Raw genomic sequence first — 55660 nt, 5'->3', positions numbered from 1 at the left:
GCCAGACGCTCCCGGTCGTTTCCGGCGGCAAAAAGGCATACGAAAACGTCAACACGATCCAGTAGCCGACAAAGCCCGTAACCAAAATGCATGCCATCGACACTAGGAGGAAGCACGCGATCTGGAGCAACAACCAGGCGGCGCGGACTGGAAACGTGAAGGCCATGAGAGCTTTTTTATAGATCGACATCTTCCTGTCTCAACACGCAAAATGAGCCTGTGACCAAGCTTGCCTCAAACTTCACGGCCGCTCAATACTTGCACTGCAGTACAATTTCGTGCATATTCGAAAAAGTCAACAGGCCACGGATGCGAACATGAAGAATGACCCATGGCGGGCTTCTCGCCATCTTATTTTCGGCCATATCGGTTCCCTGGTCGCCGTGCCTGAGAAAAGCTGGGTCGACGCGACCACAAAATTTGTCCGCCACTACCAGCGTGTAAGGCTAGCCGACGTCCAAGGCGGCCTTTCAATCGGGCCGCTCGAATATGCAGACTTTGTGGCAACCCGCTCCATCGTCTCGCTTGCGGCGATGACTGTGACCATCTCAGACGTGCAGCAATTCGCCGGAAACGCATTCCCCTGTCACGAGCTCGGGCGGACCCGCGGCCGGTTGATGGTGTCATATGCTGAATGCGTTTTCATGGATGGAGATACCGCACGGTCTCTCTCGGAAGTGCTGATCAGCAAGGGCGTGGCCTTCGCCTTCGGTGACAGTGCCGGCCAGCCCGTCTTCCCGGTTTATTCGCAGGTGGAAGACGCCGCACGGGCGACCAAAGCCGAAATCGGGGCCAGTCTCAGTTTTCTCCAGCCCTACGGTGAGCGTTACCGCGCCAATCCGACAAGGCATTGATGCGGATCGGAGCCTTGATGTTTATGTCCACAATCGCAGCTTCCGGCCTCTACACAGGTATTGTCATCCTCCCGACGCTTGCCGGTAACGAATTGCGGCAAGTGCACCCTCCTTCTCCACCAGTTGTTCGCGTTCAGGCGGCGCAAGATAGCTCTCCTGGGACCAGGGACGCGGCGCAGCCACCATCTTCCGCGTTCGTGCCGTTTCCGAGCCACGCGCAGTTCGAGACCGGCGATACCTGGATCTCCGGCAGCAAGCGGTATCGCCTTTATGGTTTGCAGGCATGCCTGCGCGGAACCACCGTCACCCTGTCTGCAGGGGCTTCGCGCGACTGCGGGGAACTGAACGTGATCATGATGCAGGCTCTGATCAGAGACACAAAACCTGTTTGCACCAACATTCAAATGATTGACCAGAGCAATGTGGTGGTCGCATGCCAGACGACGGCGGGCGCGCATCGCTATGATCTCGCGACCTATATTATAGCGCAAGGATGGGGATTTGCCGCTGTCGATAGCACCGGCCAACTCATTGTTCCTGGCTACAGGATCGCTGAGGAAAGCGCGCGTGCTGCCCGCGCAGGGCTCTGGGCCTATCCCGACATGCCGCACCCTGTTTCGGTGCTGATGCAACAAGCCGGGGTGTCACGATGAAGGTTATCACGATCTCGATGATTTTACTCGCTCTAGCTCCAACGGGCTCGCTGGGGCAGGCTCGTTCCTCCGACATTCCGCGTCAGATATTTGGCAAGGTACAGGTTATCGACGGCACTACGTTCGAATTCATCAAGAGCCGTCAACTCGTGCGGCTGGCCGGCTTCGAAGCCCCTCGTCTCAAGCAGGTGGCGACGAGCGACGGCATAACATGGCCGGCTGGGGAGGTCACGCGCGCGTGGATGATCCTGCGAACCCTTGGCCAGGACGTCAATTGCGCGCCAATCGGTCGCGATACCAACAACAATCTGATCGCCCATTGCTTTGTAGGCGAGACAAACCTCGCGGAGACGGCCATTGCGGAAGGGATCGGCTACGCTTTCAACTATCCCAACGAGCCTCAGATCCCCGCTTATTTCGACTTTGAGAGAAGAGCGAGAGGGCTTGGCCTCGGCATCTGGTCCTCGGCAGATTTATCTCCTCCCTGGCTCAACAATGTATCGCAGGTGCCCGTTGGGCAGTCCGACGGCCAGGCGCAGGCCTCCGAAGCGCACCGTCCCCTACCCTTGTCCGTCATTCCCAACAGCGCCTTGTCCTCACGCGAGTGAATGGAGGTTAAATGAAAAGCCCTTTCCAGACTTCGGCTATTATTCTGATCTTGCTTTCAGTTCTTCCGTATGCAGCCCGCGCGCAGGACGGCGCCACCAAAGCACAAATCGAACGACGGGATCCGGACTTTTGCGGGGCAGGCGGCGCTGGCTGCGATCCGGCGGACGTGCAGCAATGGAAAGCGGTCGGCAACAAGCTGGCAGACCTGTCCTCAGCCGACCTTAGCCAATACGCCTATGCCTGCGCCAAGCATCGTGAATGGAAATCGGATTGCGAAACAAATCCCATAGCGATCCTGAAACGCCTTGGCATCGAAGGCTATTGAAATTGCCGATGACGAAACTCGACCATGGATGGCTTGCGAGCGCCGGTATCGTGTTCGTTGTTGGATCGGCAGGTGGTTACACGGTCGGCCACCTGCAACGGACTGACAGGACAGCAGAGCTTGAGCAGGAGATCGTGCGGCTCGAAAAGGAGTTCGGACAGAAACAATGGGCGTTTGAATTCCCGAGCGACACGGAGGCAAGCGCCGCGATCGCCAAATCCGGTCGTTCGATCCGGATTTCGGAATGCCGGCCCCGGCAGGCGGTGCCCGGTGTCACCTGTACCGGCGTCATCACCACCACAAGCGGCTCATTTGCGGGGGTGACCCAGCCCGGCACCCTGTCGTTTGCAAAAATCGACGGCGCCTGGGTGCAAATGCAGTAGACAAATCAAAGGAGACCGGCTGTGAAAATGGTCATGTTCTTGGCCACAGGTTTGATGGGCTCACTTTCGGCGATGTCTGCAAAAGCACAGGACGCGGACTGGGGTTGCCAAGTTCTCCTATGTGCCGCATCGAAAAACCCGTCCTGGCACGGTGTCCCCTATTGCGTTCCACCGATGCGAAAGCTCATCGACGCAATGTCCAGACCCGGCTTTTCCTGGCCCATCTGCCAAGAGGCAAAAACGGGAAAGCCTGGCCATGAGGATTACGAGGATTGCCCTTCTGGAACCACAGTGGGCTATTCGTTACGAGGCGGCGACATCAGTTCGCGTAGTGAACCTGACCAGTGCATCGAGACCGTCAATATTTGCCGGCCGTTGGGCCAGCGTAACGGCAGTACGAGGTCAGGGGGCTTGACGATCAACCGGAATTTGGGTGGGGATGGCGACAGCTGCATCAAGCAAATTGCAACTCCCCGCCCCCGCCGCGCGGATCCCTACTATTTTGATATTCCAAACGACGAAGGCGTGAAAGAGAGGTTCTGGTTCAACTTGAACCACTAGCGGCTGCCGGAAAGCATTTCGCGACCACGCGATCACGAGTCGGTCCCGGCGGTTTTCTGTTTCTTGCGGCGGGCTTTCCAGACCGCTATCCGAGGGAGGTCATCTTCAGTGATCTTAAGCAAATCCTCGATGAGGACATTCCACTCTCGCTGCATCTTGTCGAGCGTCGAGAGCTTGACGTCTCGCATCGCCCGCGTCACCTGCGAAATGTATGCCTCGTGCACCCCGAGTTGCACAGCCAACTCACGGTTCGTCACCTTGCGTTCCGCCTTCAGCCGTTCGAGGCCAATGGCAAGCCTCTCCTGGAATGACAGAGAATCGAGTGTCGAAACATCGACGGCCTCGACGGGAGGCTGGCGTTTTACACGAGGCATCGACTGCCATTCCCAGTCGGGACCGGGCGCAGTCTACGACCGACCCATACGCCGACCAAGTGACGACAAGGTGGGCCATGACGGCGCATCAAAAATGTCCCTGGAACCGGTTTGCTCATCCATCACCCGATGTCGACTGCAATTATCTCTGCCCAAGTGTAATCCGCTTGTCGTTCATATTTCAAACAAGGCAGTTCACAAACTCATTACGCTTCCCTACACCTCTCCGATCTACCGATGCAAGTGATACTGGCCGATCATCCGGATCCGAGGAAGGTCTGCATCAATTCGTTGCATAAGCCCTGGCTGCGGAAACGATCCGCTGGATTTTACGCTCATCGGAAATCTGGAGTCTCGAGAGATGTTCGATTTTGGCCGTGGAAGTCGTTCTCGTGATACGCGGGCAAAAGACCGCACCTGGCCGGCTCCTCCGAACTGCGGTTCTGCTTGAATTCAGAATCTAATTGCGATCCGACCTGTTTTCGGGCTCCGTCTCATCTTCCCCCAACGGATCGCGTGCCGCGTCCGCGAACTCTCGTAGCCACGCTCTCGAACTTGTCTCGGTCAGCCTGCCTGAAAGGGTGTCAATCAGGAGATCGACATCCGCATTCAACTCTTCTGGCTCAACCCAATTTTCGCCCGCCTGCTGGAAGACGACGTCATTCAAGGCCTGGAGATCGTCGCCAAATGCTTCTCTCACTTCCTGGCGCCGGAGAATGGGGGAAGCAGATAAGCGATCGGGCGCCCCGCCTGCGGATGCGGATAAGCCGTCCTGATGCTTGCGCGCGCTCGTCGAAGGTCCGAAATAGACGCTCTGGCCAAGCTTTTCTTCATCGATATCGAGATCAATGTTATCTGTAAGTTTGGCGCGGGCGTCTTTGGTCTCGACACTCACATCTTCGCCCCCAGCCGCATAATGCGCGGGTTTACGCCGCGGCTGCTGATCGCCTGCATCTTCTTCTGCCACTCCAGATTCGCGCTTCTCATCGAGGTCCAGCCGGCGACGCAGTTCATCGAGGGAAGAAATATAAACGTGACGAACGCCTTCTTTGACGATGAAGCTCAAATCTTGTGGCTTTCGGGCGCGCTTGATCGCAGCAAGATTGAGATCAGCTCCAAATTCGACGGCACTCGTCCTATCACGCGGCGTGGCAGCACTCACCGGCGGCGCGCGAAAACCCATGCGGTCACTGTCAGCGATCGTCCACTCAACGGGCTTCAGGCAAGGCCTGGTCACCGGCTTAAACCGTCGCACTTTGGCAAACATCCGCTCGCCGCCTCCATCCAGTTTCATGATGCGCATCACCGGCATGCCGGTCACCTGGAGGATCGCTTCTTCCGGCTTCATCATCATCAGCGTGTTCACAGGAAGAAGATCGACTGACACCGGTACCTTGGCGATCGACCGCTGCCTGCGGCCATGGCGATAAGAATAGGACGACTGTTCGATCCATTTGGTGGTTTTCCCGGCTGCGAGCGAGACGGCCAGCGCATCGTCCTGATTTTGAAAATTCATGAAGACCTTGATCGTCGAAGCCCCCATCAGGATCTTCTGTCCGGACCGCTGGTACAATCGCTCGAGCTGGGCGCCGTCTTGAAGAATGAAGACGAAACGCACGCCGTTTTTGCGGATCAGAGGGGCGAGCGTCAGCACTGTGTCGATGCGGCCGCCATTGCCGAACTCGTCAAGCATCATCATGACCTCATGCTCGCCATTGGGCAACGGTCCCATCTGGACCAGCTTGTCGGCCATTTGCTGGATGAACATTGAGATCAGCCGCTCATAGATCTGCATCGCGTTCCAGTCAGCCTGGATATAGATGACCATCTTGCGGCGACGAATGCGATCGATTGGTATGGTGGTGATCGAGGTCAGCGCCTCTACCAGCGGGTTTTGCAGGAAGTTCAGCTTTGCGACGATTTCGGCTGCAATCCCTTCTCCCAGCTTCTCATGACGCCCGGCAAATTTGGTGAGTTGCATGCGCGTCTGGTCAGACAGGACCGTTTCATAGTTTTCAAGCAACTGGACGATCGCCTTGCGCTCATCGGACATGGAGTTGAGAATCCGGTATAGTTCGCTGAGAGACTTGCGGGTGTCGGGGCATTCGAGCACGAAGCCAAGCATGGCCGTCAGCAAGATCCTCGCGCTTTCTTCCCAGAAGTCGGATGAATCCAAGCGCAGCCGCTCCGGCAGCAACATCTGGGTCAATTTCTGCAAGTCGGTGATCCGCTGGTGCGGATCCTGACTGATCAGGTCGAGCGGATTGTAACCGTCGGTAAATTTCGATCCCGGCGCCAGCAGAAAAGTCTCAAAACCCTTGTCCTTCAGGTAACCGGAAGTCTCGTCGTACAGTTCGCCGCTCATGTCGAGCACGACCTGCGAGCCTTCGAAACTCATCATCGAGGGGATGACAAAGCCGCGCGACTTCCCTTGGCCCGGCGAGCCGATCAGCATCACATGCTGGTCGCCGTCATTGCGCAGAAGAAGCCCCTGTTTCAGCCCAAGTACGATCCCGCGCTTGTCGCGCAGGCGAAAGTCCGCCGCATCCTTCAGGGTCGCTAGTCGGGCCGTGCCCATGATCATCCGTTGACGCTTCTGTATCGTCGCGCCGATCGGAAAACCGACAAGCCCGGCGGCGGCGGCAAGACCGGCAAGCGTCGCAAGCACGGTCTGTCGAGTGGGTTTCTGATAGACGCCATCGACGTCGGTCGCCCCGAACGGAGCCTGGTACATTGCAGCGAGATGGCTGCCATAGTAGCCGGCGATCTCCGCATGTTCGCCAGCTCGGGTGACGACGAGGTAAAACGCAAGTCCATAAACACCGACGGCGGCATAAGCTGCGGCAAAAACGAGGGCCGTTGAGGCGATCAGGCTGAACATCGACCGGACATGCAGGAGGTAGAGGATCTTGCGCGACAGCGCCCTTCCGCCCTTCAGCATCCAGAGACACATCAGGAAGAACAGGAATGGTGAGGCAAGCGCGAATGCGAGAAGCGACAATCCGGCAGTGTTGCGGGTATGAATAATCGACCAGGTATAGCGAAGGGCGTCAGCAAAGCGCACCTGGCTGACATAGTCGAAATACGACGGTGACCCGAATGAAACGACATAGGCGTCGTAGATCAAGGTGAAGAAGACAAGCCAAATCGCGACAACGCCCGAGAGCGCGACGGGCAGTGTCAGGAAGGACAGTTTCTGCAAGCTCGTCCATTTCGGGCGGTCAATCTCTCCGTCGGTGTACACGCTGGCCATGTTCGTCAACCTCGTCGGCAAAATAGATCTCGCTGACGCCGCGCCCGCCGGCGGCATCGCTCTTTTTCAACTGGACAACGATCGGGATGATCGAGCGGATATAGCGGATGATGTCGTCACGCTCCATGCGGACATTGCTGTTGAGAACCAGCGTCGACAGCCGGTTGAAAGCATGGTGCGGCGAGTTGGCATGGATTGTTGACATAGAGCCCGGGTGACCGGTGTTGATGGCGTTCAGAAAGTCGAATGCCTCGTCGCCACGCAGCTCGCCCATGAAGATGCGGTCGGGCCGCAGGCGAAGGGCCGTGGCCAGAAGGTCACTCATCGTCACCCGCGCCTCGCCTTGCCCCCCCTTCGAGACCAGCAACGAAACAACGTTTTCCTGGCGTGGCTCGAGCTCGGCCGTATCCTGCATGAGGACGAAGCGCTCGTGGTTCGGGATCGCCGTCAGCATCGTGTTAAGGAAAGTCGTCTTTCCAGTGGACGTGCCACCGGAGATCAGCATGCTTCGATGGTTGGCGGCTGCGTGTTCCAGGAAATCTCGTACCTTCCCTTTCCGCAACAGTTGCGAGAGTTCGACATCGACATCATCGAGATAATCGTCTCCGGTTACCTTCGTGAAGTGGAAGGCCCCCGCCTTCTCATAGTCGTCGAAGTCGAACCGTCGGATGAACTGCTTGCGGATCGAGAATGCGTGGCCGGTCGCAGAGGTCGGACTCAGGACAAACTGAACGCGCTCGCCACCCGTCAACGTGGCCGACAGAAGTGGATTCTCGGCATTGACCGTCTGCTTGGTGAAGGATGCGGCGCGAGACGCCATGTGGCGGATCACGTCCTGTTCGAGGCCCCCGATCTCGTGGCGCACCATCCGAAGCTGACCGATCTTCTCCAGCCAGATTTCATTGCTGCGCTGGCAGGAGATTTCCACGACAGCAGGGTCGTCGAGGAAGACCCGTATGGGTTCGAGTGCCTCAGCAAGAAAGTGCTGTTCGGCAGAGATCTGCGGACGCGCGTTCATTTCCCGTATCTCACCCTGCGAAGGCGCTCGAACTCTTCGCGCACCGGGTCGGGATAGAGACCCGCGAAATCGAGATCCCGCGTCACGAAGACGTTGATATCCGAACCTTGAGGAATGTGGATGGTCGGACGAATATTGCGGGAATCCTCAAACGCCGTTACTGCCATTTGTTGGATACCCGAGGCGATGGTTTCGGCGGCAATCGAGCGAGCGCGGTCCTGGGATGTCTCGCCATTGTCCTGAGGAATTCGGGTCACGCTGCCATTGTCGTTGATAATGGTAATATCCCGATCCTGCCTCTGAGCAAGCTGCGCGATGTACTGTGTTGCGCCGCCTATCAGCGTCATCAGTGCCGGCGGCCCGAACCGCTCCCAGTTCTTTCTGTCGACTATGCCGGTCATACCCGAGCGGCCGAGACGGCCAGTGCCATAGGAGCCGAGCTGCACCGAGACCCCGTCGCCGCGGATCATTCGTGTCCAGACAATCAGGATGCGCTCCTGTCCCCTTTGGACACCGGATTTGTAATCGCCGATCAGTGATGAGCCAGCCGGAATCAGAATCCGGCGGCCATCGAAGGAATAGACATCCTCCCGCACAATCCCCTTCACCATGCCGGCGAGATCGGAATTGATAGCTGTCTCAAGCGTCCCTCGGATCATCGTCCCCTGTGGTATCCAGGCATCCGTGCGGCGGTTCTCCGTGGCGGCCGACACCTCTACACCCTGTCCACTCATCGACTTCAGGAAGGCACGATCGCTATCGACGGCATCTCCGCTCGTGGCGCCTGATTGACCAGTGTTGCTGTTCGCACCGAACATACTCGCTGATGCATCGGACGACGTCGCGGACGTTCTTCTGGTCTGGTCCGACTGATCGAATACCATTGCAGACGAGCGGACGCGTTCCAGCAGCTTGGCCTTTCGCTCCAGCTCAATGCATTTGGGGTCGTCCGGGTTTTTGCCTCGGGAGCAATCGACCTCGGCAGGAGGCGCGACAGGGGCGGCGGCGGGCACCCGCAGGGCCGGCGGCGGCGGCGGTGGTGGCGCTTCCGGAACCTGGACCGTAGGCAGCGGCGGTGGTGAGGGGGTCCTGAAGCCTTCGTTTCTCGGCGTCTGCACCGGCCGGAACTCCTCACGGGGCGTCGCGTCGATTGTCGGTTCTTCTTCCCCACCCGCCAGAAGGAAGTAAAGGACAACACCAACGCCAGCAATAGCGGCAACGACTGCGACCGGCCGCATCAGGCCTATTCCACCGCGCCTCACCTGCCCGCCAATGGACGTATCGGTGTCGATCGAATGGTAGTTGGGGTCCGACATGGCGCGCCTCCTATCTTGATAGCGATTGCTGGTGGGATGTTCCGCTGCCAATTCGCTTCGGCGATACCGCGCCTTCAATTGGCGCCGGGATATCGGCAGGGGCGGTGCGGAGATTGAAAAGGCAAGTCTCGCTCTCGGTGCCGAAACGCAGCGTCCATTGCCGCGAGACCTTGTCGATGACGATGTAATCGGCCTCGCGGCGGTAGTTCACGAGGCTCTCGCGACGCATGCCGTCGACAATGAAGATCGCCGGGATGTCGCCAGTGAATTTCATGAAGGTCTTCAGCCCGTCGTCAAAAACCCAGAGCGGTTTGGCTCCATCGCTTCCCTTGAAGCCGTAGTCGTAGTTGACCTTGTCACGGCGGATGTTCTTGATGTTAGGATTGCGTTGGGCTGCCTCAGCCTGCTTCCAGAGTTCTGCCGTGCCCTTGAGGCCAGCGTCCTCCGGATAGGTGAACCGCAGCTTGAACGTCTGGTTCTGCATGGCTTTAGTGTCGTTGACACGCAGGTCGAAGGAGTAGGTTCGCCTCGTCGTGACGACGGACAGATTGGTGACCGCATCCTTCTCCATCGGCTTCAGAGTCAGGGAGCGCCGATCAGCCGAAGTGAGGATCTGCCAGGAGATTGTGTCACCGGCTACGACCTGGGTTATCTCCTCATCCGCTCCGAAGAGGATTGTCGTCACCAGTCCATAGGTGCCTGTCACGAGGAACACCTGCTCGGCCGAATAAGGAAGCGACCGTATCCTCGGATCGAGGCGTCCTGGCCTCGCGACCAGTTCGGCATGTAGGGCCAACGGCCACAGCAGCAGGAGAAGAGAAACAAAAACCGTCTGCCTCATCATGGTGTAATCCCTGAGGGCATGGTCTCGGGGACTTTCGCATATTCGGTCACGACAAAACCGAGCGGATTGTAGAGGCGGACGCGGTTGCTGGCGGGCAGGTTGATCTGCCGGTAGCGTATGGTCGCCGACCAACGCGTAACGACGTCACCACCGCGACGCCGTTCACGTGTCTCGAAACGAACAGACATGGTCGATGGATTGAGCGGATTGACCGAGAGGATCTCCGGCCGGATTTCACCGGTCGCACCAAGCAACTTGACGGGGCCTCGGGGATTGGACGGGTTCATCCAATCCTCGTAGTCCTTGAAGGCCTGCGAGCCCGGTTCCGACCACAGCGCAATCATGTCGAAATTGTCGGAAAGATAACGGGGATCGTAGGTTTCGCGTCGGATGACGTAATTGCCGGCGAAGGCGGCGCGGACGGCCTGGTTTTCCGAGACCGTCGCACGGTCTTTATCGAGCGTGGTGACTGTTTCCATGTAACCGGTGTTTCGGTCGACGATCAGAGGTACAACCTCGGTGCGCACCAGCGGAAAGAGCTGCGCCACTGAGAACGACAGAACGCCAGCAACAGTCCAGCCGGCCAAGGCAAACAGCAGGAGGACGAAAACGATCAAGGTGCGGAGAGAGCGGTTCTTCTCACCCCATGAGAGGTGCTGATCGTAGAGGTCCTCCGGACCGGCCATCTGGTCGACCGGCTCTGATCGCAATTGTCTTCTGAACAATGTCAAGTTCTGTCCCCAAAATCATGATCGTCGTTAATGTTGCGGCCCGCTTGAAGGACGGATGCGCTGTCCGCATGAAAAGCCTAAATGACCAGCGGGTGTCTCACCTCACTCGCCGTTTCGCCGGCGCATTGTCAGCATCCGGCCGAGCGCGCCAGCGCCCGTCATTGCCCCGCGGCCCGAAAGCGAAACCGCCGTCAACGCGCCTTTTGGACCCGCCAGCATGGGAAGGGCCACCGCTCCGGCCTGCCCGCCTCGCGAGGTGCTGGAACCTAATCTTTCGCTGGCAGCGCCGTATAGCGCACTGGCGCCGCCTCCGCCGGGAGTGACTGCAGTCATTGTGCCGTAGGCGAATGTTCGCGCGAATTCGGGAACCTGAAAAATGAAATAGGATATCAGCGCCAGATAGAGCACCATGGCGAGCACGATCGCGAGCGCGTTTTCCCTTGTCGCCATGTCGCCGTTTATCGTGTCCATCATGCCGATCAGAAATCCGAACGACAGTCCGGCCATGACATAGGTGAAAAGCAGCATGAACATGCCATAGGCGATGCCCCTCACCCAGGCGTCGAAGACGAACCGCGTGATCCGGAAGAAATAGGAGAGGATGGCGATCGGGCCGATCGCCAGCATGACAGCGGTGATCATTTTGGCAAACAGCGTTACGCCGGTCAGGATCAGCAGCATCGGCAAGAGACCGAAGACCAGAACTATGAAGACGACAACCGCACCGGTGACGTTCGGCAGCCATCCGGATTCGTAGGAATTGAAGAGCTGCATGGCGAAGTCGTAGACCTTGCGCGACATGCTGGCGACCTGCGCGGCAAGATCGGAGCCGGCGGACTGCCCGCCCATCGCGGAGGAAATGGCAGCACCCAGATCCTGAGGCGACGTCAAAATGAACTGACCGATATTGTCGTAGAAGGTGGCCCAGGACATGACCAGCGCATAGGCAAGCGCGAGCTTTGAGGCAGTGATCGCCATGTCCTGAACTGAGACGCTCGAAAAGCCAAGCGCGGCCCAGAGAAAATAGAGGATGAGGAACAAGGCCAGGATGGATGAGACGAGATCGCCATTCTCGGCGAACAGACCCCACGCTCTCTCCAGCGAGGCCTCGTTGATCCTGTCGAAATACCGGAGTGCGTCGCCGTAGAAGTTGATCGCGTAACTGACCGGATCCATCATCCCCCCTCTTAGGAATTAACGAGCCGCATCGGACCGCAATCGTTGCTGACGATCCGCGCAAGCGCCTGTTGCGGCGGCGCCGCTTTCTGCTGTTCCGCGTAGCCGAGGGCTGGGACGGGGTTCTCGTCAGCCGAACATTTCGCCAGCTGTTCAAACTTGCCGCCGCATCCGGACAGGGTCGCAGTGGCCAATATCAGCAACGGGACGAACCTCACTGGGTCTGCTCCTCGAATGCCTTGAGCTGGTCGCGGACCAATGCCCCGTCAGCGCCACCGCCGCCATCGCGCATCACGTTGTCCGGAAGCGTCGCGAAGGTCTTAAGGTTTTGGGAAGAGGTCGCGAGTGCCGCCTTGTACTGCTGGTTCAGCAACATCACCTGGTTGTTGAGGGAGCCGACGGCTTCGTTTGCGGTCTGGTTGCCCTGGAGCACCATCTGGGTATTCTGTTCGAGCGCGCCCTTCAAATCCTGTGCCGTGCCGATCTGCTCCGTCGCCTGCATGAAGGCGTTCTGACGCTCCTTCGTGGCGCTGTTCATTGCGTCGGTAAGGGCAGTCAATGTCGTCAGCGCGTTGATGCCTTGCGAGTAGGCCTGATTGGCGCCGGACAGCTCCCCTCCCTTGACGGTATCGACCGCCATCTTCACCAGATTGAGCCCGTTGATCAGCTTGGCGGCAGTGTTCTGAAATTCACCGCTGATGCCGCCGAACAACGCTTCGTTTCCGGACAGGATGCTGCTGAAATCAGGCGCCTGTCCCATGCTGAAGCCGTTGCCTGTTGCTAGTTTCGCGAATTGGCTGGCATCCTGCGATCGGTCGCCGGTTATCGCCTGAAGCGTCTTCGTCGTGTTATCCTTGACGATCGAGGTGTCATCCTGGATCTGCTTCGAGAGTTTTTCGATTTCCCTGCTAACAGCAATATTATCTGCGTCTTTGACCGGCACCTGCGCAAAGGTGTTTGACGTTGCGGTGATGGCAAGCGCTGCGGCGATAACGAATTTTTTCATCTGCCTGTCCTCTCTCTTCCTGTTCAATTTGCCGCTGGCCGGGCATCGACGACCGTCACCAGTCCAAGCGCCGGATCCTCCACCACCGAGAAGGTCGCGACATCGCCACTGGCACGGGCCTGGTCCTGGAGGTCTTCGAGCCAGCGCCTGATCTGATCGGTGGTAGCGGTGGATGGCACGGCAAAGCATTTGACATTGCCGGAACCGATCGTCGCCGAGGGGCACTGGACCTCGGCCATCACAAGGGAACCATCGTGGTCCTTGGCGTTGCCGCCACCTGAGCCACGCAGACCCGCCGACGAAGACTGGAGACCTGCCTGCAGACGGTGAAGATATTGCTGGTTGGCTGCCAGCGATTTCCCCAGAAGCTCGTTCCAGACCGAACTACGTTCGACCTGTGCCTCAGTATTACGGTCGACCGCCTTCTTCAGCTGCTCGCCGCATCCACTGACCTCACTGGCGGTTTCCCTCTCGACGCCCTCGCCCGGGGGACTTCTGTCGCCGTTCTCGGCCTTGTTCCGGCTATAGTAGTATGAGACCTTTTTGACGTAATCCTGCGTTTCGGGAATATCGGGAATTCGGCCGTTTTGAAGCGACTGGCGATAGGGTCCGGCATTGTAGCCGGCGGCGATCAGGTCGTAGCGATTACCGAACATGCCCTGCAGCTGCTTGATGTATTTCACACCTCCACGAATATTGTCGCGGAGGTCGTAAGGATTGACACCAAGCCCGGCCGCGGTGCCCGGCATCAGCTGCATGACGCCGGTCGCGCCAACCGGTGAGCGCGCGGATTGGCGAAAACGTGACTCCTGCTCGGCAATCGCCAGCGCAAAGTTCGGATCGACGCCCTGGCGGATCGCCTCGTCTGCAACCAATCGGGCGACTTCCTGCTGGCTATAGGTGCGCTTCGACCGGCCGGCCGGCGCGGCTTCACCGCCCATACCCTCGGCCGAGCAATCGGTTGGCGCACCAGAGCCCTGCCCGGGCGCAACACTGTCCGTGGTTCCGCCGGACGCGCCCTTCACGCTTCTCGTGTCTGACTGATAGGTCTTGTACCAGTTCTCGGTCTCCTGCTGGATATTGCGGCGGGCGTCGTCGTTCACCGGTACCTGCGCTAGCACCGCGACTGGTCCGAACACGCTGGCCAGTACCACGGCACTGACGGTTGCCAGTTCAGGAAGCCTTGCGTTGGTCATCGGACGCATCCCCCTCCCAGTCGCAAAATTTCGAGAGCCAGTTCTTCGGATCGTCGCCGTATTCCTCGCGAAGCATCTCAACTTCGCGGACGGTTTCTTCTCGGCCGGAAAGGACCTTGATGAACTCCGGCATGTGGGACATGTCGACACGAGCGATCACGCTGCTCTTCGCGTGCTTGATCAACATGAAGCGTGAGGCCGGATCCCCATTCTTGACCCAGTCGAATTCGGCCCTGGAAAGGCCGAAGTGCTCCATGTAGGAATTTTCGTCCGCCTTGGGATTGGCAAAGAAAATGTTGGTCGAAGTCTGTTCGATGATCGTCCGGCTGACGCTCGACTGCACCACGTCATCAGCGGACTGCGTGCCGAAGATCACAAGACCATTCCGCTTTCGGATGGTCTTGAAGTAGTCCTTCATCGTTCGCTTGAACTCGTCGTCGTCGAGCAGCTTCCAAGCTTCGTCCATCAGGTTGATGATCGCCGCCTTGCCGTCGTAGACTTCGTCCAACCGGTGGAACATGTAGAGAAGTGCTGCCGTGCGAACCGGCGGGTCGTCGAGGATGGACGTCATGTCGAATCCAACCATCGGCCGCGAAATATCGAGATTGTCGTCGGCGTTATCGAAGAGCCACGCATAAGGGCCGTGATCGACCCACTTGTCGAGCCGTGCGATCAGACTTCCCTCGGTCCGCTCACTCCCCGCAAGCAGGGCACGAAGTGACGACAGGCGGCGATAGGACCGATCCCTGGTTTTAAGGATCGACTTGATCGCAGTGCGGATGATGGTCTCTTCCTGCGGCGTCAGGCTCTCGCCTTCCTTCGACGGCTTCAGCATGAAGCTCAAGAGCTGATAGAGGAAAACGCGGTTTTCCTCGGTATCATCAAGAAGCAGAGGGTTCCAACCTGACGGCTCGCCGGGTTCGAGCGTCATGTAGGTTCCGCCCGCTGCACGAACCATAATGTCGAGACCACGGTCCTTGTCGAACACGATGGTCTTCAGACGCGGGCTGACGCGGTAGGCCTGAAGAATCAGAAATGCCATGATGACGGTTTTGCCAGAACCCGTCGGCCCGAATACCGTCGTATGCCCAACGTCCCCTTGGTGGAAATTGAAGAAGAACGGTGTGCCCGACGTCGTCTCGAATATGGTAATTGCCGGTCCCCAGTGATTGCCATCCGGCTTGCCATAGGGATAGGCATGGAAACTGCTTAGGCCGGCGCAATTGAGCGTCGAGATCACCGCGCGACGGGCGATATAGGCCTGATTCCCGGGGAGCTGCGCCCAATAGGACGGTTCGGCGTTCAGATCCTCGCGGACATAGGAAGCGCCCAACGCACCTAGCTCGTTGCCGATGAGAGCAACGCCATCGTCAAGCTGGGCCGTCGATTTCGCAACCGGCATGACGGTGAGATGATGCTCGGCGAAGGCCACGCGCTTCCTCGCCAGTTCGTCCCGCGCAATATCGAGACTGGCCTGCACGCTGGAACCGCCCTCGTCTGCCTTTGACAGCTGCCGATCGAGGCGCTCGATCCGGCTTCTCGCCGCCATGTCGTCGATGAAGGACATGGACTGTGTGAGCACTATCTCGAATGGGAGCTTGAGAATGTAATCCAGCATGCCGGCGCCGGTCTCGGGCGGATACTCCTTCAAAGAGACCATTGCGGCGTAGCGGTCGTCGCCGGCAGTATCACCCTGAAGATGGATCGTTCGGTTGCCGATCGACGTGCGACGCGCTGGCAGCATGGCGTCGATGGGCAGGTTGCCGAGCCGGATGGGCCGGACACGACCGCCATTCAGCAGCGTGTAGAAAAATTCACATTGCTCGGAAAACCAGGCTTTGGATGCGCCCTCGTCCAGTTCCATGTTTTCGTAAAAGTCGCGATAAACCGTCTTCCCGTTTCCAAGGTCAACCCGGACGCGCTGAACGTCGCGGAGGACTTTGGGACCATAGGCAGCGAGCGATTTCTCCAGTGCTTTTGTCGCCTCGACCAGTTTGTCTCGAATGGAGCGGAGCTGCTCTTTCCGCACGACATCGCCTCCAATGCCCATGATGCGGGAAAGCGCAGAGCCCTGTTTGAATAGCGGCCGCACAACGAGCGAGACGTAGGTGTCGTTGACGAACATCTCGTTCCTCGAGATGCTTGCCTGGTAGACATCGTCCAGACGCTGAATGAAAGGGTCGGCGAACGTCGCCGGCAAGGACGGTGCGACCTTACGCCTGACAACATGGGTGTAGAGCGCAAAGCTGCCGATCGAGGAAATGGCGCGAAACGCGGCGTTGCGCTGCCGCTGCAGCATATTGATAGTTTCGATATCGGCCGTTTCGAACGAGAAGCCGGTGAGACGCAAGGTCGATACCAGGCAATCGTTCTTCAGCCGGATAATGCCGTTTTCAATCGGGACGTAGAAAGGAACGTGAGCCGAGATGCCGCGATCGGCAAAGATCTCCCAGCCCTTCGACAAGCTTCCCTTCAGCGATCGTGCCGTGGTGCCCATCGATTAAGCTCCGTAGGTCCGGATGCCCCCGCCCAGCCTGCGGCCGAGGGGATTGACGCCGCACATGCTGAGGCGCCCGAGGATGTCAAAAAACCAGAGGTCGAGCTTGACCGTCAGCACGTAGAGAATGCCGTGCAGGGTGACGAAGGAGACGGGAAACCACAGAATGGAACCCAGCACCATGAACACCATGAGCGAGATGAAGCATTCAGCGAGGAAATAGGTGTAAGGGATCCCCATCACTGTCGGCGGACGCGTGAGGGCAAGGATGACCGGATAGGATTCGATGTAGTCGTCCCCGCCTGCGGATTTGTTGGCAGAGTTCGTCATGATCACGACCCGGAGCCAGCGAGGAAGTCGACAAGCTCAGCGGCAGCAAACATGCCCGCGAGGCTTCCACCGACCCGCAGGAGCGCTCCCCAAGACCAGAAACCAAAAGCGGCAGCCAGGAACATGCCGATGAACGCTATCGCCCCGACCGACCGGCCGAAGGGGCCGGTAAAGAACTGCACGAGTCTGTCCGCAGCATTCTCCAGCGCATCAAGGCTTTGCGCGGCGGCCGGCTCATATTGACTGACAAACAGGATCGAGGCCGCAAGCAATACCATAGCGACATGGCTGACCCACTTACGGTTAAACAGGGAGCGCCAGGTGACGCTGCCAACAAGAATTACCGTGACCATTATGCTCATTGAACTACCTCTTCCTTGACGATTTTGACCGGACCGCCGTGTTGCGCCGCTGCCAGCGGCGGCTGAAGGTGGTTGTCCGATACGAGTGGATCTGCAGCGGAGAAGACGAGCATTGGCGACCTTGCCCGGTCGACCGGGCCCGTGCGGCGGTGCGGATCGGATTCAAGGCCAGGTGTTGGACCAGGCGTTGAAGGCTGGGAGATCGCCGGCTTGCCGGTGTAGTAGCCGACAACACCGGTCATAGTCCGCAGTTTCGCGGATGAGCGGCAAGGATTGATGCGCATCGACGCGGGGTTCGCCGGCATTATACGCGGAGGCGATCAGCACCGGGTTGCGATACTTGTCGATGAGCACACGCAGGAAACGCGTTCCCGCCCGAATATTCTGTTCGGGATCAGCAAGGTCACGGACGCCGAAAGCATCGCCAATCTTTGGCATCACCTGCATCAGACCGACGGCGCCGACCGAACTGACCAAGTTCGGATCGAAGCGCGCGTTCTCCGACTGCATGATCGACAGCACCCAGTTCGGATCAACGTTCTCTTCAACCGCTATTCGCACCGCGAGTGTTGCGTATTCTTCAGGCACGCCCGAAAGCAGGTCGGGACGAGCTTGCGTCGATGTTTGATCCGCGGCATTGCCGGCCTCTACAGCTGGATCGCCGGCCCGTTCCCCTCGTCCCGGCTCAAACGAGAAGACGCTGATCGGTGAGAACACGGAGCGGTCACGCAATGTTCTCATGTCGCGCGCCAATTGTCCCGATAGTTGAGGACCGGCAAGCCGGGATCGGGTCCTTGCTTTTGCGGCGAAGGAAAGATTTTCGGTGGCGGCGTTGATTTCGGCCCGCCCCCAATAACGTTCGTTGAAATTGGCGAGATCAATGGCTGGCGGCAATAGATGTTCGGGCGTCACACCAAGAAGCGATACCGCCACAGGTGTTGCCGGCGTGGCGCGCTCTTCCGAATGGTTGAGGGCAAAACGGATGGGCCGATCGCTAAGCTCGCGGCTTTCGGTTTTCCGGCGTGGATCATTCTCGGCGGAAGTCGAGGCAAAACTGGCCGCCAGAAGCAGTGACGTCACAGCGGGCCAGACTGTCCGTCGCGACGCCCTGGCTGTCGGGTTGCTCACACAAGAAGGCGGGCTGTCATCCATTTCGAACGGGTCCATAACTTATACTGCCGTACAAGTTTTGAACTGCAATCCGAGCGGGAAATCAATCAAAAAATAGCACTGTAGTGCAAGTTCTGTTATGGGATGAGCCGAGAGTTACTAAAATGCCCAATGAATTCAGTTGCGTACCCTTGACCATTGATCGGGCTTCCAGCGGTAAGAAATCTGCTCGCGATCGCCAAAAATACGAGCCAGTCTGACCGCAGTGCCTCCTTTGACGAGCACGGACCCAGCATCGGCCCCTGAATGCGCACGATAGATTCGGCACGTGAAATTCGGGAGTTCCCGCTGGATCCTGGAAGCAGGCCAGCAAGATGAAACCTGATAGGGAGAACGATCGAGATCCGTCTTCAGATCGCGTGAGACCTGCTGTACCGGGCCGAGTCGGTGGCGCCCAAACTGCGTACCGTACTCCAGCTGACACTCAACCATATTCGCTGGATAGTGTTTGCAGGCAGCAAGACTGAGATAGGCGTAGGGCGCTGGCGGCAGCGGCCGGGGCGGCTGCTCAAGTTGTCCGCACGCTGCCAACGGGATCGCAATGGCCAACGGCCAAAACAGAGCTTTCAGGATTTCCACGGCTCACCTCCTAAGTTTCCTGCCGGTATGCGGCGTGTTCGAGAGCCCTGAGAAAGAGATCTCGCGCGAGCCCACAAAAGGATGACGACGGTTGCGCGGTGGCTCGTTAGTGGGAAACCGTCCTGCTGTTTCGCTTCGGAAGACCTTGCAGTTATCTGCGCAGAACCGCTGGCCGGCACCGTGCAACACGTGAGAGATGTCACCGGCAACGGATAGAGACCGCCGCAAAACTTGTACTTCAGTATAATTTTGAGCAGTCATATACCAGGTTCTCAAGAATGGAAAGTGCGATGAACTGCGACAACCTCGAAGCAATCCAGTGGCATCCTCTCTTCCGAACGCCGACCTCTTCAGGCTGACAATCAGCCATGCTTCGCACGGAGATCAGCGAAATCATCGCCTCATCGAGAATACGAGGCTTCAAGCTCGTGCAGGGGGCCCATAGGCCGGGCCGTACCGAACGACGGACCGCCCGTCACATATTCACACTCGATGTGACGCTGCTTCCCGGCACCTCGTAACTCCGACAATTGATCAGCACTGTACGCGCGGACGCGCGTTTACCTGATTACTCACCCGCTGCTTCTTCGAAACATTCAATCGCAGCTACGCGCGTCCACCTGTTTACGCAAACACTCGTCCACACAGACGCTCAGCCATTGGTTCGCTCACAGGCCGATTTACCCAGAAGCCAAACCGTCGTTTGGTGGATCGGCGCTCCACCTATTCACTCATTTGCACAGACGCCTGCTGCCTGATTCAGGGATAGGCTGATTCACCGAGCGGCCTGGTCCCTCAAAGGCCGACGCGCTGAGACCCCTGTTCGCTGTATTGGCCACCCACCCAACCAACCGGTTGCTCAACCGGCGGATCGGCATTTTGCCTATTCGCGGTTTCGCCCGTTCACCTATTCGCTGAAGAGTTGCTTTCCCGATCGCGTCTGGGGTCAATAATCCAAGAGGTCGCCTGCTCGCCTTAGAGACGATCGCCCCTGGGGCGAACGGCTATTGGTATACCAATAGCCTATCCTGCCATCTCCCACCAAAGCGGTCCGGGCGCCGTGCCCGACGCGCCCATGCTGTTGCGGGTCGGCAGACGAAGCAACAGCGAACACAGGCTTGGCATGTCATGCGCGCCGGAGCAGCAGCGAGGCGCGGGACCGGTTTGGTGGGAGATATGAAACGGGGCGTCGTCGTGACTTGCCGGGATGTCGGTAGCCCGGCATCGATTGCAAGCGAACGAGGAGACGGCGAGCGCGCCGCAGGTGGGGAGGATTGCGTGAAGCCGGAGCCGGAGCATGAGGGCGCAGCAAAGGACAGTCCTTCTCTCGGTCTTGTGTGGAGAAGTCGCGGCAGCGTCCGCTTGACCGGCCCAACCTTCTCCGTTTGTGCCGCAACCGCGGGAAGGACGCGACCCGAATGGGCGGAGACCGTTCTCGGGCTCAGTGAGCGTTGCCCGCTTGCACCTATCGCCGCGGGCGGCTCGCTCAGATTATCCGCCGGAAACCCATCATCAGCATGAATCAATCAAGGCCGACCGATTCAAATATGTCGTTGGACGCCGAGTCCGCCTTGTCCGATTCTCCGTTTCATGATTGCACACTTCTACCAGATCTATGTCGAACGCATCGACGACAGGAAAAACATGGCCCGCTTTTATGCCATGTCGATCGAGCCCAACCTGTTCGGCGAGGCCTGTCTCATTCGTCGATGGGGTCGGATCGGTGCTGCAGGTCAAAGGCGGGAGCATCATTTCGCGCGGGAGGAAGAAGCGGTCAGGCTCTTTCTTCAGCTTCTGCGAAAGAGACGGTCGCGCGGATACAGGCCGAAACCGCCTGTCCGGCAAGCTGAAATCGCTGACGGATAGCAAAGGGTGCGCCAAGGGGCGACGCCGCCCCCCCCGGGATGGCCTGGCGTTGAAGACGAATGCGGATCCGACCGCTACCTTCAATCAGGAAACGGGGCTCGTTCCGGCGACCGCGGATGCAAACCGAAGCTTCGGGTTTGAACCGCCGGTCGATCCGGCGCGTCAGACCAGACGATTTGGCAAAAGCGGCCTCAGAAGGGCGGCTCCACGTCGATGACATCCTCCTGCTCGGCCATGATCACCGCCAACTCGGCGCATGCGAGTTCCAGCTCGACCTCGATTTCGCGGCGTTCGTCGCGGTACACGGCGTTTCGCAATTCGGCCCGCAGTTCTTCAATGTGTTGTTCCAGAAGCATCGTCGTCTCCTTGACGTTTGTGAAAGACGACGCGCTCGTTCATGGGGGCGTGGCGGGGTCAAGGATCGTGCGAGCGACCGGCGGCGCCGGCGAGTGGGGGTGCCGATTTTGTCGGAGCGCAGGGAACCGGAGCGGAGGCAACATTGGGGGAACCGCTCGTCCTTGAGGCGGGCATGGCGCCATGGCATTCTCGGACGGACTGAGCAGACAATTTCTCTCCGTATCGCACCCGAACCCGAGGACGGGCTCGATGGCCGTCTTCGGGTTATCTGACACCTGACCACATGAATATCTGTGGAGATCCGGGCTTTCCGCAGCATTTGCCACAGTGTGTCGATGACAGGTCCGGTCCACAATGGCAGGGATTCTGCATCTGAAACGATGCGGAGAAGAAAATGACCACGACCAATGAAATCGCCGACAAAATTGCAAGCGAGCATGGCCTTACCAAGGCGCAAGGGAAAGCCATCGTCGAGGCGGTGATTGCTTCCATCACCGAGGCCGCGGTTGCCGGCAAAGAGACGTCGCTGCCCGGCTTCGGCAAATTCAAGGTGAAGGACACTCCGGAGCGCGAGGCGCGCAATCCGGCGACTGGTGCGACGATCAAAGTTGCCGCCGCGAAAAAGCTGGCTTTTACGCCTGCCAAGGCTCTCAAGGATGCGCTGAACAAGTAATCTTACCAGGCAAGCAAAAAAAACAGCCCGGCAAGCGTGCCGGGCTGTTTCGTTCTAGGCTTGCATCAGCAGGCAGATGTCACGTTTATAAGATCCTGAATAATCGTATCGCTGACAACGTGATGCGCTTCACGGACATGGTCGTCGAGCAGCTTGTGAACAATGCTCGACGCCAACGGTATGAAGACGAAACCGCGTGCGATTGCTGCGGTGCGCAGTTGCGACAGTGTTTCGAATTCCTTCAGCTCAGTGCCCAGCCAGAGTTCAAGATTCCCGCCTTCGGCATCCGGATGCCTGGAGAAAGAACGTCTGAAGCGGGCGGTCGTAGCCGATGATCGCATCTGGGTCTGAGTGGCGGGATGCGGTTCGGGTGACAGTAATCGTGTAGCGGCTCAAGGCGGCCTCCTTCGAATTCGGGGAGCGCCGGCCCCGATTTCGGGGCCGGCGGTCCGGTTCAGGCCGGGCTGTTCCAGAGGATGACCTTCTTGCCGGGCTCGCCGCCTGGCGCCGGGGCAACGTTGCCGAAGATCACGCCGATCTCAGGGGCTTCGATCTTCGTGGAGATGTATTCCTCGCCGGTTTGGCGGGAGATGCGGTTCCAGCCTGCGCCGATCTCAAAGCCGGTCTTGCGATGGATGATGCGGTAATCAGGGGCTTCGTCGCTCGCCTTGCTGGCGTTCGCGACGAGGGCGATCGGGGCGTTGACCCGGATGGTGGCAAAGACGCCTTCGAGAGTGCCGTCGGTCTTTTCGGTGAGGGTTGCGATCGTGGTAGCCATGGGATTGTCTCCTTCGTTGCATCGGGACCATTCCCGATGGCGCCCGAAGAAGGGGCTGTGCCGCAGGCGTCACCGAAGCAAAGCGAAGGGGAACCCCCTTGCGGGGTTGACGCTGATCGCAGCCGGTCCCTTAGAAAGGCGACATAAAGAACGGGAATGGTCCTTGATTGCGACGGCGGCGGTGAGACCTCGCCCTGGCTGCCCTTGCGGACCCGCCAGGTACCGCGCTCGTGGCATGCGTGAGTGGCATTCGGATCAACGACCTCTGCCACCGGCCAAGCCGAGGGGACGGGAGCGACAGGGAACGTCATGATCCCGGTCTAGCTGGGCTGGATGCGCCCCGCCTTGAAAAACACCACGACAGATGACATATTGTACGCGACACTTGACGTGGAGAACGATGATGGCCCTCGCAGCTAAAGCCCCTTCCACAACGGTCGCTGGTGGAGAATTGCAGAAGATCGAAGCCCTGCTAGGCGGTTCGCGGGTGCTTGCGCGCCGGTTGACCAGTGTGCTTGATGCGCATGAACTGCTGTTGCACGGCCTGCCGGCCTCAGCGCTCGATCACCTTGTCGGCAATCTTGTCGTCATAGGCAAGAACGAATCGCTGGAAAAAGCGGTCGGCATGAGCCTGCGCACCTGGCAGCGCCGGAAGGACGCGCTGTCCAAGCCGCTCAGTCAGGAACAGAGTGGCCGGGCCTGGAAGTTCGCCGAGATCCTTGCTAAGGCGACGGATGTCTTCGGCTCGCAGGCGGAGGCCGAGCAATGGCTGGAACGCCCAGCGATCGGGCTTGATCAGCGCCGCCCGATTGATCTTCTCGGCACGCCCGCCGGCGTTGAATTGGTCGAGGATCATCTAGACCGGCTCGAGTACGGCGTCTATGCATGATCCTTCGATCGATTGCGCTCGGCGGAACCGAGCTTCTGGCATGGCGGCTCGATCAAGCCATCCATGCGACGACATGGGATAGTGGCGAAGGCGCCTATCGGGTTGGCGGACGCTGGAACAGCAAGGGTGTGCGGGCGGTCTACTGCTCGCTTGATCCGGCGACGGCGATCCTCGAGGTCGCGGTGCACAAGGGATTTCGGGCACTCGATACGGTCGCCCACATGATGACGGCGGCTGTCATTGCCGACCCCGCCCATGTCCACGTCGTTGATCCGGCCGCCGTACCCAATCCCAACTGGCTGCGGCCTGGCATTCCCGGTGCGGGACAACAGGCCTTCGGAGACGCGCTGCTGCGCCGACACCGGTTCGTCGCGATCCCCAGTGCGGTCTCGACGCACAGCTGGAACCTGATCTTTCTGGCGGGAGGCGGGGCGGGTGCCTACTCGCTGAAATTCCAGGAAACGTTCGCGCTCGACACGCGATTGCACCCACCCGGATCCTAGACGACCAGGAATTGGATGAAGCCTGCTCTGAAGGCAGCGCCGCGGCGGTGGCTGACGTGCCTGATGTCGTAATTGTATTCATCCGCCATGATCAAGCACTGCCTTAGCTCACTAACCCGGTACGCTTGCGCTCGATGTTCAGGACACAAGAGTGAGGCGCTCGACTGCGGCTGTTGCGTGAGGTGCTGTTTCCATCGAAAGCGGTACGTACTGCGACGACGGCTCTTGTAGGCCGGACCTTGCGCCCTTCCGTTTCACCGCGTTCATCCTGTCATTCTCGAAGATAGGATAACCGATCACCTGGCTGAAGCGAAGTTCATGGCTCATCGTCGTAGCCTTCGCCAAGCGTCAACCGATCGAGCGCCTCGTCGAACAGTTCCGCTTGCTCGGCGGGCATTTCCGATACAGCGTAGGCGCGGCGCGGATTGCCGCCAGCGCTCATGCCCTGATAGTGCTCGTAGCTCATCAGCACGAAACGCGGCTTCTTGTGCCGGGTGAGAATCACCGGCTCGCGGCTCGCCGCGTCAGTAATATCGCCAATTTGTTTGTTCAAGTCGCCTGTCATGAACTGTTTCATGGCTATCGTCTCCAATACATATGATCCAATTTCACCATCTTTTCCATATTTAAAGGAAAACGGCGCTCACGCGCCGTCTCCTGAAGCCTGCCAGACTGGAATTCCGAGGCGACGCGCCTTGTCGGCGAGGTTGCCGGTGATGCCGTTTCCAAGAAAGACGATCAATCCGGCTGGCATCACCGACAGCATCTCGTCGTTGCGCCGGAAGGGGGCGGCTTTGGCGTGCCTGGTCCCGTTGTCGAATCCCGCCGTTTTGCGTTGGGCTGACCTTGCGGATTTCCCCCACCCAGGGCGTTGCGCGTGCCCCATAAAACGATACCTTTTGACTGACGCCGTTGGGACCAGCGCTGCACTGTATTTCCCGAGTTCTCAGCTCAGCAACGCGCCTGAAAAAATGCCTTGATATGACGCTGTTCCTGGGCGCAGTGCTCATCACAGGATTCCGGAATTCCGGATCGCCTCGAGCCCCGCAGACCTGAAAAAATGGAGAGCCTTTTGCGTTCCAGAGCAACGACAGCAGGCATGAAATCATCAGCATACTGGAGTCGAAGCTAGCTCTCTCTCGCTTGCGTCCACCTTCAGCTGCGACATTCCGCCCTTCATGATAGCCGATCTTGTCGATGTCGCAGTGCTCCCGCTGTCCGAAAAAGAACCGCGGACATCTCCGGGGCGAGTAAAGTTCGAACCTTGGGCCGCAGTCAACGGATTACGAATACTGATGTATTCACAAATAATTTTCATCAAATTTTAGGTTTTACTAAATAACGATCGGCGCGGGGAAGCAATCATGCCTGGGGAAATTCAAGTGTCCGTCATCACCGTAAAAAAACCGATCTGGATCAGAATAACAGCTTATGGCTTTGCGTCCGTGCTTTTTGCGAGTGCGGCAATCGGCGGATTGGCATGGTATCGTCAAAACGAGATGAATTCGCGAGCTCTTCACAGCAAGGCAGAAAGCGACCTCCATGTCATTCAGACAGATATGGCTGCCATACAGCGCTCCGCATCGGCTCTGGCACTGACGCTTGCAGGTGAACCGGATATTGCCGGCTACATCCAGAATAACGATCGCCAGAAAATTCTCGATAAATTCTCGTCAAACGTCAAGGCCGTGGCACAACACGGCGGATTGCAGAATTTTACCGTCGCGGATGCAAACGGAAATGTAATCGCACGCGTGCACGCGCCTGAGAAATTTGGCGATAACTATCTGGCTCGCCGCAAGACAGTCGGCGCGGCGGTCACAACGGGAAAAGTGGCGGCAGGAATAGAACCGGGCCGAACCGGAATTGGCGTTTATGCCGTCGCGCCTGTTTTGGCCGACGGAAAGGTCGTCGGGGTGGTGGACATCGGCACTGAACTGTCCAACGCCTATTTTACACCTATCGCAGAGCGCATTGGCGCTGAGATCTCCGTGAATGTCGTCCAGGACGGAAAACTGGTTAATCAGTCCTCGACGGATGGAGGCAAGCCCTTCCTGTCGGACGATATACTTCAGTCAGCATTTGATGGCGCGTCTGTTTTTGAACAAACTGTGCTTGATAACCGCGATATGCTGATCAAAGCGGTTCCGTTCACGTCCTTTGCCGGCGATAAAATAGGCGTCTTCGAGATCGGTACTGATGCGACTAAGCTCTTGGCGGAAGCCCGTTCATCGCTCTGGACCATGATCGCTGTCACTCTCCTGACCTCACTATTAGCTCTTACTGCCTTTTTCCTGTTCGCTAAATCTCTTGGCAATGCAATCGGCCGGCTGACGGGTACGATGACCAGGCTCGCATCCGGTGATCTCTCGACGGATATAGACGGTGAGGATCGCTCTGACGAGACCGGTGCGATGGCGCGCGCCGTTCGGGTCTTCAAGGACAACGCCTTGAAGACAAGGGAACTCGAAAATCAGGCGGATGAACAGCGGCAAATGACCGAGGAGCAACGGCGCCAAATTGCTGAGCAGGAACGTGTCCGTGCAGAGGCGATGGCAGAGGCCACAAATGGGCTTGCTGCAGGGCTTAAGCGTCTCGCCTCAGGCGATTTGACGGTCACTCTTGAGCACAGCTTCGCACCGGATTTCGAGAGCTTGCGAGCAGACTTCAATGCAGCTGTCGAACAGTTGCAAGAGACACTCGGATCAGTTTCGCAAGCCGCAGCGTCTATTGACAGCGGCTCGCGTGAGATCAGCCAGAGTGCCGACGACTTGTCGAGGCGCACCGAGCAACAAGCGGCGTCTCTCGAGGAGACTGCGGCCGCCCTTGACCAGATTACGGTGAATGTCACCAATTCCTACAAGCGCGCAGAAGAAGCACGAAATATCGCAATTCAGGCAAACGACAGTGCCCGCCAGTCGGGGACCGTGGTGGCCAATGCTGTTGAGGCAATGGAGCGGATAGAACAATCCTCAGGCCAGATTTCCAACATCATTGGCGTCATTGATGATATCGCGTTTCAGACCAATCTGCTCGCGCTCAACGCAGGCGTTGAAGCCGCGCGCGCAGGTGAAGCGGGAAAAGGCTTTGCAGTGGTCGCCCAGGAAGTTCGTGAACTTGCACAGCGTTCCGCCAATGCAGCGAAAGAAATCAAAAGCCTGATCAGCAAGTCCACTCATGAGGTCGATAACGGGGTCAGGCTTGTCAGCGAAACCGGCGAGGTTCTCAAAACGATCGAGGATTATATTGTCACGATCAATCAGCACATGGACTCCATTGCCACGTCCTCCCGCGAACAATCGGTCGGCCTGTCCGAAGTCAATACTGCTGTCAATCAGATGGACCAGGTAACCCAGCAAAATGCAGCCATGGTGGAGGAGGCCAACGCTGCTGGCGCAACCCTTGCCGCAGAAGCTGCCCGTTTGCGTGAGTTGATCAGTCAATTCCAGTTGCGTCGAGGTAGCACTGCTGCGTCGCAGGAGACGGCGGGACTTCATCACATGGCCTCTGCCATGGCAGCAGCATCTGGCTCCGGGCCGCTGACGAGGCGGTCGCGGAACACCGCAGTGGTCTCTACTAGTTACGGCAGTGCTGCACTTGCGAATAACACCTGGGACGAGTTCTAGGAAACCCTCAGCGTCACATGATCTCCTCTGCCGTCGGAGGCCGGGACGTTATTGAGATCATCGGCAATCTCTAAATGGGCTTTCCCGGTAGATGACCGGCACGTCATGTCATAGCAAATCGTTGCACACAGGATCCCGAACGAAGCGGGACGACCTGGCGCGCTTGCGGAATAAGATTGGCCTGGACTCTCTGGCTTCGATTTGACTTATCACTGACACGCCTTCCGGCCGGACCATTTCCATTAACGCCCGTCTGGAGGGCAGGCTTGCTGGTGCGCTGATTTGTTCATATTCGAAAAACTCTTCTATCGGGTCAGGGTCGCCTTGTGGCGGGTGTCTTTCTTCCGGCGCAATGCGTTCCCATGGCCATTCAAGGTGGAGGTCTCCCGTCACATTGACGCTTCTGAGCCGGACGAAGGTGGGTTCTATGCCTACCATTACGAGTACGACATATATGTATTTTCAGATGGGGTGATGATGTTGACGGCGCGTGCCTACATCGATGAGCCGACCAAGGCAGAGTTGATCGGTTGGGCAAGGGGTGAGCGTAGCTGCCGGCTGAAGAAAAGTGATTTGGATCACCCACTTGTCTTGAGGGCCGCCGAGCATCTCCGTCAGGCCGGTAAATCCGACCTTTCTTGGCTGAGTGCCAAGGATCGGGGATATGTCCGGGTCAATGTCGCTGCGGCTTAGAGATTCCCAGGAGGGCAGCGACCGGAATTGTCTTTAGGCCCTGGCCTGAAGTTTAACGGCTGGCGTAGGTGGATGAAGGACGCCTTTCATCGCCACGCAGCTGGCCGCAGTAGCAATTTAAGTGCTTGTCATCGCAACAGGAGAGTTGCTGCGCCTTCGATAACAGACGAAAGACAAGGATCAACAGGCTCCGTCCGCAGAGTCTTGGAGCCCGTACGGAGGCCGCCATCGCTTTGCGCCAGGATCGTTTACAGGTGTCCATGGGCGGCGTTGGCATCGCAGGCGTCGAGCTTACAAGCAGGTTTTCAGGCACAAACGCCGCAGCCGATAGCCGGGTTTGTTTGCAGGAAATTTTCGCGCGGCAATAATTCATTGAAAATTCCGGCTCTTCACCTTGAGCGTTTCGATATGGAGATCAGGCACGAACATGTCCCTTGGGACGACCGGCTTCGGCCGATCGCGTGAATCCGGCCCGCTGCCTCCGTGGGCAAACTCATCGCCGCGACCAGCCGGCAGCCTGAACTCCGTATCTCGATCGGCAAGGCCAACCAGATCGCCTGAGAGATCGAAGAGTTGCTGGGCGACGAGATGGACGACCTCCCCTTCCCGCTGAATCCGTCCGTTGATCGCCATCATCGAAGATCCCAGCACGATGCGCCTGCGTTTCTCGAACAGGGTGGGCCAGACAACGATGTTGGCCGGTCCGGTCTCGTCCTCGATGGTGATGAACATCACACCCTTGGCCGATCCCGGCTTCTGCCGCACCAGCACGAGGCCAGCGGTATAAACCCACCGCCCATCACGGGCATTCATCGCCTCGGCACAGGAAATGATATTGCGTGCCGACAGGTCCTCGCGGAGAAAGGCGACAGGATGCTGGCGCAAAGTCAGCCCGATGTGGCTGTAGTCCTCGATGACGTTATGGCCGTCCGTCATTTGCCGAAGCACCACCTCTGGCTCCTGCTGCTCGGCAATCGCCGTCGCCTCGCGTTCGGCTGCGGCTGCAAACAACGGTAAGGGCTCGTCGCGCAGCGCCTTGATCGCCCAAAGCGCATCGCGTCTTTCGAGTTTCAACGATGGCAGAAAGGCGTCGGCCTCCGCGAGTTGGACAAGCGCTTCGGTCGGCACGCTGGACCGGCGCCACATGTCATCGACTGAGGCGAACGGGTTGTTCATGCGCGCTGCAACGATCCGTGCGGCGTCCGCGACAGCCAGCCCTTTCACCTGCCGAAACCCGAGGCGCACAGCATGACGATCGCTGCCTCCAATCCTTTCCAGCGTGCAGTCCCATCGCGAGCGGTTGACGCAGACCGGCCGCACCTCGACGCCATGCTTGATCGCGTCCCCGACGATCTGGGCCGGAGCATAAAATCCCATGGGCTGGCTGTTGAGAAGGGCTGCACAAAAGACGTCGGGGTAATGGCACTTGATGTAGTTCGAAGCGTAGGCAATCAACGCAAAGGAAGCCGCATGACTTTCCGGAAAGCCGTATGAGCCAAAGCCTTCCAACTGCGAAAAGGTCTTTTCGGCGAACTCGGCCGAATATCCGTTCTTGACCATGCCTGACACCAGCTTGTCCTTGAAGCGCGAGACGCCGCCGGTGAATTTGAAGGTCGCCATGGATTTGCGCAGCTGGTCGGCCTCACCACCGGTAAAGCCGGCACAGACCATGGCGACGCGCATCGCTGACTCTTGAAACAGCGGCACACCGAGCGTCTTGCCGAGGACTGCTTCAAGCTCTGGTGTGGGATATTCGACAGGCTCCTTGCCTTCGCGACGACGGAGATAGGGATGCACCATGTCACCCTGGATTGGCCCCGGCCGCACGATCGCCACCTGCACGACGAGATCGTAGAAGGTGCGCGGTTTTAACCGCGGCAGCATCGCCATCTGCGCACGGCTTTCGATCTGGAAGGTGCCGAGCGTGTCAGCCTTGCGGATCATTGCATAGGTCGCGGCATCTTCCTGCTCGATCTTCGACAGATCGAGATTCTCGCCCTTGTGTTCGCGGATCAGATCGAAGGCCTTGGCCATGCAGGTGAGCATCCCGAGCGCCAACACGTCCACCTTCATGAACTTCAGTGCCTCGACATCGTCCTTGTCCCATTCGATGATCTGCCGGTCTTTCATCGTCGCCGGCTCGATCGGCACGAGATCGTCCAGCCGGTCATGGGTAAGAACAAAACCGCCGGGGTGCTGCCCCAGATGCCGCGGAGCACCCATCAGCTGCTGCGCGAGTTTCAGGGTGAGCGCTAAGCGCCGGTCGTCGGGGTTGAGATTGAGCTCACGGATGTTTCTGTCGGGTACTTCTTCCGACCACGACCACATGCCTGACGATAGCGCCTTGATGACATCCTCCGGCAAGCCAAGCGCCTTGCCGACATCGCGGATCGCGCCCTTGGCGCGGTACCGCGTAACGGTGGCGCAGAGGGCCGCCTTATCCTTGGTGTAGGTCTTGTAGATCCACTGGATGACCTCCTCGCGCCGTTCGTGCTCGAAGTCGACATCGATATCCGGCGGCTCGTCGCGTTCCTGACTGACGAAGCGCTCGAAAAGGAGATCATTGGTCGAGGGATCGATCGAGGTGATGCCAAGGATATAGCAGACAGCACTGTTGGCGGCGGACCCCCTGCCCTGACAGAGAATGCCTTGGCTTCTGGCAAAGCGCACGATCGAAAACACCGTCAGGAAGTACGGCGCGTATTTCATGGTGCGGATGAGATCGAGCTCGTGGCGTACGGTCTTCAACACATCCGGCGGCAGACCTTCCGGGTACCGGTCCGGCGCACATTCCCAGACATAATGCTCGAGCGATCCTTGAGCATCCTTGCCCGGAACGATGGCTTCCTCCGGGTACTGGTAGGTCAGCTCCTCAAGCGAGAACTTGCAGCGATGCACGATTTCCAGGGTTCGCGCGAGTGCTTGCGCGTAGCGCGGAAACAGGCGTGCCATTTCCTCCGGTGGCTTGAGGTAGCAGTCGGCGTGGCGTTCGCGCTCGAAACCGACATCGTCGATCGTGGTGTTGTGCCGGATACAGGTAACGATGTCCTGCAATTGCCGCCGGCCCGGCTCATGAAACAGCACATCATTGGTGACGACGGTTCTGACCTTGAACCGAGCCGCCATGTTGGAAATCTCATGCAGCCGCAACTGGTCGTTCGGTCGCCGACGCAGACAGAGAGAGACGTAAGCGCGATCACCAAACACCTCAGCCATTTTTCGAAGCTGGATCGCGCAAAGATCATCCGGCAGATCCGGCACCAGAATGCCGATCATCCCCTCGGAGTAAGCGACGATATCGTCCCAGTGCAGGATGCAGTTGTTCTTGCCGCCGCGCGATTTGCCCAGCGTGATGAGGCGCGTCAGGCGCGAATAGGCGGATCGGTCCATGGGATAGACCAACACAGACATCCCATCCGCGAGATCGAGCCGACAGCCGACGACCAGGCGCAAACCGGTGGCGCGAGATGCTTCCAGGGCGCGGACGATCCCGGCCAGCGAATTGCGATCGACGACGCCGAGTGCTTCGATGCCCAGCTGTTTCGCCGTCTCGAACAATTCCTGTGCAGAGGAGGCGCCGCGCAGAAAGGAAAAGTGGGTCGTGACCTGGAGCTCGGCGTAGCTCATGCGAAGATCCCGTGGCAGAACCAGCGATGGGACCCGGTCTCGGGATCCACTCCGTCGCCGGAGCGGAACACCCACAGGCGCTCGCCTGCCTCGTCCTCAATGACAAAGTAGTCCCGCACCGCGTCCATTTCGGCGTCGCGCTGCCACCACTCCCCGAAGATGCGTTCCGGGCCGTCGGCGCGTTTGACCTTACGGCGCTTGCCGCGCCAGACGATGGAAACAGGCGGCCGGTCCGGCATCAGCGCAATCGCCTCGATCAGTTCGGGTCGTGGCAAAAGCCGGACTGGACGGCGCCAATGGCTCACCCAGGCAACAGGGATCGGTTCAGCAACGGGACTGATGCGCCGGACGGAACGTTCCGGCACATCGGATGCAACCGGCGCGACGCGATAGACCCGCTGGCCCCGATTTCCATAGATATCGATGAGCGGTGTCACATCGGTGATGTCATCCTCGACCAGAGCAGAGACTTTCTGCGCCTCCTCCAATGGCTCTACCATGACGGCGACAAGGGTGAGCCTCTCGATCCCGAAACCCGGCTCGATCTTTTCCGTCCGGTCCCGAAACAGTTTCGTCAGCCAGGCAACGTCGCGGGCAGGTTTGGCAGTGCCTGCGCGAATGGCTTGTCTGGTGCCGTCGACCTTCTCGACGATCAGGTCGGCGCGGCGCACCCCAAGGCCGCGCTTCTGAAGCTCATCGACCAGTTGGACGACGAGGCGGCCGACATATTTGTTGATCGTTTCGGCAGCGCCAATCGGTTCAGCGAAGGCTTTCGAAACCTCGACCAGCTCAGGCGTGCGGATCGGCTCGATAGGCTCGGCGATGCGACAGAGCATCTGATCGAGACGGCGCCCAACTTCCGGTCCAAAGCGCAACGTCAGCGGCGCGCGCGGGGTATTGGCAAGCTCCCCGATCGTCTGAAATCCGAGAATGCGGAGATCGCTGACAATCTTTGCCGGCAGACGCAGGAGCGATATCGGCAGCTTTTCAACGGCCCGCACTGTCTCACCCGGCGGAATGACGATCGTCTCGCGGTTGATGGCGCGGGCGCAGGCATGGGCTGCACCCCAGCTGTCGGCGACCGCCACGCGGGCAGTCAGCTTCCTGCCAAGAAACCGGTTGGCGATCTTTGTCACCATTGGCAGCTCACCGCCCTGCAGGTGGTCGGCGCCTTCGGTGTCCATCACGATGCCGTCGATCCCGTCAATCGCGACGATCGGCGAATAGATGGTTAGTGCCCACAGTGTGATGCGTTCGAGAGCTACCCGATCGGCTTCGATATCGGCGTCGACCATCATCAGGCCATGAAACAGCGACTGCGCCTTTGCCGCCGGCATGCCGACATGCACGCCTGCCGCCCTGGCAGTCAGGTCGGCAGCCGAAACCCATCGCTTCGACCCGCTTCTTGCGATCACGGCAATTGGCTGTTCAGGCGAAATGGAGGGATCCGCCCGCCGAATACGATCCGTCGGCAGATCCGGAAGATAGATCGAGACGACCCTTGTCATCACACGCCCTCACGAGAAACTCAGCACACTCACCCGCTTTCACGCGCATCAATTCAAGAAACCATTGAGGCCTGCCCACCCCCGGTACCGGCAGCTCTTCCGATGGCATCACACTGACCCGCCATCTGGTTGTTGACGCCGTCGGCTGGCCAAAATCATTCGCCTCGGTCTGCCGTCGCCATCGCCGGACGGCAAGAGCCATCGTCCCGGTTCGTTCGGCGGCTAGCTGCAATCGGCGGGAACTGACCATCGGCAGGCGGACAAGTTCGCCGACGACCGCCCCGAGACCGCCGAACGACAGTCCCTCCTCCATATTGGCCAGAACATCCTCTTCCCTGTCGGACTCGACAAAAATAACGCGGTCAGGATGGAGGCCTACCTGAGCAAGCGCCGGAAAAAACAGATCCGGTCGCGTCAGACACCAGATGACCGGGCCTTTAGTTCGCGCGGCAATGCCCGCCACAAAAAGCGCTGCTGCTGCGCCATCGACCGTACCGGATCCTCCGCCCGCAAACTCATGCAGGGCTCCATAGGCAAGCCCGCCGCCAGGCAAGGCCGCATCGATCTTGGGGACACCGAAGGCGAGCGTTCCGGGCCGCTTCGCGGCTGCGCCCTCCATCGAGGCGATGCGGTCACGCAAGTCACAGATCAGATCTGTTACCCCCTTGGGGCGGGCAGCAGTCATCGTTCACGGCTCCCTTCAAGGTCGTGTTCAAAGGATCGACGTCATGTCGTACGGGCTATCTGTTCATTGTTTGTTCCTATAGTGCAAAAGAGTCAAGCACTACAAAGTTGAGGAATATTATCCCAATATTAGCAAGGTCGAAGATTCGAAAAAGATTCAAGCACGTAGGAAGCAAAGAATTTTTTTGGCATGTGCCTATTGTCGACCCCATGCGGTATTGTGGCGGCGACGGACATGGGTATCGCCAGTGCGAAAAGTGCACGTTGCGGCGATTGCATTGGCGTTCGGTACAGCGCGATGTCCCCGGATTTCTCTTTTTCAACGGGTTCTGCGGGCAACGAAACGCGATCCTGCGGATCTCGAACCGGAAGACCTTGCGGGGCGCGACCCGTCTCACGTCGTTTAGGGGACTGAACGAAGCTGACATTGGCCGTACTCCATCGCTGTCGAAACGTCTCGTTAAAGTGCCTGTTCCGCATCGAGATCAGTTTGAAGCCGGTTTCCCTTTAACGAACTTCAGATTTGCAGCAGCGTTTCCCTGCTTCGATGCAGTAGCAAAGTGGCTGATTACGCCCTATGGACACAGTCCTGGCATTTAGACTTTGGGTCACCCTCTTGCCACGGCTGTAGCTGGGTGCCACATCGCAAGCCATTGCCATTAGAGAGCGACCTTCATAACAGTTATAGCCTCTTACATCTATCGGCTCGGCGACGCACTGAGAAACTCCCCTTGACGGGCGACCCGTTCCAAGAGACCGACGGCGAATTTGCCTGGATCGGCATTGCCGACCCGACACCCGATGAAATGGCATGCCTCAAGTCGATGTTCGATCTGCATCCTTTGGCGGTAGAAGATGCCCTCAATGGCAAACAGGTGCCCAAAGTCGAAGTCTATGGCGACCAGCTGTTCGTCATCATCAAGACCGCCCATCTCGAAGGAGACAAGATTGCCTATGGCGAGACCTGTATTTTTGTCGGCAGGCATCATGTGATCTCCGTTCGTCATGGTTCGGCACGCTCACACAGGGAGTTACGGGAACAGCTCGAACAGTCTCCACAACTCCTGGATCACGGGCCCGACTATGTCCTGCACGGTATCATCGACTTCGTGGTAGACGGCTATCTTCCGATGGTCGAGGCTCTGGAGGACAAGGTGCTCGAGATGGAAAAGCATATGCTGATCTCCTTTCTCGAACGCGAGCAGATCAGACGGCTTTTTCGCATGCGCCGACAGGTCATCCGGTTTCAGCGCATCCTCGGCCCGATGGCCGAGGTCGTGGGCAAGCTGACAAACCTCGAACTGCCCTGTATCGACGACAATGCCAAGGCCTATTTCCGGGATGTGCTCGACCACGTTCGGCGCGTCGAGTTCATGATGTCAGGTCTGCGAGAAATCATCACCTCCGTGTTCGAAGCCTCAAACCTTCTGGAACAGCAGCGTCAGGGAACAATCACCCGGCAGCTTGCTGCCTGGGCCGCGATTCTCGCCGTGCCTACGGCGATAGCTGGCATTTATGGAATGAATTTTGAGCATATGCCGGAGCTGAAATCGGAATATGGCATTATGTCGTAATCGCTGTCATTCTTACACTTTGCGCTATCCTGTATTCAAGTTTCAAAAAACAGGGTGGCTCCCGTCTCTCAAGACTATCGAGCGCACAGCCTAAAATCGCATCGCACTGAAACCGTAAAGGAGTTGGATTTGGCCACTGGACTGATCGCATTGCTTGACGACGTTGCAGCCATCGCGAAGGCGGCAGCTGCCTCGTTGGACGACATCGCAACGCAGACAGCGAAAGCCAGCGTGAAGGCGGCGGGCGTTGTGATCGACGATACTGCCGTTACTCCGACCTATGTTATCGGCCTGGCTCCTGCACGTGAGCTTCCGATTATCGGAAAGATTGCGCTCGGATCGCTGAAAAACAAGCTGATCTTTCTCCTGCCGATCTGTCTTGTGCTTGGATATTTTGCTCCATGGCTCATTACCCCCCTGCTCATGATCGGCGGAATTTATCTGTCATTTGAAGGCGCGGAGAAGCTTCACGAGGCCTTCTTTCCTCACGTCACGAAGCACGATCAGGCTCAGAACGCGGCGCTCGACGCGGCGGATCTCGAAAACCGCAAAGTTTCCGGCGCGATCCGGACCGACTTTATCCTCTCAGCCGAGATCATGGCGCTTACGCTTGCCGGGGTTTCGACATTGAGCATCTATTCGCAAGCTGCGGTGCTGGCAACCGTCGGCATCCTGATCACCGCTGCAGTATATGGTGTCGTGGCCATCATCGTCAAAGCAGATGATGTGGGACTGCACCTGGCAAAGGCAGGAAGCCCTTTAGCAAGCAAAGTCGGAGCGGGCCTCGTGAAAGGCGTGCCCGTGCTTTTGAAGACATTGGCTATCGTCGGGACTGCGGCAATGCTGTGGGTAGGTGGAAGCATCATCGTGCACAGTCTGGCGGGGCTTGGATTGCATCAACCAGAGCATCTGATTGAAACGTTTGCATCTAATATCGAACACACAGTGGCGGTTCTTCCGCAAATCACCAAGTGGCTGGCCATCTCTTTGGCCCAGGCAATCATCGGCATTGCGACAGGCGCAATTGTAATCCTTCTCCTGTCTATCTGGAAGCAACTCATTCCTGGCGACACCAGGACCAGCTAGCGTGCCGTCGCTGGTTTCATAGAACCAGGTGCGGTGGATTACGCACGTGTCGCTGCTATGGTCGTTCTGGATGGACCGACCTTGCCAGACTTGACGGAGGCGCAAGGGCCTTGCGCATTGGGTTATGTCCGGCGCCACAGTGGCCGCGCTTGTGGACGGCTTACGACAAAGTGCGACGGGCTCCTACCAGGTATGGGGGAACGGCAGGACAATACCCGCGTTTATATGCTCCACTAGTGAAGCGCACGTGATGCGGTGAACACATTGCATCCGGACCAAGGGGAACTGCCAGCATGTGCAACCTTTATCGGATGGAAGACAGGGACTGGGTCTCAAAGTGGGCCCAGGACGCCGAAAGCCTGATCAACCTGATGCCGGCCTATCAGATGAACCCAGACCAGATGGGGCCGATCGTTCGAAACACGGCGGACGGCAAGAAGCAGCTGGTTCATGCACGATGGGGCCTGCCCTCACCAATCTTCGTGCAGAAGAAGGCTGCGGAAGCAAGGGCGGATAAACTGAGGGCCAAAGGTCAGGCCGTCGATATGGATGAACTCATCCGCATGGAACCGGACCGTGGCGTGACGAATGTCCGCAAGCTCAACCTGCCTCACTGGACGCGATGGTTCGGCGTCGAGCACAGGTGCCTTGTTCCGGTCACAAGCTTTGCCGAACCGGATCCGATGAGCAAACAGGAGGGCGGCAATGTGCCAAATGCCTGGTTTGCCCGCGATGATGCGAAATCGCTGATGTTCTTTGCGGGCATCCACGTGCCGCAATGGAAGAGCGTCCGCAAAGTCAGGGACGGGCTCACGACCGACGACCTATACGGTTTCCTGACGACCGATCCGAATGACCTCGTCAAGCCAATCCATGAAAAAGCCATGCCGGTCCTGCTGCTGACGAGGGAAGAAACCGAAGTCTGGATGCGGGCTCCGTGGAATGAGGCAAAGGAGCTCGCCCGCCCGCTACCGAATGGCGCGCTGATCATTTCGTCACGCGAACCATACGGATCAACGATCGTTTCGCAAAGTGGAGAACCGGTGGAGGAGCAAGGACGCCTTTTATAATCGGCGGCCATTACCTCACCACTGTCCGGGCCACAGCCTTGTCGATGAGGAGACTAAACCCGCCGAACTGTTCGGAGAGAGGAGAAGGAAGATGCATATCCGCCCTTACGTTCTCGAAAATCATGGTGTCTATCCCAAGAGATTTCTGGAGGACGGTCAATTCTTCGGCGTGCGGAAAACCACTCACGATAATCTCGACCAACGGCTGGTCGCCGAAGTCGACCGGGAATCCGACCTGACTGCCTATTCCGGATATGCCGCCATGGAACTCTGGGCAGATGATGACGACATTCCGACGGGAGCGAGGATAGAGATATTGTTCAGCGACCGGAAAGGCATCGCCGCCCTCCTCTATGATCATCCCAACATATCCGATGCTTTCATTGAGTGGGTATTCTGCACCTCACCCGTCGATGCCTTGACTGAATGGAAGAGGAAGGTCCGCTGGCCGCTGATCGAAACATCGGGAGGGCCAGTCGATATAATCGGAGACGCCCATCAATGAGAGCAGTAAGGCCGGCGAGGGCATTCATGAGAACCAGTGGTGCAAGCATGCCGGCTGCAAGCGCAGCAATAACCTCAATTGAGGATCGAATTTCGGAACAAATAATCACAGCAACGGTTGGGTAGGCGGATGGTCTTTCCCCCGTCCATGCGCTTGCAGCCTGTCATGGTTGCAAACCTTCGAACCCTCCGCTCTGGAGGGTTTCTTTTTGCTCACATCGCAAGCAGGTTATGCCTTCAAAAGCCATCAGACCGCCAGCGACGGCCTGCTACCGGGCTGCACCTCCGTACCCTTGAAATCTAATCGCTCGACTCCTGCACAAGACGTGTTACACTTTTTGCATTGCCACCAACCGAATACATAGGCGGTGGCAGCTGAGGGTTACTACGTGCTCCCGCCTATATCGTGTGGAGGACGGCTGCATGCCCAAACCATCCAATTTCCAGGAATGTCCACTTCGACGCCTCCTTTTTCGCTGGGCCGCGCGGTTTACCGCTGACGAGCGGATGCAGAGCCGGCTTGTTGAAAAAACGATAGGCGAGATCATCCGGGATTTTCCGGGCGCCGATCACGACTCCAGGATCGATGTAGAGTTACTCGCGACATTGCGAGGCGTCGCTTTGCGGGAATTCACTGCTCGTCCTCGCCCAGGCATTGAGCGTCATTCCGACAACGATCGATTGTCGAGCGACTGTCAGTGATAGCGGACGACGTTCCGGGTGGACCGAAAAGCGCGTCGGCTATTTGCGAAGTTCCGCGCTATCGTCGGTCATAGAGTTTACCGCAGTCGTTCGATTTGGCCCGGTTCGCGAAAACGGACGGCATTTTGACGTTCTAGGGCAGACGCTGCCAGCCTCGGCCCATTGCCGCATCGCACCGGCATGGTTGCCGATTTGGAAACTGCAGGCCGCCCAGGGTCAGCCGGAGAGCTTGGCAGGGATGACCCAGTGCGAGCTTCGGGCCACGTCTCCAAAGCCGGGACGACGAACGCCTGACAAAATCGATAAAAGTAAGTCCAAAGTCAGCCCGCAACTCCGACCTTGGAACCTATTCAGCCGCGATACAGCTTTTATCCAGCAACGCGATGAAGGCTTCTCGGAGGTTTTGGCAACGATAAAGCAAATCGGCCTTTTCATGTTTCAGCCGCCGCAAGAGAGCCAACTCCCTGTCGCTGGCGTCGTTCGACATAGCACGAAGTCGAAGGTCGGTTTCGATTTCTCGAACCGCCACTTCACACGCTGCAATCTCCTTAAGGAGCCGATCCCAGTGTTTCTCCAGCACAAAGCTCACGTCGTTGGTCCAACCCGATCGCGATTTTCACCAACTGTTAACATAACCGAAGAGACCTTGGAGTGGCGATTCTATGTATGGTTAACACCACGGCAAAATTCCGAAGTGCGGCTAACCCGGGCTCCGTCAGACAAATCTTGGCGGAGACCCGTTGGAAATTCATGGATTGCCGTTCCCTCGAAAATTCGCGAACCGCATGTGCTTGTCCAGCAAATACCCACGCCGACGCAAAGCCGCGTTACCAGGATTTCATGCGAAGAACCATGTTCATCAGCGATGCTCTGACAAACGGTTGTTACTGCCGTCGATTTTGCTTGTGAGAAATCCGGTAAAACGAACTGGTCTCGCCTGCGCATGAGCTGAATATCACATTTATGGATATATCGCCTGATGGTGAGCCGAGTGCCGCTACCGTCCTCCTGAAAGACGGCTATTTTTTCAAGACGATTGCACCCGACCTCGAGCAGATAAGCATGGGTCCCGGGCCATAGTTCGCGCAGCTTCCCTCCTGGCGGAGGATTTCGGTTTTAACGATCGTCGCCGTTGTCTTGTTCGAACAGATCACGGATGACCGCACGACCCGGCTGCCTCATAGACTTCGACGCCCTCACAGACGGCGCGGCGATCGAAGGCTCTCTTTGGAACCAAGGGTTTTCCTAGAATACGTTCCGGTGGACATCGCTCATCGCCCGCCGCAGATCATCGATCGCAGATGCCGTCTGTCCTGGTTCATCGTTGAGGGCCGGCGGCATTTTCCAACCTGGGTCGATGCCTTCCATGTTCGGCAGTTCATGGGCGATGCCCTTGTGGCAGTCGATGCAGGTGGCCTTGCCCGTCAGCAGATATTTGGAATGGATATCGGCGGCGCGCTGTGTCTGTTTGGTAAAGTCCATGGCGACGGAGGAGTGGCAGTTGCGGCATTCCAGACTGTCATTGGCCTTGAGGCGCGACCATTCGTGCTGGGCAAGTTCCAGCCGCTTGTCTAGAAACTTCTTGCGGGTGTCAATTGTGCCAAAAATCTTGCCCCAGACCTCCTTGGAGGCCTGCATTTTGCGGGCGATCTTGTCGGTCCATTCATGCGGCACGTGGCAATCGGGACAGGAGGCGCGCACGCCGGAGCGGTTGGAGAAATGCACCGTTCGAGTCAGCTCCTCATAAACATTGGCACGCATCTCGTGGCAGGAAATGCAGAAGGCTTCCTTGTTGGTCATTTCAAGCGCGGTGTTAAAGGCGCCCCAGAACATCACGCCACCGACAAAGCCGCCTAGCGTCAGGAAGGCGAGGCTGAGCGTGCCCGCCGGCGTCGTCAGAACCACCCATAACCAGGCGAGAAGTTTTTTCACACGGGTAATCATCATTCGCTACCCGCCGGTTTGACGCCCATCTCGCTCATGTCCTCAAACGTGTTGGGCACGAGTGGCCGTGTGTCGGCCTGCGGCACATGGCAGGCGGTGCAGAAATAACGGCGCGGTGAAACATCCGCCAGCATCTGACCTTCGCGCGTCATATAGTGGGTGACGCTGATCATCGGCGCGCCGGAATCCTGCGTGAACTCGCGTTTGTGACAGGAAAGACAGCGGTTGGCATTGACCGAAAGCTGGTAACCGTCGATCGAATGCGGGATGACCGGCGGCTGCTCCGGGTAAGCGCGCATGCGTCTAAAATCGTCGATCACCCATTTCGGCAGGGGTTTGGCGGGTTCGGTCTGCATGGCGTCACCGCGCGGACCGGACAATTCCGGCACCATCTGGGCAACGGCCCCCGTCGCCACCGTCGCAACGACGAAAGCGGCGATCATCCATCCGTGTTTCCTGATCATGCGACCGGCTCTATCTTGACTGCGCATTTCTTGAAATCCGTCTGCTTGGAGATGGGATCGGTTGCGTCGAGCGTGACCTTGTTGATGAGCTGGCTGGCATCGAACCAGGGAACGAAGATGACGCCTGGCGGCATGCGGTTGCGGCCGCGCGTTTCCACGCGGGAGCGTATTTCGCCACGGCGCGACACGATGCGGATTTCCGCGCCCTGATTGAGGCCGCGCTTTCGCGCATCGTCGGCATTCATGAAACAGCGGGCGCCCGGGAAAGCCTTGTAGAGTTCCGGCACACGCATGGTCATGGAACCGGAATGCCAATGCTCCAGCACGCGGCCCGTCACCAGCCAGGTATCGAATTCCGCATCCGGGGATTCCGCCGGCGGTTCGTAAGGCACGGCAATGATGACCGCCTTGCCGTCCTTGTTGCCGTAGAATTTCACGCCCTCGCCCGGCTTTACATAAGGGTCGTAACCCTCTCGGTAACGCCACAGCGTTTCCTTGCCGTCCACCACCGGCCAGCGCATGCCGCGCACCTCGTGATAGGCATCATAGGGCGCCAGATCATGGCCGTGGCCCCGCCCGAAGGCGGCATATTCCTCAAAGAGACCCTTCTGGAGATAGAAGCCGAAGTGTTTTGCTTCCTGGTTTTCGTATTCAGCGTTGATCTCGCTCAGCGGGAACTTGCCGACATCGCTGTCCTTGAAGAGCACCTCGTACAGCGTCTTTCCGCGATAGGCGGGATTGGCGTCCAGTATCTCCGCCGGCCACACCTCATCCGTGGTGAAGCGCTTGGAGAATTCCACCAGCTGCCAGAGGTCGGAACGCGCCTCACCCGAGGCCTCGACAAGCTGATGCCAGACATGGGTGCGCCGCTCGGCATTGCCATAGGCTCCCTCCTTTTCCACCCACATGGCGGCGGGCAGGATGAGATCGGCACTCATAGCCGTGATGGTCGGATAGGCATCCGAAACGACGATGAAGTTTTCCGGGTTGCGATAGCCCTGATAGGTCTCGTTCTTGGTATTGGGACCTGCCTGTACGTTGTTATTGACCTGCACCCAGTAGAAATTCAGCTTGCCGTCACGCAGCATGCGGTCCTGCTGCACGGCGTGGTAACCCGGCTTTTCCGGGATGATGCCGTGCGGGATGCGCCAGATTTCTTCGGCATGTTTGCGGTGCTCGGGGTTCGTCACCGTCATGTCGGCAGGCAGGCGGTGGGCGAAGGTGCCCACCTCACGCGCCGTGCCGCAGGCCGAGGGCTGGCCGGTGAGCGAGAACGGGCTATTACCCGGCTCGGAAATCTTACCCGTCAAAAGATGGATGTTATAGACCATCTGGTTGGCCCAGACGCCGCGAACATGCTGGTTGAAACCCATGGTCCACAGCGACATGACCTTGCGTTTCGGGTCGGCATAAAGCTCGGCCAGCTCCTCCAGAAAACCGGCTTCAACGCCGGTCATGGCTGCGGTCTTTTCCAGCGTGTATTCGGAGACGAATTCCTTGAAAGTCTCGAAATCGATCGCTTCGGTCTTGGTTGGATCGGCGGAATTGGCGGCATTCACCTCAACCGGATTGTCGGGCCGCAGGCCATAACCGATATCGGTGACACCGCGCACGAATTTCGTGTGGTTCCTCACGAAGTCTTCGTTGACGCGTCCGGTCTTGATGATGTGGTTGGCGATGTAATTGAGGATGACGAGATCCGTGCCCGGCTTGAAGACCATCGGAATATCGGCAAGGTCCATGCTGCGATGGGTGAAGGTCGAAAGCACTGCCACCTTCACATGGTCGAAGCCCAGACGCCGGTCGGCAATGCGCGTCCACAGGATGGGATGCATCTCCGCCATGTTCGAACCCCAGAGCACGAAGGCATCGGCATGTTCGAAATCATCGTAACAGCCCATCGGCTCGTCCATGCCGAAGGTGCGCATGAAGGCATAGGCAGCAGACGCCATGCAGTGACGGGCATTAGGATCGAGATTGTTGGAGCGGAAGCCGGCACGCATCAGCTTGGTTGCGGCGTAACCTTCGAAGATCGTCCATTGGCCGGAGCCGAACATGCCGACGGCCGTCGGTCCCTTCTCCTTCAACACCCGCTTGCACTGCGTGGCCATGACGTCGAAGGCCTCGTCCCAGCTCACAGGCTCGAACTCGCCATCCTTGGCGTAGACGCCGTTTCTCTTGCGCAGAAGCGGAGTTTGCAGCCGGTCCTTGCCATACATGATCTTGGACAGGAAATAGCCCTTGATGCAGTTGAGGCCGCGATTGACCTCCGCCTGCATGTCGCCATGGGTGGCGACGACCTTGCCTTCCTTGACGCCGACCATTACGCCGCAGCCCGTGCCGCAGAAACGACAGGGCGCCTTGGACCACTTGATCTGCAATGCGGAAACCCCGCCTGGCACCGGCTGGGCGGCGGCCGGCAGCGCAATGCCCGCCGTTGCCGCCGCAATGCCGGCGGCATGGGCCTTCAATAGATCACGCCGCGTCAGTTCGCTGCTCATCGCCGCTTGTCTCCTCTGTGTCGACGTGTTCGAAAACCATGTTGGCGGCAATCACACCGTCGAGCGTCGAAATATAAGTGAGCGTATCGCCCAGCATGCCGGTGCTCGTGCCGTCTATGACGATGACGATCTTGCCGTTGCCCTCGCCATGAACCTCGACATTGTCGAGCGTCGAAAGCGTTGCCAGCACGGCGTCCCGCATCTGCGGCATCACCGCCACCACGGCGCTTGAAACATGATACCGGCCTGTATTTTCAAGCATATTGCATCTCCGTGGCTCTATCTTTGATCTCGATCACACTGGCGGGACAGACGGACACGCAGGCCCCGCAACCGGTGCAGGCATCTTCCAGCAGTTCCGGAACGAAGGGGCCGCCACGGCGTGGCCGAAACCGGATGGCCTCGGTCGGGCAGGCATCGCGGCAGGCCTGGCAATCGATATTGCCGAAGGCGAGACACCCCTCACCGATCGCCATGACGTGACCGAAGCGCTGTGCCGTGGGGGCAGCAAAGACCGGCTCGGGACAGGCCTCAGCACATTTGCCGCAAAAGGTGCATTCCCCGGCGGAGAAATCCACGCAAGGCAAACCGTCCGCCATGGCGATGATGCCGGTAGGACAGGCCTCGACGCATTTTGCGCAACCGCTGCACGCGGCGAGGTCGCTCAACGCGACCCCGGGGGGACAGATGCGTGGTCTATTTTTTTGCCCGCCGCGCAGGAAATCGCGCCGGCTGAGAGAGACTTCCATCATCATCTCGCCCTCAATGGCCGGGCGGCCCCGGCGGGCCGTAAATGATCTGGAACATCCAGACGATAAAGCCATAGGCTCCGACAAATCCGACCGCCAGAATGGGCCAGATTCCGAATGCCAGAACGGCGAAGGTGACAAGTTCCCTCGTCCGACCTGGCTTTTCATCTGCGTGTTGAGGCGCGACTATTTTAGGCATATTCGCGTTTCCCTATTCGGTTGGAGTTATAATCGACCAAAAAGAAGATATGTTCAACTACTTGATTTTATTGATTATTTATCAAAGCTAACATTCATCAATATCCCTCCCCTAAGTCACTGATTTCACTTTGTGCTTTTGCCAAAAAAATAAACAAACCGGTCGGGACAGTGATGTCGCCGCCGCGGGGCAAGGTGTCTCTCATCCGCATGCCCCCGCCTCATCGATGCCAGGCGCGCGCATGAAAGGCAGAAAGCCCTGCAACCAGACCCCGAAGCTCGCCGCCCACAAAACGGCGCTGAGGCCATGGTGATAGGGTGACAATGTTGCGGCAAAATCGAATTCCGGCAGGAGGCGGACCAGCCCGGCCATCACCATCAGAAGGGCGGCCACATGCGCCTGCCACGGCAGATGCGTCAGGTTGCGGCCCGTATGCCGCAGCCCGGCAATGATGAAGACGGCCATTATGGCGCATCCCAGCGCCCCGATCGACAGCAGATGCAGCCCTGCGGCGGGCGTGACGGAAAAACCGAGCCTTGTTGCGCCGAGCTCCAGAAAACCCGAGCCCGCAAAGGCGTTGCCAAGACCGAGCAACAGCACCTCGGTCTTGAAGACGGCACGCCCGATGAACCATTCGGCCAGCCGGTCGAAAAAGGCGGCCCCGGCCGCAAGCGAAAGCCAGGCGCAGACATCGCTTTGCGGAAAGAAAAGCTTCGCCGCCATGTAAAGCGTCACCATGGCGCCCGCCATATGCTGGCGGCCGGGATGCGGCCGGTAAGGCGTGGTCTCGCCGCCCGGATCGAGCGCCAGATTGATGACGACCACATTAATACGCGCGGCGGAGAGTGAAAACAGCACGGTGAAGATGCACAGCGCCGCTTCCAGAAAGCGGGATGCAAGTTCGGGATCGCCGCTCCACCAGGCATAACGCACACCCGCTTCAGCCACCGCAAACAGAAGAAGCCAGACGAGGAATGCCAGGTGTTTCATCGTGCGCCGCGCCAGCATCGCCCTGCCGATGAGAACAGAGAGCGCGAGCAGAAAGGCGAGATCGAAAAAACCCGCAAACAGGCTCCATGCCTCCATCCCGAGAAAGCCGATAAGGCGGCCCGGCAGCCAGAGACCGGCGAGATGAAGCAGCGTTCGTCCCTGCGCCGGTTTCGTATCCGTCCATTCCGGCACCGCCGAGCCGAGGAAACCGGCAAGCGCCATGCCATAGGTGCCGAAGATCATTTCATGGGCGTGCCATTGCAATGCAGGCACCGCATCGGCAAAAGGCAGGGCATAACCACCGATGACGACCCACAGGAAGGGCCAGCCCGCGCCATGCAGGGCGGCCAGAGGGAAAAACAGCCGTAGGGCCTCAGAAAGGATGGGGGGCTGCCTCATCGCACCCGCTCCTTTGCTGAAAACAGTTCGGCGAAGGCCGGGCTCTCGGACAGGCGTTCCGCTTCGTCGAAAACCGCCCGCGCCATGCGCCGGCCCGGCGAACCCGCGGGCTTATGCGCGGCAATGACGCGGCCATCGACGCCGGAGAGCACGATCAGCCGGTCGGCAACCAGCAACGCCTCATGAAGATCATGGGTGACGAGAAGGGTGGAAAAACCGCGCCGCCGGGCGGCGTCCACCAGAAGCTCCTGCAAATGACGGCGCAGGCCAACATCGACGGCGCTGAAGGGCTCGTCAAGAAACAGCATGTCCGGCTCCACGGCGAGCGCCCGCGCAACGCCGGCGCGCTGGCGCATGCCGCCGGAGAGTTCCACCGGATATTTGCCGAAATCAGCCGCCTCCAGACCCACTTCCAGCGCAAAAAGGCCCGCCCTTTCGCGCCGCTCCCGTTTCGGCATCCCGGCCGCCGCAAGGCCGTAGGCAATATTGTCGACCAGCGTCATCCACGGGAGCAGCCTCGGCTCCTGAAACACCAGACCCTGCCGGCGATAATGGCGGTGCACGCGGCCGCGAACAGGATCGATGATACCAGCCGCGATCTGCAAAATCGTCGTCTTGCCGCTGCCGGAGGGGCCAAGCAGCGCCACGGTTTCCCCCGGCGCTATGCCGAGATCGAAATTCTCGAACAGGCTGCGGCCCAAAAAGGCGTGGCCGACATTGTCGAAGCGCAGGATGGAACGGTCGCTCATCGTTTGACACCCCATGGCAGCCCGGCGGCGCGCCAGCGTTCCAGCGCCTCGCGCAGCAGATGCAGCAGGCCGTAATCGGTCAGCAGTGCAAGGCCGACCGTGATGGCGAGCCAGGCGCTGACCTGCGCAATGTCGAACAGCGCGCGTGCGGTGGCCAGTTCGCCGCCAATGCCGCCGGAATTCGAAAGGAGCTCGGCCATGACGGTTACTTTCCACGCGCTTCCCGCCGTCGTCGTCCAGGCCGGGAAGAGGTAGGAGAGCACATGCGGCATGGTGACGGTGCGCAGCCGGTAAAACCACGAAGCGCCGAAGGCCTGCGCCATCACCTCCAACTGACGGTCCCGCTTGGCGACACCTTCCAGCGCACCGGCAAAGGACACGGGAGCTGAGGCGATGATGACGGTCATGACAGCCGTGCCCCCCGACGAGCCGAACCAGATGAGCGCCAGCACGATCCAGCCAATGGGCGGCACACCGAGCAAAACGGTGACGACAGGCTTCATCAGCCGCATGGCCGCGAAGGAGTAGCCCGCCAGCACGCCCGCCACCGTGCCGATGCCGGCGGCGATGGCAAAGCCGGTCAGGGCCCTGACGGCGCTCTGCGACAGGATGGCGAAGAAATCCGGCCTTGCCGCAAGCACTCCGATCGCCACAAAGGTCTCACCCGGCGAAGGCAGGATGAAGGAGCCATAAACCTCATGCCCGGCCTGCCAGGCGGCGAGAAAACAGAAAATACCTGAAAGCCCGGCCCAGCCCGCCCAGAAATAGCGGCCCATCCAGCCAAGACCTTCGAGAATGCGGTTCATGCCTGCTACACCAGATAAAACCCGTCATCCGGCAGCCGGCCGCCGATGATTGCCGGGTCGGCCTTGGCAAGCTCATCGTAGAAAGCCTCGAGATCGGCGCGCGCAGCGCTCGCCTTCAGGGCGCAAAGATGACTTGTCGGAAAGGAGGCGGCGATGATTTCCGGCGGGAAGCCCAAGGCCTCGGCGGCCGCAGCGGCCGCCGTCTTCGGATCGGCCATGGCGCTGGCGAGAGCCGCCTCCATGGCGGCCTGTAGAGCCTCTATGCCGGACTTGCCAAGCTTTTGCTGAACCTGCGACGTTAAGGCGAGGCCGGCCTGCGGGATTTCGGCCTTGCCGGCCACCTTCGCCCATTCCTGCTGGATATCGATGGTGCGATGGACGGTCATGAAAAACGACTTCGCCTTGATGAGCACGGCGGTCGCGGCCGGCTCGCTCAGCAGGGCGGCATCCACCCGGCCCGTCAGCAGCAATTGCACGGCTTCCGGCGGCGAGGCGGCATATTCCAGCCTGATGTCGCCGGACTTGAAGCCATTTTCGGCAACAAGGCGGCGCAGCACGAAATCGGGCATGTCGTTCTTGAACGGCAAAGCGAGGGTCTTGCCGGAAAGGCTTTGCAGGGAGTTCAGCGCCCCGTCTTTCGAAACGATATAGAGCAGGCCCGTGGTCAGCACGTTCAACAGCCCAAGGCCGAGACCGCGATTATGGAGATTGGCGACGCCGTAGCTGGGCATCACCACCGCTCCCATGGAGTCGGAGGCGACGGCGGCGCGCATTTCATCCGGTGTTTTCCAGGCTTTGAAGACGGCTCCGGGTGCGACATCCTTCAGGAATCCGCCCGTTACCGCATGGGCCAGCACGGCCGACGGCGCGGCCGGAGGGCCGTAAAAGGTGAGCGGCGCTTCCGCCTTCGCAACATGCGGTGCGGCAAGTGTCGCAACCGCGAGCCCGGAAAAGGCCGAAAGAGCCTGACGACGGGTGAGATGGGCCATGGTCCTGATCCTTTTGCGCCGGAAGCGCCCTGATGCGCGTGACGCCCGCTCAGACCGTTTTCCGGTCCCGGCGCGTCAACACCCCTGAAATGACATTTTGCAAGCGCCCGCTCTTTGCGCAGGATCAAACAGGGCCGAAAACACGGATTATTCACCCTTCTTGAGTGAGAGCGCGTCCCGCAGGAGCCGCGAGCCCTCCTGAGCGGCGGCAGCGATATCGAGAAACATCAGGCTTGCGGTTTCAACTACGCCTTGATCCACCGTGTCGTCTTCGGCGAAATCGCAGAGCATCTCGGTCAGGAGCGCGATCTTGCGACGCTCCTCGCGGGCGACGGCCAGAAGCTTGACGATATTGCGCTGGCGCTCGAAATCCTCAAGCTCGCGCAGCACGTCGTGCACCTTGTCGCGGCAGCCGCAATCGAGCGCGCTTTGCAAAACCACGTTACGCACGAGATGGATCGCCGCCGCGATATCCGCTCCGCCCGGCGCGGCCGCGGACAGCGTTTGTTCACTTTGCCCGTTCGTCGTCATGCATTCACCCCATGCGCCGTGTTGCGGGCGCGGGCGATCCAGGCCGCCCCTTCCTGCCCGTGGTGAAAACCATTGGAAAAGGGCACGTCCGGATAGATTTGCCCGAGACGTGCAAGACCGTCCTCCGCCTCCCGCCTGCCGGCCAGAACATCGTCATGGATTTGCGCCACGGCAACCATGTCGCAGTCCTGCGGCGACAGCCGGAAGCGGTTGATACCGGCGATGGCCAAATCCGGCAATTCGCCAAGCAGCGACTGGCAGGTGTGCGACACCGTCTGCACCCCGTTCAGCGCCAGAAACGACTGCCTGTCGAGCGTACGCACCGGCAATCCATCCGGATCGTCGCCGCAGACGAACTGGCAATTATCCTTGATATTGCCCTTGGCGCGGGCATGGGCGCAGCGCGCCGAAATGGCGAGCGGCAGGCGGCCGAAGGCGAAGATTTCGAAGTCCACATCAGGCGTCTCCGCCACGATCCGCTCGACCGAGGTCATCGGCAGTTCCGGCGGCAGGCAGATGGCACTCGCCCCACGAGAAGAAAGCAGCCGCGCGGTTGCGGCATTATAAACATTCACCATTGGCCCGACGACATGCGGCGTGCCGTGCAGCATGCCGAGCGCGGAAAGATCGTTCGCCTCGACCGGATAGGGGCTGTCGGCGATCAGGCTGCGCAGGTGGCGGCTTTCCCGCTCCAATGTCACCAGCGAAAGCGTCGAGAGGATCACCTGTTTCCCTGCACTCTCCAGCCGCTCGCTCACCTCTGCCAGATGCGGCTCGGTAAAATGAAACCGTTTGGAGCAGACGGTTTCACCGAGATAAACATGGCTGACGGGCGCTTCATCGGCGATGCGAAAATAGAAATCTCGCCATTTCTCGCCCTGCCAGAGATAAAGGACCGGGCCGAGCGCCAGAGTTGCCTTTGCGGGTTTTACCATCGCCATCATCTCCAGCGTTTTTCATAAGCGCCAACGGTGGTGCGCTGGCCTTCGCTTAAGAGCCGCAGGCGTGAGAGCAGCCTGCCGCGCTCTTCGGCACCGGCGGAAAGCGCCCGGTGCAGGGTGGAAACCACTTCCGCCACATAGGCCTTGCCGCGCTGGCGACCCTCGATCTTCAGTGCGCTGACGCCCGCCTCGCGCAAGGCATCGATCTGGTCCATCACATCAAGCGACACCGGATCCTCAAAGGCATAGGACCTGTCATCGGCGATCTCGAAACGGCCCTTGCACAGCGTGGGGTAACCCGCCGCCTCGCCGGCCGGAAAGCGGTTGATGGTGTAATCGCCAAGTTCCGACACCAGCGCCTGCCCGTCCTGCCGGTAGCGGACGTGGCTTGCCGGCGAACAGACGCCGTTCATGTTGGGTGACTTGCCTGTGGCGTAAGACGAGAGCGAGCAGCGTCCCTCCGCCATGACGCAGAGACCGCCGAACACGAAGATTTCGATTTCGCAGCGGATTTGCCGCGCCAGCCGGGCGATGTCGGCAATCGTCAGGGTGCGCGGCAGCACCACGCGTTTCGCGCCGAAGGCATCGACGAGGAAATTCACCGCGTCCGCATTGGAGGCGGAGGCCTGCACGGAGACGTGGATACGCTGCTGCGGGTGGTGTTCCGCCACATGCGCCATCAGGCCGAAATCGGCAAGGATAAGCGCGTCCGCCCCCGCCTTCACGGCATCGGCCGCGCCGCGATACCAGATATCCTCACTACCGGCGCGCATGAAGGTGTTGAGCGCCACGAAGGTCTGGACACCGCGCTTTTTCGCGTAAACGATGGCCTCGGCAAGTTCCTCGCGGGAAAAATTAAGGCCGGGGAAATTGCGGGCATTGGTTTCATCCCGAAAACCGCAATAGACTGCATCCGCCCCGGCATCCACGGCCTCGCGAAAGGCGGCAGGCGTTCCCGCAGGACAGATCAGCTCCATGCCTCACCTCCCCGCGTTTCGGATAGAACATGGCCGCGCAGGCGGTTCGCAAGGCCCGTTACCACCGGTGCAAAAGGTCCGGCAAATACACCGAGATCGCGCGGCAGATCGATGCCACTGTCATCAAGCGCATTACGCAGCGCCAGCATCGCCTCCATGTCGCCGGTGACGCTGAGATCACGCGAAAAGAACAGCGCATCGGCATCCTGCCGCCCCTCCATCAGCGCAAGCAGCATGAAAAGCGGTCCCTCGACCGCCGCGTCCGTCTTGGGCAGGCGAGCCTTGCGGCTGACGGTGATGGCGGGACCTGCCGGCTCGACCATGAAGGCGAAGGGGAGATCGACGGGCAGAAAGGCGTAGCGCTTGCCACGATGTTCACCGAGCCGGACGAACATATCCGGATGCCGCTTCATGATCTGTGCCAGCATCGCCGCCGTCGCTCGCTGCACCACGGCAAGGGGTAGGAAATTCATGGGGCGGGCGATGGCGGCGGGAAAAGATCTCATGAAAGGTCCTGTCGGCTCAGTTGCGGGCGGCAACCTAACCGCAGCGCGCGGGTGGCGGTTTGAGCGAACGCAAAGACAGGGAAATTTTCGGGTGCGCCTTCACAAAAGCCGCTATAATTCATTCACTTGCCAAGCGACGGAGGCCACCCGTGTCCGATTTAAGGGTCAAACGGATTTACGAACCCGCCAGCGACGATGACGGCGCGCGCATTCTGGTGGACCGGCTCTGGCCGCGCGGCATGAGCAAGGAAAATGCAAAGCTTTCCCTGTGGATGAAGGACATCGCTCCCAGCAACGAATTGCGCAAGAACTTCTCCCATATGCCGTCGCGCTTTGAGGAATTCACCCGGCATTACCATGAGGAGCTGGCCGCCAATCCCGATGCCGTGGCGCACATGAAGGAGCTGATGGCGAAGGGCCGGGTCACGCTGCTTTATGCCGCCCACGATACCGAACATAACCACGCCCTGGTTCTTGTCGACTATCTTCGTTCGCACTGAAGCCGCATTTGCGGCAGCGCAAGGACATGCCGCACTGGCGCCTGCAAACAGGCGGCATGACAGACGAAGAAACAGAAACGAGACCCGTCCACACCGCCGATCTGCACGGTTTCATCCGGTTGCTGGAAGAGCGTGGGCAGCTGCGGCGAATCCGCCAACCGGTATCGCTGGTGCACGAAATCACCGAAATCCACCGCCGCGTGCTCGCCGATGGCGGACCGGCGCTGCTGTTCGAGCGACCTGTCGACCATGAGGGCAAGGTGCGGGACATGCCGATGCTTGCCAATCTCTTCGGCACGCGGCAACGCATCGAATGGGGTCTGGGGCTCCAGACGGGCGGCCTGCCCGCGCTTGGACAAAAGCTCGCCGAATTGCGCGAGCCACGGCCGCCAAAATCCATGGCCGAGGCATGGGGTAAGCTGCCTTTGCTGAAGGCAGCACTTTCCATGCGGCCACGAAACGTCTCACGCGCGCCGGTGCAGGAAAGGGTGTTGACGGGTGATGCGATCGACCTTGCCCGCCTGCCGGTGCAATGGTGCTGGCCCGGCGAGCCGGCCCCGCTCATCACCTGGCCGCTGGTCATCACCCGTTCGCCTGACGATCCCGACGATATCAATGTCGGCATCTATCGCATGCAGGTGCTGGGGCCGGACAGGGTGATCATGCGCTGGCTGGCGCATCGCGGCGGCGCGCATCACCACCGGCTGTGGCGAGCGCGTGGGCTGGATATGCCCGTTACCGTCGCCATTGGTGCCGACCCTGCCACCATTCTTTCCGCCGTGATGCCGCTTCCCGACCATATCAGCGAGCTTGGCTTCTCCGGCCTGCTGCGCGGCTCGAAAAGCCGCATCGCAAAAGCTTTAACCGTGTCGATGCCGGTGCCGGCCAATGCCGAGATCGTACTGGAGGGCACCGTTTCGGGATCGGAAACGGCAATGGAAGGCCCCTATGGCGACCATACCGGCTATTATAATTCGGTCGAAGCCTTTCCGATCATGACGCTGTCGGCAATCACCATGCGCCGCAATCCGATCTATCTTTCCACCTATACCGGCCGGCCGCCGGATGAACCCTCGGTTCTCGGCGAGGCCATGCTCGAGATTTTCCTGCCGCTGGTCAAAAGACAATTTGCGGAAATCGTCGATCTGTGGATGCCGCCGGAGGCCTGTTCCTATCGTATGATGGTCGTTTCCATCGACAAGCGCTATCCGGGACAGGCAAAGCGGGTGATGATGGGCCTCTGGTCTATGCTGCCGCAGTTCAGCTATGTGAAGCTCATCATTCTGGTCGATCCCGATATCAATGTGCGCAGCTGGGCAGATGTGATCTGGGCGCTCTCCAGCCGTTTCGACGCCTCGCGCGATACGACGATCATCAACGATACGCCGATCGATTACCTCGACTTTGCCTCGCCGAAAGCCGGCCTCGGTGGCAAGATGGGGCTGGACGCCACCCGCAAGCTTTCGCCGGAGACGGAGCGCGAATGGGGCCGCGTGCTGTCCATGAGGCCAGACGTCATCGCAAAGGTGGATCTGATGTGGCATGACCTCGGCCTTGGAGAACGGCAATGACCCCATGCAGGGTTGTGATCGGTGTTACCGGCGCCTCGGGTGCCGGCATTGCGTTACGTATTATCGAGCGCCTTGCCGGGATGAAAAGCGTCGAAATCCATCTCGTCCTGTCGCAATCCGCCAGACGCACTGTGTTGCATGAGGAAGGGGCACAAGCCATGGGGCGGATGCTCTCGCTCGCCAGCGTCAATCATGCCGTCGACGATATCGGCGCGGCGATTGCCAGCGGCTCTTTCCCGACGGCCGGCATGATCGTTGCGCCCTGCTCCATGCGCACGCTTGCGGCCATTGCAACCGGGTTTTCGGAGAATCTTCTTACCCGCGCCGCCGATGTGCATCTGAAGGAACGCCGGAAACTTGTGCTGATGACGCGCGAGACGCCGCTGCATCTCACCCATCTGCGCAACATGTGCACGGTGACGGAGGCTGGCGCCATCGTCATGCCGCCGGTGCCGGCCTTTTACAACAGGCCGCAAAGCGTCGCCGATATTGTCGATCAGCTCGCCGCCCGCGCCATCGATCAGCTCGGTATCGCGCCCGCGCCGCAGGCGACGATATGGCAGCCGCCTACGGTGAAGGCGCCGCTAAACGATCAGAGATAGGCCATGGGGTCCGCGCCGAAAAGCATGGCATGGCCACCGGCCAGCAGCCACCACACCGTCAACCCTGTCAGCGCCGCGGCTAGCAGCATCGGCCCGTCCACGGCGAGGCGCGTTTTGCCGGAAAGCATTGCTGCGAAAGGGATCGTTGCATTTTTAGCAGCCGCCGCGCTCCATGCATTACCCAGTCTTTTCCGCGCGCGTTTTTCGGTCATCGCCATCCCGCCAAGCGAAAACAGCGCAAAGCCGCCGAACAGGATGACGGAACGCAGGTCGCCATTCGGCACGACATGACCGAGCGCCCAGAACAGAAAGCCGACGAGTACCGGGTGCCGCGTGATGCGCACGATTGCCCCCGGTCTATCTCCCTGCCGCACGGAAATGGAAAGCGGATTGACGCTGAAAAGACCGGCCAGCACGAAAAACAGGCCAACTGGAGCAGCGAGAAAGGTGATATGCGCCTGCCAGGGCGCGACATCCCAAAGCGGAATATAATCGACCGACAGCGCGGCATAAAATACCCAGCCCAGCGTCAGAAGCGAAACGACGGAATAACTCCCGAAATAGGCGGGCCTGCCGATGGCCGCGATCAGCCGGCCGCGCACGGCAGGCACGGCGGGAATGGAATGCAGCGCCACGAAGAGCGAAAGCGCGGCGACAAGTTCAAGCATGCGACTGCCTTCTCACTGGTTCAGGAACAGCACCGAAGCAATGGCCACGGAGGCAAGCACGGCGGAAACCGCACCCATGCGCTGCAACACACCCATACGGTACAACAGCATCGCAAAGCCAATGATAATAGGGGTTGCGACAATCAGCCCGACCTGCGCGTCGTTCATGGGAAGCTCCATTTTCCAAGTTGCGCTTT

Annotated in this window: 60 protein-coding genes and 1 pseudogene (1 of these 61 only partly in view); 21 read left to right on the top strand and 40 right to left on the bottom strand. The window is 59.2% G+C overall.

Annotated elements, in window-relative coordinates; all coding sequences use genetic code 11:
• Positions 1 to 190, bottom strand: partial view of a hypothetical protein gene (locus WA845_RS24375; protein ID WP_337322791.1) — the 5' portion only. It extends 212 nt beyond the left edge of the window; only the first 190 of its 402 coding nucleotides appear in the window; its start codon is at positions 188 to 190; the stop codon falls past the left edge of the window.
• A gap of 127 nt (positions 191 to 317) precedes the next feature.
• On the opposite strand from WA845_RS24375, the gene WA845_RS24370 reads away from it, so the two are divergent.
• From WA845_RS24370 to WA845_RS24345, 6 genes are read left to right on the top strand one after another with little or no spacing between them, the layout of a single operon-like run.
• Positions 318 to 854, top strand: coding sequence for a hypothetical protein (locus WA845_RS24370; protein WP_337322790.1), 537 nt, complete (start codon positions 318 to 320; stop codon positions 852 to 854).
• A 17-nt stretch (positions 855 to 871) separates the two neighbouring features.
• Positions 872 to 1507, top strand: a complete 636-nt coding sequence (locus WA845_RS24365; protein WP_220360167.1) for a thermonuclease family protein — start codon at positions 872 to 874, stop codon at positions 1505 to 1507.
• Positions 1504 to 2115, top strand: coding sequence for a thermonuclease family protein (locus WA845_RS24360; RefSeq protein ID WP_337322789.1), 612 nt, complete (start codon positions 1504 to 1506; stop codon positions 2113 to 2115). The genes WA845_RS24365 and WA845_RS24360 overlap by 4 nt, the downstream gene beginning before the upstream one ends.
• Before the next feature lie 11 nt (positions 2116 to 2126).
• On the top strand, positions 2127 to 2441 hold the full coding sequence (locus WA845_RS24355) for a hypothetical protein (RefSeq protein ID WP_077985991.1): 315 nt from the start codon (positions 2127 to 2129) through the stop codon (positions 2439 to 2441).
• 8 nt (positions 2442 to 2449) lie between these two features.
• Positions 2450 to 2824, top strand: a complete 375-nt coding sequence (locus tag WA845_RS24350; protein ID WP_077985992.1) for a hypothetical protein — start codon at positions 2450 to 2452, stop codon at positions 2822 to 2824.
• A gap of 27 nt (positions 2825 to 2851) precedes the next feature.
• Complete coding sequence (locus tag WA845_RS24345) at positions 2852 to 3385, top strand: hypothetical protein (protein ID WP_337322818.1); 534 nt, start codon at positions 2852 to 2854, stop codon at positions 3383 to 3385.
• Positions 3386 to 3417: 32 nt separating this feature from the next.
• Here the strand turns inward: WA845_RS24345 and WA845_RS24340 are convergent, their stop codons facing one another.
• Both WA845_RS24340 and WA845_RS24335 read right to left on the bottom strand, forming a co-directional pair.
• Positions 3418 to 3759, bottom strand: coding sequence for a helix-turn-helix domain-containing protein (locus tag WA845_RS24340; RefSeq protein ID WP_107341445.1), 342 nt, complete (start codon positions 3757 to 3759; stop codon positions 3418 to 3420).
• Between the two features lie 460 nt (positions 3760 to 4219).
• Positions 4220 to 6343 carry a type IV secretory system conjugative DNA transfer family protein gene (locus tag WA845_RS24335; RefSeq protein WP_337322788.1) on the bottom strand — a complete coding sequence of 708 codons (2124 nt, stop codon included), beginning with the start codon at positions 6341 to 6343 and terminating at the stop codon, positions 4220 to 4222.
• A 3-nt stretch (positions 6344 to 6346) separates the two neighbouring features.
• Here WA845_RS24335 and WA845_RS24330 point away from each other — a divergent pair, with 3 nt between their 5' ends.
• Entirely contained in the window at positions 6347 to 6622 is a 276-nt protein-coding gene (locus tag WA845_RS24330) for a hypothetical protein (protein ID WP_337322787.1), read from the top strand.
• A 358-nt stretch (positions 6623 to 6980) separates the two neighbouring features.
• Here WA845_RS24330 and virB11 read toward each other — a convergent pair whose 3' ends face one another.
• The 13 genes from virB11 to WA845_RS24265 all read right to left on the bottom strand — a co-directional run bounded on the left by virB11 (position 6981) and on the right by WA845_RS24265 (position 19237).
• Positions 6981 to 8030, bottom strand: a complete 1050-nt coding sequence (gene virB11, locus WA845_RS24325; protein WP_337322786.1) for a P-type DNA transfer ATPase VirB11 — start codon at positions 8028 to 8030, stop codon at positions 6981 to 6983.
• A complete protein-coding gene (gene virB10 / locus WA845_RS24320; protein WP_262622811.1) occupies positions 8027 to 9346 on the bottom strand; it encodes a type IV secretion system protein VirB10 in 1320 nt (439 codons plus the stop codon). Before virB10 ends, virB11 begins: the two co-directional genes overlap by 4 nt.
• 10 nt (positions 9347 to 9356) lie before the next feature.
• Complete coding sequence (locus tag WA845_RS24315) at positions 9357 to 10190, bottom strand: TrbG/VirB9 family P-type conjugative transfer protein (protein ID WP_337322785.1); 834 nt, start codon at positions 10188 to 10190, stop codon at positions 9357 to 9359.
• Positions 10187 to 10921, bottom strand: coding sequence for a virB8 family protein (locus WA845_RS24310; protein WP_337322784.1), 735 nt, complete (start codon positions 10919 to 10921; stop codon positions 10187 to 10189). Before WA845_RS24310 ends, WA845_RS24315 begins: the two co-directional genes overlap by 4 nt.
• Before the next feature lie 102 nt (positions 10922 to 11023).
• Complete coding sequence (locus tag WA845_RS24305) at positions 11024 to 12100, bottom strand: type IV secretion system protein (RefSeq protein ID WP_337322783.1); 1077 nt, start codon at positions 12098 to 12100, stop codon at positions 11024 to 11026.
• Positions 12101 to 12108: 8 nt separating this feature from the next.
• Positions 12109 to 12315: a hypothetical protein gene (locus WA845_RS24300; protein WP_337322782.1), complete on the bottom strand. Its 207-nt coding sequence runs from the start codon at positions 12313 to 12315 to the stop codon at positions 12109 to 12111.
• Positions 12312 to 13103 carry a conjugal transfer protein gene (locus tag WA845_RS24295; protein WP_337322781.1) on the bottom strand — a complete coding sequence of 264 codons (792 nt, stop codon included), beginning with the start codon at positions 13101 to 13103 and terminating at the stop codon, positions 12312 to 12314. Before WA845_RS24295 ends, WA845_RS24300 begins: the two co-directional genes overlap by 4 nt.
• A 23-nt stretch (positions 13104 to 13126) precedes the next feature.
• The gene (locus WA845_RS24290; RefSeq protein WP_337322780.1) at positions 13127 to 14299 is read right to left on the bottom strand and encodes a lytic transglycosylase domain-containing protein; all 1173 of its coding nucleotides are present in this window, start codon (positions 14297 to 14299) and stop codon (positions 13127 to 13129) included.
• Positions 14277 to 16796 carry a VirB4 family type IV secretion/conjugal transfer ATPase gene (locus tag WA845_RS24285; protein WP_337322779.1) on the bottom strand — a complete coding sequence of 840 codons (2520 nt, stop codon included), beginning with the start codon at positions 16794 to 16796 and terminating at the stop codon, positions 14277 to 14279. Before WA845_RS24285 ends, WA845_RS24290 begins: the two co-directional genes overlap by 23 nt.
• Before the next feature lie 3 nt (positions 16797 to 16799).
• Entirely contained in the window at positions 16800 to 17126 is a 327-nt protein-coding gene (locus tag WA845_RS24280) for a VirB3 family type IV secretion system protein (protein WP_100911729.1), read from the bottom strand.
• Positions 17127 to 17128: 2 nt separating this feature from the next.
• On the bottom strand, positions 17129 to 17488 hold the full coding sequence (locus tag WA845_RS24275) for a TrbC/VirB2 family protein (RefSeq protein WP_100911728.1): 360 nt from the start codon (positions 17486 to 17488) through the stop codon (positions 17129 to 17131).
• Positions 17489 to 17650: 162 nt separating this feature from the next.
• Positions 17651 to 18568 (bottom strand): lytic transglycosylase domain-containing protein, encoded by a 918-nt coding sequence (locus WA845_RS24270; RefSeq protein WP_337322778.1) that lies wholly within the window; start codon positions 18566 to 18568, stop codon positions 17651 to 17653.
• A gap of 207 nt (positions 18569 to 18775) precedes the next feature.
• Entirely contained in the window at positions 18776 to 19237 is a 462-nt protein-coding gene (locus tag WA845_RS24265; protein WP_162696203.1) for a hypothetical protein, read from the bottom strand.
• 1590 nt (positions 19238 to 20827) lie between these two features.
• Between WA845_RS24265 and WA845_RS24260 the strand changes: the two genes are divergently transcribed.
• Positions 20828 to 21103: a WGR domain-containing protein gene (locus WA845_RS24260; protein ID WP_112637465.1), complete on the top strand. Its 276-nt coding sequence runs from the start codon at positions 20828 to 20830 to the stop codon at positions 21101 to 21103.
• Positions 21104 to 21294: 191 nt separating this feature from the next.
• Here the strand turns inward: WA845_RS24260 and WA845_RS24255 are convergent, their stop codons facing one another.
• Complete coding sequence (locus WA845_RS24255; protein WP_337322777.1) at positions 21295 to 21459, bottom strand: hypothetical protein; 165 nt, start codon at positions 21457 to 21459, stop codon at positions 21295 to 21297.
• A 395-nt stretch (positions 21460 to 21854) separates the two neighbouring features.
• Here WA845_RS24255 and WA845_RS24250 point away from each other — a divergent pair, with 395 nt between their 5' ends.
• Entirely contained in the window at positions 21855 to 22133 is a 279-nt protein-coding gene (locus WA845_RS24250) for an HU family DNA-binding protein (protein WP_337322776.1), read from the top strand.
• Between the two features lie 65 nt (positions 22134 to 22198).
• Here the strand turns inward: WA845_RS24250 and WA845_RS24245 are convergent, their stop codons facing one another.
• Together WA845_RS24245 and WA845_RS24240 are read right to left on the bottom strand one after the other, a co-directional pair.
• Entirely contained in the window at positions 22199 to 22474 is a 276-nt protein-coding gene (locus tag WA845_RS24245; protein ID WP_443111982.1) for a hypothetical protein, read from the bottom strand.
• Positions 22475 to 22587: 113 nt separating this feature from the next.
• The gene (locus tag WA845_RS24240) at positions 22588 to 22911 is read right to left on the bottom strand and encodes a DUF736 domain-containing protein (protein WP_337322775.1); all 324 of its coding nucleotides are present in this window, start codon (positions 22909 to 22911) and stop codon (positions 22588 to 22590) included.
• Positions 22912 to 23314: 403 nt separating this feature from the next.
• On the opposite strand from WA845_RS24240, the gene parS reads away from it, so the two are divergent.
• Together parS and WA845_RS24230 are read left to right on the top strand one after the other, a co-directional pair.
• Positions 23315 to 23800, top strand: a complete 486-nt coding sequence (gene parS / locus WA845_RS24235; RefSeq protein WP_112637467.1) for a type II RES/Xre toxin-antitoxin system antitoxin — start codon at positions 23315 to 23317, stop codon at positions 23798 to 23800.
• On the top strand, positions 23797 to 24303 hold the full coding sequence (locus WA845_RS24230) for an RES family NAD+ phosphorylase (RefSeq protein WP_112637468.1): 507 nt from the start codon (positions 23797 to 23799) through the stop codon (positions 24301 to 24303). The genes parS and WA845_RS24230 overlap by 4 nt, the downstream gene beginning before the upstream one ends.
• Positions 24304 to 24619: 316 nt before the next feature.
• On the opposite strand, the gene WA845_RS24225 is transcribed toward WA845_RS24230, so the two are convergent.
• Complete coding sequence (locus WA845_RS24225; RefSeq protein WP_337322774.1) at positions 24620 to 24880, bottom strand: type II toxin-antitoxin system Phd/YefM family antitoxin; 261 nt, start codon at positions 24878 to 24880, stop codon at positions 24620 to 24622.
• 805 nt (positions 24881 to 25685) lie between these two features.
• Between WA845_RS24225 and WA845_RS24220 the strand changes: the two genes are divergently transcribed.
• Complete coding sequence (locus WA845_RS24220; RefSeq protein WP_337322773.1) at positions 25686 to 27929, top strand: methyl-accepting chemotaxis protein; 2244 nt, start codon at positions 25686 to 25688, stop codon at positions 27927 to 27929.
• A 282-nt stretch (positions 27930 to 28211) separates the two neighbouring features.
• Positions 28212 to 28622: a hypothetical protein gene (locus WA845_RS24215; RefSeq protein ID WP_113382642.1), complete on the top strand. Its 411-nt coding sequence runs from the start codon at positions 28212 to 28214 to the stop codon at positions 28620 to 28622.
• A 369-nt stretch (positions 28623 to 28991) separates the two neighbouring features.
• Here WA845_RS24215 and WA845_RS24210 read toward each other — a convergent pair whose 3' ends face one another.
• Genes WA845_RS24210 through WA845_RS24200 form a run of 3 tightly spaced genes read right to left on the bottom strand, consistent with a single transcriptional unit; the run spans position 28992 to position 34442 of the window.
• The gene (locus tag WA845_RS24210) at positions 28992 to 32249 is read right to left on the bottom strand and encodes an error-prone DNA polymerase (RefSeq protein ID WP_337322772.1); all 3258 of its coding nucleotides are present in this window, start codon (positions 32247 to 32249) and stop codon (positions 28992 to 28994) included.
• A complete protein-coding gene (locus WA845_RS24205; RefSeq protein WP_337322771.1) occupies positions 32246 to 33757 on the bottom strand; it encodes a Y-family DNA polymerase in 1512 nt (503 codons plus the stop codon). Before WA845_RS24205 ends, WA845_RS24210 begins: the two co-directional genes overlap by 4 nt.
• A complete protein-coding gene (locus tag WA845_RS24200) occupies positions 33678 to 34442 on the bottom strand; it encodes an ImuA family protein (RefSeq protein ID WP_337322770.1) in 765 nt (254 codons plus the stop codon). The genes WA845_RS24205 and WA845_RS24200 overlap by 80 nt, the downstream gene beginning before the upstream one ends.
• 674 nt (positions 34443 to 35116) lie before the next feature.
• On the opposite strand from WA845_RS24200, the pseudogene WA845_RS24195 reads away from it, so the two are divergent.
• From WA845_RS24195 to WA845_RS24175, 5 genes and pseudogenes are all read left to right on the top strand, one after another.
• Positions 35117 to 36125 (top strand): annotated as a pseudogene (locus WA845_RS24195) (magnesium and cobalt transport protein CorA).
• Positions 36126 to 36144: 19 nt separating this feature from the next.
• Complete coding sequence (locus WA845_RS24190; RefSeq protein ID WP_337322769.1) at positions 36145 to 37101, top strand: DUF808 domain-containing protein; 957 nt, start codon at positions 36145 to 36147, stop codon at positions 37099 to 37101.
• A 293-nt stretch (positions 37102 to 37394) separates the two neighbouring features.
• A complete protein-coding gene (locus WA845_RS24185) occupies positions 37395 to 38171 on the top strand; it encodes an SOS response-associated peptidase (protein ID WP_337322768.1) in 777 nt (258 codons plus the stop codon).
• Between the two features lie 91 nt (positions 38172 to 38262).
• Positions 38263 to 38676 carry a hypothetical protein gene (locus WA845_RS24180; protein ID WP_337322767.1) on the top strand — a complete coding sequence of 138 codons (414 nt, stop codon included), beginning with the start codon at positions 38263 to 38265 and terminating at the stop codon, positions 38674 to 38676.
• A 422-nt stretch (positions 38677 to 39098) separates the two neighbouring features.
• On the top strand, positions 39099 to 39377 hold the full coding sequence (locus tag WA845_RS24175) for a hypothetical protein (RefSeq protein WP_337322766.1): 279 nt from the start codon (positions 39099 to 39101) through the stop codon (positions 39375 to 39377).
• A gap of 346 nt (positions 39378 to 39723) precedes the next feature.
• Here the strand turns inward: WA845_RS24175 and WA845_RS24170 are convergent, their stop codons facing one another.
• From WA845_RS24170 to ubiT, 15 genes are all read right to left on the bottom strand, one after another.
• Positions 39724 to 39966: a hypothetical protein gene (locus WA845_RS24170; protein ID WP_337322765.1), complete on the bottom strand. Its 243-nt coding sequence runs from the start codon at positions 39964 to 39966 to the stop codon at positions 39724 to 39726.
• 656 nt (positions 39967 to 40622) lie between these two features.
• Positions 40623 to 41324, bottom strand: coding sequence for a cytochrome c3 family protein (locus WA845_RS24165; RefSeq protein ID WP_115063362.1), 702 nt, complete (start codon positions 41322 to 41324; stop codon positions 40623 to 40625).
• Positions 41321 to 41812: a nitrate reductase cytochrome c-type subunit gene (locus WA845_RS24160; protein ID WP_115063449.1), complete on the bottom strand. Its 492-nt coding sequence runs from the start codon at positions 41810 to 41812 to the stop codon at positions 41321 to 41323. The genes WA845_RS24165 and WA845_RS24160 overlap by 4 nt, the downstream gene beginning before the upstream one ends.
• Positions 41782 to 44286, bottom strand: coding sequence for a periplasmic nitrate reductase subunit alpha (napA, locus tag WA845_RS24155; RefSeq protein ID WP_337322764.1), 2505 nt, complete (start codon positions 44284 to 44286; stop codon positions 41782 to 41784). The genes WA845_RS24160 and napA overlap by 31 nt, the downstream gene beginning before the upstream one ends.
• Positions 44261 to 44548 (bottom strand): chaperone NapD, encoded by a 288-nt coding sequence (locus WA845_RS24150; protein WP_080823552.1) that lies wholly within the window; start codon positions 44546 to 44548, stop codon positions 44261 to 44263. The genes napA and WA845_RS24150 overlap by 26 nt, the downstream gene beginning before the upstream one ends.
• Positions 44541 to 45041 carry a ferredoxin-type protein NapF gene (locus tag WA845_RS24145; protein WP_035208404.1) on the bottom strand — a complete coding sequence of 167 codons (501 nt, stop codon included), beginning with the start codon at positions 45039 to 45041 and terminating at the stop codon, positions 44541 to 44543. Before WA845_RS24145 ends, WA845_RS24150 begins: the two co-directional genes overlap by 8 nt.
• A 7-nt stretch (positions 45042 to 45048) precedes the next feature.
• Positions 45049 to 45234 carry a periplasmic nitrate reductase, NapE protein gene (napE, locus tag WA845_RS24140; RefSeq protein WP_022557563.1) on the bottom strand — a complete coding sequence of 62 codons (186 nt, stop codon included), beginning with the start codon at positions 45232 to 45234 and terminating at the stop codon, positions 45049 to 45051.
• A 201-nt stretch (positions 45235 to 45435) separates the two neighbouring features.
• Positions 45436 to 46623, bottom strand: coding sequence for an NnrS family protein (locus WA845_RS24135; protein WP_337322763.1), 1188 nt, complete (start codon positions 46621 to 46623; stop codon positions 45436 to 45438).
• Entirely contained in the window at positions 46620 to 47372 is a 753-nt protein-coding gene (locus tag WA845_RS24130) for an ATP-binding cassette domain-containing protein (protein WP_337322762.1), read from the bottom strand. The genes WA845_RS24135 and WA845_RS24130 overlap by 4 nt, the downstream gene beginning before the upstream one ends.
• Entirely contained in the window at positions 47369 to 48178 is an 810-nt protein-coding gene (locus WA845_RS24125; RefSeq protein WP_337322761.1) for an ABC transporter permease, read from the bottom strand. Before WA845_RS24125 ends, WA845_RS24130 begins: the two co-directional genes overlap by 4 nt.
• Before the next feature lie 5 nt (positions 48179 to 48183).
• The gene (locus WA845_RS24120; protein ID WP_262622765.1) at positions 48184 to 49167 is read right to left on the bottom strand and encodes an ABC transporter substrate-binding protein; all 984 of its coding nucleotides are present in this window, start codon (positions 49165 to 49167) and stop codon (positions 48184 to 48186) included.
• 147 nt (positions 49168 to 49314) lie between these two features.
• Positions 49315 to 49698, bottom strand: a complete 384-nt coding sequence (locus WA845_RS24115) for a hypothetical protein (RefSeq protein WP_337322760.1) — start codon at positions 49696 to 49698, stop codon at positions 49315 to 49317.
• Complete coding sequence (gene ubiV, locus WA845_RS24110; protein ID WP_443111981.1) at positions 49695 to 50633, bottom strand: ubiquinone anaerobic biosynthesis protein UbiV; 939 nt, start codon at positions 50631 to 50633, stop codon at positions 49695 to 49697. Before ubiV ends, WA845_RS24115 begins: the two co-directional genes overlap by 4 nt.
• Positions 50634 to 50638: 5 nt before the next feature.
• Positions 50639 to 51616 (bottom strand): ubiquinone anaerobic biosynthesis protein UbiU, encoded by a 978-nt coding sequence (gene ubiU / locus WA845_RS24105; protein WP_337322758.1) that lies wholly within the window; start codon positions 51614 to 51616, stop codon positions 50639 to 50641.
• On the bottom strand, positions 51607 to 52122 hold the full coding sequence (ubiT, locus tag WA845_RS24100; protein WP_337322757.1) for a ubiquinone anaerobic biosynthesis accessory factor UbiT: 516 nt from the start codon (positions 52120 to 52122) through the stop codon (positions 51607 to 51609). The genes ubiU and ubiT overlap by 10 nt, the downstream gene beginning before the upstream one ends.
• Before the next feature lie 149 nt (positions 52123 to 52271).
• Here ubiT and WA845_RS24095 point away from each other — a divergent pair, with 149 nt between their 5' ends.
• Genes WA845_RS24095 through WA845_RS24085 form a run of 3 tightly spaced genes read left to right on the top strand, consistent with a single transcriptional unit; the run spans position 52272 to position 54795 of the window.
• The gene (locus WA845_RS24095; protein ID WP_337322756.1) at positions 52272 to 52622 is read left to right on the top strand and encodes a DUF488 domain-containing protein; all 351 of its coding nucleotides are present in this window, start codon (positions 52272 to 52274) and stop codon (positions 52620 to 52622) included.
• 56 nt (positions 52623 to 52678) lie between these two features.
• A complete protein-coding gene (locus WA845_RS24090; protein WP_337322755.1) occupies positions 52679 to 54193 on the top strand; it encodes a UbiD family decarboxylase in 1515 nt (504 codons plus the stop codon).
• Positions 54190 to 54795 carry a UbiX family flavin prenyltransferase gene (locus WA845_RS24085; protein WP_337322754.1) on the top strand — a complete coding sequence of 202 codons (606 nt, stop codon included), beginning with the start codon at positions 54190 to 54192 and terminating at the stop codon, positions 54793 to 54795. Before WA845_RS24090 ends, WA845_RS24085 begins: the two co-directional genes overlap by 4 nt.
• On the opposite strand, the gene WA845_RS24080 is transcribed toward WA845_RS24085, so the two are convergent.
• Positions 54786 to 55463 carry an NnrU family protein gene (locus WA845_RS24080; protein WP_337322753.1) on the bottom strand — a complete coding sequence of 226 codons (678 nt, stop codon included), beginning with the start codon at positions 55461 to 55463 and terminating at the stop codon, positions 54786 to 54788. The genes WA845_RS24085 and WA845_RS24080 overlap by 10 nt on opposite strands.
• 12 nt (positions 55464 to 55475) lie before the next feature.
• Complete coding sequence (locus WA845_RS24075) at positions 55476 to 55631, bottom strand: hypothetical protein (protein ID WP_337322752.1); 156 nt, start codon at positions 55629 to 55631, stop codon at positions 55476 to 55478.
• Between the last annotated feature and the right edge of the window lie 29 nt (positions 55632 to 55660).

It is taken from the genome of Agrobacterium sp. CMT1 (assembly GCF_037203725.1).
GTDB classification, from domain to species: Bacteria; Pseudomonadota; Alphaproteobacteria; order Rhizobiales; family Rhizobiaceae; genus Agrobacterium; species Agrobacterium pusense.
Note: the sequence above shows the minus strand (reverse complement) of the source record. Positions and strands in the feature narration are given on the sequence as shown.

Bases quoted from the DNA above. Each gene is read 5' to 3' on its own strand.
- WA845_RS24370 (WP_337322790.1), top strand. From the start codon at position 318: ATGAAGAATGACCCATGGCGGGCTTCTCGCCATCTTATTTTCGGCCAT.
- WA845_RS24365 (WP_220360167.1), top strand. From the start codon at position 872: ATGTTTATGTCCACAATCGCAGCTTCCGGCCTCTACACAGGTATTGTC.
- WA845_RS24360 (WP_337322789.1), top strand. From the start codon at position 1,504: ATGAAGGTTATCACGATCTCGATGATTTTACTCGCTCTAGCTCCAACG.
- WA845_RS24355 (WP_077985991.1), top strand. From the start codon at position 2,127: ATGAAAAGCCCTTTCCAGACTTCGGCTATTATTCTGATCTTGCTTTCA.
- WA845_RS24350 (WP_077985992.1), top strand. From the start codon at position 2,450: ATGACGAAACTCGACCATGGATGGCTTGCGAGCGCCGGTATCGTGTTC.
- WA845_RS24345 (WP_337322818.1), top strand. From the start codon at position 2,852: ATGGTCATGTTCTTGGCCACAGGTTTGATGGGCTCACTTTCGGCGATG.
- WA845_RS24340 (WP_107341445.1), bottom strand. From the start codon at position 3,759: ATGCCTCGTGTAAAACGCCAGCCTCCCGTCGAGGCCGTCGATGTTTCG.
- WA845_RS24335 (WP_337322788.1), bottom strand. From the start codon at position 6,343: ATGATCATGGGCACGGCCCGACTAGCGACCCTGAAGGATGCGGCGGAC.
- virB11 (WP_337322786.1), bottom strand. From the start codon at position 8,030: ATGAACGCGCGTCCGCAGATCTCTGCCGAACAGCACTTTCTTGCTGAG.
- virB10 (WP_262622811.1), bottom strand. From the start codon at position 9,346: ATGTCGGACCCCAACTACCATTCGATCGACACCGATACGTCCATTGGC.
- WA845_RS24315 (WP_337322785.1), bottom strand. From the start codon at position 10,190: ATGATGAGGCAGACGGTTTTTGTTTCTCTTCTCCTGCTGCTGTGGCCG.
- WA845_RS24305 (WP_337322783.1), bottom strand. From the start codon at position 12,100: ATGATGGATCCGGTCAGTTACGCGATCAACTTCTACGGCGACGCACTC.
- WA845_RS24295 (WP_337322781.1), bottom strand. From the start codon at position 13,103: ATGAAAAAATTCGTTATCGCCGCAGCGCTTGCCATCACCGCAACGTCA.
- WA845_RS24290 (WP_337322780.1), bottom strand. From the start codon at position 14,299: ATGACCAACGCAAGGCTTCCTGAACTGGCAACCGTCAGTGCCGTGGTA.
- WA845_RS24285 (WP_337322779.1), bottom strand. From the start codon at position 16,796: ATGGGCACCACGGCACGATCGCTGAAGGGAAGCTTGTCGAAGGGCTGG.
- WA845_RS24280 (WP_100911729.1), bottom strand. From the start codon at position 17,126: ATGACGAACTCTGCCAACAAATCCGCAGGCGGGGACGACTACATCGAA.
- WA845_RS24275 (WP_100911728.1), bottom strand. From the start codon at position 17,488: ATGAGCATAATGGTCACGGTAATTCTTGTTGGCAGCGTCACCTGGCGC.
- WA845_RS24260 (WP_112637465.1), top strand. From the start codon at position 20,828: ATGATTGCACACTTCTACCAGATCTATGTCGAACGCATCGACGACAGG.
- WA845_RS24255 (WP_337322777.1), bottom strand. From the start codon at position 21,459: ATGCTTCTGGAACAACACATTGAAGAACTGCGGGCCGAATTGCGAAAC.
- WA845_RS24250 (WP_337322776.1), top strand. From the start codon at position 21,855: ATGACCACGACCAATGAAATCGCCGACAAAATTGCAAGCGAGCATGGC.
- WA845_RS24245 (WP_443111982.1), bottom strand. From the start codon at position 22,474: ATGCGATCATCGGCTACGACCGCCCGCTTCAGACGTTCTTTCTCCAGG.
- WA845_RS24240 (WP_337322775.1), bottom strand. From the start codon at position 22,911: ATGGCTACCACGATCGCAACCCTCACCGAAAAGACCGACGGCACTCTC.
- parS (WP_112637467.1), top strand. From the start codon at position 23,315: ATGGCCCTCGCAGCTAAAGCCCCTTCCACAACGGTCGCTGGTGGAGAA.
- WA845_RS24230 (WP_112637468.1), top strand. From the start codon at position 23,797: ATGATCCTTCGATCGATTGCGCTCGGCGGAACCGAGCTTCTGGCATGG.
- WA845_RS24225 (WP_337322774.1), bottom strand. From the start codon at position 24,880: ATGAAACAGTTCATGACAGGCGACTTGAACAAACAAATTGGCGATATT.
- WA845_RS24210 (WP_337322772.1), bottom strand. From the start codon at position 32,249: ATGAGCTACGCCGAGCTCCAGGTCACGACCCACTTTTCCTTTCTGCGC.
- WA845_RS24205 (WP_337322771.1), bottom strand. From the start codon at position 33,757: ATGACAAGGGTCGTCTCGATCTATCTTCCGGATCTGCCGACGGATCGT.
- WA845_RS24200 (WP_337322770.1), bottom strand. From the start codon at position 34,442: ATGACTGCTGCCCGCCCCAAGGGGGTAACAGATCTGATCTGTGACTTG.
- WA845_RS24185 (WP_337322768.1), top strand. From the start codon at position 37,395: ATGTGCAACCTTTATCGGATGGAAGACAGGGACTGGGTCTCAAAGTGG.
- WA845_RS24180 (WP_337322767.1), top strand. From the start codon at position 38,263: ATGCATATCCGCCCTTACGTTCTCGAAAATCATGGTGTCTATCCCAAG.
- WA845_RS24175 (WP_337322766.1), top strand. From the start codon at position 39,099: ATGCCCAAACCATCCAATTTCCAGGAATGTCCACTTCGACGCCTCCTT.
- WA845_RS24165 (WP_115063362.1), bottom strand. From the start codon at position 41,324: ATGATGATTACCCGTGTGAAAAAACTTCTCGCCTGGTTATGGGTGGTT.
- WA845_RS24160 (WP_115063449.1), bottom strand. From the start codon at position 41,812: ATGCGCAGTCAAGATAGAGCCGGTCGCATGATCAGGAAACACGGATGG.
- napA (WP_337322764.1), bottom strand. From the start codon at position 44,286: ATGAGCAGCGAACTGACGCGGCGTGATCTATTGAAGGCCCATGCCGCC.
- WA845_RS24150 (WP_080823552.1), bottom strand. From the start codon at position 44,548: ATGCTTGAAAATACAGGCCGGTATCATGTTTCAAGCGCCGTGGTGGCG.
- WA845_RS24145 (WP_035208404.1), bottom strand. From the start codon at position 45,041: ATGATGATGGAAGTCTCTCTCAGCCGGCGCGATTTCCTGCGCGGCGGG.
- napE (WP_022557563.1), bottom strand. From the start codon at position 45,234: ATGCCTAAAATAGTCGCGCCTCAACACGCAGATGAAAAGCCAGGTCGG.
- WA845_RS24135 (WP_337322763.1), bottom strand. From the start codon at position 46,623: ATGAGGCAGCCCCCCATCCTTTCTGAGGCCCTACGGCTGTTTTTCCCT.
- WA845_RS24130 (WP_337322762.1), bottom strand. From the start codon at position 47,372: ATGAGCGACCGTTCCATCCTGCGCTTCGACAATGTCGGCCACGCCTTT.
- WA845_RS24125 (WP_337322761.1), bottom strand. From the start codon at position 48,178: ATGAACCGCATTCTCGAAGGTCTTGGCTGGATGGGCCGCTATTTCTGG.
- WA845_RS24120 (WP_262622765.1), bottom strand. From the start codon at position 49,167: ATGGCCCATCTCACCCGTCGTCAGGCTCTTTCGGCCTTTTCCGGGCTC.
- WA845_RS24115 (WP_337322760.1), bottom strand. From the start codon at position 49,698: ATGACGACGAACGGGCAAAGTGAACAAACGCTGTCCGCGGCCGCGCCG.
- ubiV (WP_443111981.1), bottom strand. From the start codon at position 50,633: ATGGTAAAACCCGCAAAGGCAACTCTGGCGCTCGGCCCGGTCCTTTAT.
- ubiU (WP_337322758.1), bottom strand. From the start codon at position 51,616: ATGGAGCTGATCTGTCCTGCGGGAACGCCTGCCGCCTTTCGCGAGGCC.
- ubiT (WP_337322757.1), bottom strand. From the start codon at position 52,122: ATGAGATCTTTTCCCGCCGCCATCGCCCGCCCCATGAATTTCCTACCC.
- WA845_RS24090 (WP_337322755.1), top strand. From the start codon at position 52,679: ATGACAGACGAAGAAACAGAAACGAGACCCGTCCACACCGCCGATCTG.
- WA845_RS24085 (WP_337322754.1), top strand. From the start codon at position 54,190: ATGACCCCATGCAGGGTTGTGATCGGTGTTACCGGCGCCTCGGGTGCC.
- WA845_RS24080 (WP_337322753.1), bottom strand. From the start codon at position 55,463: ATGCTTGAACTTGTCGCCGCGCTTTCGCTCTTCGTGGCGCTGCATTCC.
- WA845_RS24075 (WP_337322752.1), bottom strand. From the start codon at position 55,631: ATGAACGACGCGCAGGTCGGGCTGATTGTCGCAACCCCTATTATCATT.